Raw genomic sequence first — 55937 nt, forward strand, 5'->3', positions numbered from 1 at the left:
TGTGGACTCGGACCAGGGTCCGCGGGATCAGTTGACCGTTTTGGCCTCGATCTCGGGACGGGCCGAGCGGGAGGAGGAGATTTCGATCCGGCGCGGTTTCAGCGCCTCCGGCACCTCGCGGTGCAGATCGATATGCAGCATGCCGTTTTCCAGGCTGGCGCCGGTCACGCGGACATGGTCGGCCAGGGTGAAGCGGCGTTCAAAGGCGCGGGTCGCGATGCCGCGGTGCAGGAAGGTGCGCTCTTCGCTGTCTTCGGCCTTTTTGGCGGCGACAACCAGGGCGTTTTCCTTCACTTCGACGCTCAGGTCTTCTTCGGCAAAACCGGCGACGGCAATCGAGATGCGATAGCTGTCGGCGTCGGTCTTTTCGATGTTGTAGGGCGGGTAGCTGGACTGGGTCGCATCGGCGCTCAGGGCGCGGTCCATCAGGTTGGCGATCTGGTCAAAGCCGATGGTTGCACGGTGCAGCGGTGCAAAATCAAAAGTACGCATTTTCCATCCTCATTCATGAGCGATTTCAGGGTGCCTTCCCCGCGGGGACAGGCTGGAATTGTCCGGGCCCCATTCAGCGGCTGCCCGGATAATCCTGAGATAGGAAGGGGAAAATACGGCTTCAAGGGGGCCGTCAGCCGCCCGGGCGCACAAATTTCGCGCCGCCTGCGGAACCGCCGCCGCCAACCCGGATCCGTTTGATCCGCCGGTCCGGCGCTGCCGCCGGATTGCGGCGCAGCTGCGCCTTCAGCTCGGCCACCCGCTGGGGCAGCTTCATGCCGAACGCCACCTGCCTGCCCTCGTAATTGCCGCCGCCGGAGACCAGCGCCAGGATCCGCCCGCGCCCGCCGACCTGCGAGAACACCGGCGCCCCGGAAGAGCCGAAGGTGACATTGCAGTCGATCATCAGCACATCCTTATGCTCCCCCATCAGGTTGCAGGCGCGCTGGCGCGACAGCGCCTCGGCCCGCCCCATGCCATAGGAGGTCACTGAGATATCACTGCCATAGTCCTGGCCCGAATGCAGCGCAAAGGCATCCGCCTGGCCGCTGAGAATTGGCTCCGCCAGCCGGATCAGAGCTACATCATGGCGGATGTTCTCCAAGCTGAGCGCGGTGCGCGGGTTGAACCCCGGATGCGCAGCGATCTGCAGCGCCGGGCGCTCGGCAATTGCCACCCCGTCACGCAGGCCGGCGCGGAAGGTGATCTGCTCCGCCGGACGCAGGGTCTTGTTCCGGTCATAGACGCAATGCGCCGCAGTCAGCACCAGATCCGGTGCGATCAATGTGCCGGTGCAGAACCCCTGGCCGTTCAGCTCCAGCCGCCCCACGGCCTCCCAGCCCAGCAGATCATCACGGTCGGTCAGGCGCCGGAGGCCAGTGCCCTGCGCCGTTGCGCTGCCAGCGTACGCCAGCATGGCAACACCCGCTATCAGCGCCCGCCAGATCATTGCCCGATGAACTTGGCGCCGGAGGAGCTGCGCCCTTCGCCCACCTTCACCCGGCCCACTCCCGGCGGCAGCCGTCCGCCGGTGGCCACCCCGGTCAGCTGCGCCTGCAGCAGCGTCAGCTCCTCTGCCAGGGCAGACCCCAGCGAAACCCGCCTGCCGCTTACCTCCGCCTTGGCAGAGACCACCGAGACGATCCGCGGGGTGCCGCCGTCAAAGGAAAACACTGGCGCCCCGGAGGAGCCGAAATCCACATCGCAGGACATCACCAGCACCCCCTGCTGCCGCGCCATCACCGCACAGACCTCCTGCAAGGACGGTGCCTCGGAGCGGTCATGGGCATAGGACACCACGCCGATCTTGGCCCCCTTGCGCGGGCGCTCCTCTGTCTCAAAGGGTGTCACGGTGGTGTTGCGGATCGGGCGCTGCAATTGCAGCAGGGCAATATCGTTGCGCACCCGGTCGGTCGACAGCTCCCCGTCATAGACATAGGAGGGATGCTGCACCGCCCGGCGCACAGAGCGGTAGGCCGAGGCGCGGCCGTTGCGCCAGCCGGCCAGGAATTCGATGGTGGTTGGATCGATCGGCGCCTTGGTACGGCTGTCATAGAGGCAATGGGCGGCGGTCAGCACCAGATCGGGGGCGATCAGGGCGCCGGTGCAAAACCCCTCGCCATTCACGTCGAGCCGCCCGACGGCCTCCCACTTGCGGCCCGCATCCAGGGTGTCCATCCGCTGCAGCCGGCTGTCCTGCGCCATTGCCGCGGCTGGCAGCAACAGCGCTGCAACCGCAAGAATCCACTGCCTCACATGCGTCTCCTCTTATCCACCGGCTGGGAGATTATCTGTCTGTTCAGGCAAAATTACGGCAAGCCCGCGGTTAATGCAGCCCGATTCTTTTAGAGGCAGCCTCAGCGCAGGACCGGCACCTCCGGCGCGCGTTTGCCCGGTGCGGTCAGCGCAGGCGGCTGCGGGCCGCCGGTGGCCCAATCGAGCAGCTCCACCGTGTGCACGATCGGCAGTTTGGTGCCGGAGCCGATCTGCATCATGCAGCCGATGTTGCCTGCCGCGATCAGGTCGGGTGCCTTCGCCTCCAGCGTCTTCACCTTGCGCGCCTTCAGCTCGGCAGAGATTTCCGGCTGCATCAGGTTGTAAGTGCCGGCCGATCCGCAGCAGAGGTGGCTGTCGGCGGGCTCCACCACCTTGAAGCCTGCGCGTTTCAGCAGTGTCTTCGGGTGGGTCTTGATCTGCTGCCCGTGCTGCAGCGAGCAGGCGGCGTGATAAGCCACGGTCAGCCCCTTGTCCGCGCCCTCGGGCAGCTCCAGCTGCATCAGCAGCTCGGAGATATCCATCGCGATGGCCGAAACCCGGGCCGCATCCGCCGCCAGCGCCTCATTGCGGAACATGTGGCCATAGTCCTTGACCGTGGTGCCGCAGCCGGAGGTGTTGATGACAATGGCGTCCAGCCCCTGCCCGTCCATCTCAGCTGCCCAAGCGCGGATGTTCTTGGCCGCGGTGGCGTGACTCTCGTCCTCGCGCCCCATGTGGTGGGTCAGTGCGCCGCAGCAGCCCGCGCCCTTGGCCACCACCACCTCGCAGCCCAGCCGGGTGAGCAGGCGGATGGTGGCGTCGTTGATATCGGTGTTCAGCGCCTTCTGGGCGCAGCCGGTCATCAGCGCCACGCGCTTCTTGCGCGGCGCGGCGGGGGCAAAGCTCTGCGGATCGTCATTGCGGCTGACCGGGGGGATTGTTTCGGGCGCCATGTCCAGCATCGCGCGCAGCCGTGCGTCCGGCACCAGCCCCTTGAACGGCTTCGCCAGCTTGGCCCCCAAGAGCGCCAGCCGGAACCGGCCCGGATAGGGCAGGATCCGCGCCAGCAGCCAGCGCAAGGCGCGGTCGCTCCACGGGCGGTCATAGTGTTTTTCGATATAAGCGCGCGCATGATCCACCAGGTGCATGTAATGCACGCCCGAGGGACAGGTGGTCATGCAGGCCAGGCAGCTGAGGCAGCGGTCGATGTGCTTGACGGTCTTGGCGTCCGGCACCCGCTCGTTCTCCAGCATGTCCTTGATCAGATAGATGCGGCCGCGCGGGGAGTCGAGTTCATCGCCCAGCACCTGATAGGTCGGGCAGGTCGCGGTGCAAAAGCCGCAATGCACGCAGGTGCGCAGGATTTCGTTGGCACGCTTGGTGCCGGGGTTCTGCAGCTGCTCTTCGGTGAAAGTGGTCTGCATGTCTTACCCCATCAGGCCTGGATTGAGGATGCCGCGCGGATCGAACTGGCTCCGCAGTCCCGCGGAGATGGCCGCCAGCGGTGCGGGCTGCGGCTGGAATACGCCGAGCCGCACGCGGGTGTCCTGCGAGGCCCGCACCAGCGTGGAATGGCCCGGCACATCTGCCAGTTTCTGCCTTAAATCCTCCCCTTCCGGCACAAGGCTCCAGATCAACCCGCCGCCCCAATCGGCAACATGCTCGAAATCCCACTGCCCTGTTACATTAAGCATGTCAGTCGGCTTTACCGAGGTTCGCCACACGTCGCCGGCTTTGCCGTGAAACGGTTCTGCGTCGCGCAAGGACTGCCAAATTTGGGTGTTTTCTTCTGCGTCGATGTTCAGCTCATCAGGTTTCAAGTCAGAAAAGAGCCTCCGCAGTTCTGTCAGGCGGTATTTGACGGAATCTTCGAATCCCTCCACCCGAACGAACGTCATCGATTTTCCAGCGGCACCCTGCGGCACCCTGCCTGCACCGGTCACGTCATAGGGTGACTTCAGAGCTTCACAGAAGACTTTCAGCGCCGCGGACCATCCAAGCCCGTGCCAGACCAACGTGCCACTGCACTCAGGCTTTGGCAGCACCTTCAGCGACACCTCCGTCAGAACACCCAGCGTGCCATGGGCGCCGCACATCAGCTTTACTAGGTCATAGCCGGTGACGTTCTTCATCACCCGGCCGCCGTTCTTCACCGCTTGGCCGGTGCCATCGACAAAGCGCACCCCCAGCAGGTGGTCGCGTGCCGCCCCCGCCTGAATACGCCGGGGACCGGAGACATTGGCCGCAATGACACCGCCGATGGTCGGCTCGCCGTCTGTACCCAGCAGTCCGCGGTGGTCCATCGGCTCAAACGCCAGCCGCTGGTTTTCCGCCGCCAGCAGCGCCTCCACCTCCGCCACCGGCGTGCCTGCCTTGACCACCAGCGTCAAAGCGCCCGGCTCATAAAGTTCCACCCCGGACAGCGCGCACGTGCTCAGAACTTCCCCTTCCACAGCCAGCCCGCGGGTTCCGCCGCCCTGAATGCTGAGTGGCCCGCTTGCGCCTGCAATGGCTTCGGCCAGTTCCGCCTCGCTCCCTGGTGTCATCATCTTCTTCTTTGTCCAAATACTCTGGGGGTTTGGGGGCAAAGCCCCCATTACTCGGCAGCCAGCGCCACGGCCCGGCGGCCTTCGGTCACCGGCAGCGGAAACACCTTGGCCGGGTTCAGGAGCCACTTGGGGTCAAACACGTCCTTGACCTTCAGCTGAGCCTCCAGGTCCGCCTCAGTGTACTGATGCAGCATCAGATCGCGCTTCTCGATCCCAACCCCATGCTCGCCAGTCAGGCAGCCGCCTGCCTCGACGCACAGCTTCAGGATCTCGGCGCCAAAGGCCTCGCAGGTTTCCAGGTCGCCCGGCTTGTTGGCATCGAACAGGATCAGCGGATGCATGTTGCCGTCACCCGCGTGGAAGACATTGGCCACATCCAGACCAAATTCCTTGCTCATCTCGCCGATCCGGCGCAGCACAAAGGGCAGCGAGGACACCGGGATGGTGCCGTCCAGGCACATGTAATCGTTGATCTGCCCCATGGCGCCAAAGGCCGATTTGCGGCCCAGCCAGATACGGGCGGCCTCATCTGCATCCCCGGCCTCGCGCAGTTCCACCGGGTTGTGGGATTTGGCGATCTCTATGATCAGCCCCAGCTGGTGATCGATTTCCGCCGGGCTGCCCTCGACCTCGATGATCAGAAGGGCCTCGCACATCGGGTAGCCTGCCTTGGCAAAGGCTTCGCAGGCCTCGATGCAGGGGCGGTCCATGAATTCGATGGCCACCGGCAGCACGCCTGCCTTGATGATGTCGGAGACACAGGCACCGGCCACCTCATTGCTGTCGTATCCGATCAGCACCGGCCGCGCGCCCTCCGGCTTGCGCAGGATGCGCAGGGTGGCTTCGGTCACCACGCCCAGCTGCCCCTCGCTGCCGCAGATCACACCCAGCAGGTCCAGCCCGCCCGGATCCAGATGGGCGCCGCCGATGTCCACCACCGTGCCATCCATCATCACCATCGTCACGCCAAGCAAATTGTTGGTGGTGACCCCGTATTTCAGGCAATGTGCCCCGCCGGAGTTCATCGCGATATTGCCCGCAATGGCGCAGGCCAGCTGCGAGGACGGGTCCGGGGCATAGAAGAATTCTTCTTCCTCCACCGCGCCGGAAACGCTCAGGTTGGTGCGGCCGGTCTGCACCCGGATGATGCGGTTCTCGTAATCGGTCTCCAGCACCTCGTTCATCCGCGCCACACCCAGGATCACGCAATCCGCGGTAGGCAGCGCCCCTCCCGCCAGCGAGGTGCCCGCCCCGCGCGGCACCACCGGCACGCCTTCCTCGTGGCAGATGCGCAGAATATCCGAAACCTCCTGCGTGGTGCGCGGCAGCACTGCCATCAAAGGCGGGCATTTGTAGGCGGTCAGCGCATCGCACTCATAGGCGCGTGTCTCCATCTCATCCTGGATGACCGCATCGGTGGGCAGAATGGTCTGCAGCCGCTCGGCTATCCGCGCCTTGCGGGCCAGAATGGCGGGGTTCGGGGATGGCATCTCCATGGGGCTCTCCTCTTTGGTAAAATAATATTACCAATTTATCACATCTGGCAAGGGGCGGATTGCCGCGCTAGGGTCTGGCCATGATCTGGACCACCCGCCTTGCGCAGTTTTCCCTGTTCGACCTTGCCGCCCTGAGCCTGCTGATTGCCAGCTGGCTGTGGATCGGCTGGCGCATCGAGAACCCGCCAAAGGGGCGGCTTTCGGTGTCCTGGCTGATGGAGGATTTCCGGCGTGACTGGATGAAGCGGATGGTGGAGCGCGATCCGCGGATCTTTGACGCGCAGCTGGCCGGCAACCTGCGCCAGGCGACGGCGTTCTTCGCCTCCGCCGCGATGATTGCCATTGGCGGCGGGCTGGCGCTGATCGGCAATACCGAGCAGCTGGCGGGCGTGGCCGAGGACCTGATCCAGGACAGCGCCCCCGCCTTTGTCTGGGAGGTGAAAATCCTAGTGGTTTTGCTGCTCTTGTCCAATGCGTTTCTGAAATTTGTTTGGGCGCACCGGCTGTTCGGCTATTGCGCGGTGCTGATGGCCGCGGTGCCGAATAACCGGGAGGACCCGCTGGCCTACCCCCGCGCCGCACAGGCCGCCGAGATCAGCATCACCGCTGCGCGCAGCTTCAACCGGGGCATGCGGTCGACCTATTTCGCCCTGGCCGCGGTGGCCTGGCTGGCAGGCGCCCTGCCGCTGGGCGGCGCGGCGCTGATCACCGTGGCGGTGCTTTACCGGCGGGAGTTCGTCTCGCATTCCCGCCAGATCCTGCTGCGCATCCCGCCCGAAAGCAAAGGGGACACGGTTTCATGACTGCACGCCTCCGCCAGCAAAGATATGGTCCTGGCATGAGACAACTGCTTCTGCCGCTTATTCTTTCTGCCGCCGGCCCGCCTGCTTTTGCCGACGAACCGGTGATTGAGGACGCCACCGCCCGCCACTCCGGCGGCAGCTGGTCCTTCAGCGTCACCCTCTCGCATCCCGACACCGGATGGGAGCATTACGCCGACGGCTGGCGGGTGCTGGACATGAATGGAAACGAGTTGGGGCTGCGGGTGCTGGCGCATCCGCATGAGCAGGAACAGCCCTTCACCCGCTCCCTTAGCGGCGTGCAGATCCCGGACGGCACAACACAAGTGCAAATCCAGGCCCGCTGCATCGTGGATGGCTGGGGTGAAGACACATACGTCCTCACCCTGCCCTGACTTTCATCTTTCCAAAAATACTCCCGCCGGAGGCATGCGCCGAAAGGCGCATTCACACCCTATGATACGGGCTGCCTGCCAGAATGGTCGCAGCGCGGTAGATCTGCTCGGCCAGCATCACCCGAACCAGCATGTGCGGCCAGACCATCTTGCCGAATGAAATCGAGAAATCGGCCTCGGCCCGAAGCGAGGGGTCAATCCCGTCGGCACCGCCGATGATCAGCGCCAGGTCCTGGCGGCCGCTGTCGCGCCAGCCGGCCAGCTTGTCCGCGAAATCCGGCGAGGAAATCACCTTGCCGCGCTCATCCAGAGTGCAGATCACCGCGCCCTTGGGCAGCGCCTTGCGCAGCAATGCGGCTTCGGCGGCCATGCCTGCGTTTTTCTTGTCCTCGATCTCCACCACCCGCGCGGGCCCGAGGCCCAGCGCGCGGCCGGTCCGGTCGAACCGGGTGAGGTAGTCGTCGATGAGGGATTTTTCCGGGCCAGCCCGCAAACGGCCGGCCGCACAGATATGCAGGCGCATGACAGTCCTGAAAATACCGGGCCTGAAGCAATCCGGCCCGCACCCATCGCGCGGGCCTGCATCAAATCAGCCTTTGGTTCAGCCGTCGGCTGCCGGAGCGGCCGCGGTGCCTGCGGGCATCCACATCTTCTCGAGCTGGTAGAACTCGCGCACTTCCGGGCGGAAGATATGAACGATCACATCACCGGTGTCGATCAGCACCCAGTCGCCTGCATCCTTGCCTTCGACCTTGCAGCTGATCCGGAACTCCTGTTTGAGCCGGTCCATCAGCTTTTCCGACATCGCCGCGACCTGGCGGGTGGAGCGGCCGGACGCCAGCACCATGTAATCGCCGATCGAAGTCTTGCCGCGCAGGTCGATCTGCACAACATCTTCGGCTTTGTCATCGCTGAGTGAGGAAAGAATCCGCTCCAGCAGCTGTTCGCTGGTGGGCTGGGACTGGGCGGCCATCACGGCTGCCCCATTAACAGCGGCATCCGCCGCTTGAGGTACGGGTGACAGGACATGGTCCTCCTTACAACGCGCCGCCAAGCCCCGGCGCCGGGCCTGTTAATAATGTAGCAACCGGATGGTGAACTTTCAATGAAACCCCGCCCCGGCAGCGCAAGCCCCGTGCTTTATCCGCCATTGTCCGCAGGTGCAACCCTCACCGGCAGCGGGTCGTTCAGCATCCGCACCTCGCGCTGCGGGAACGGGATCGAGATGCCCTGTTCCTGGAACGCATCCCACAGCGCCAGATAGACATTGCCGCGGATATTGGTGAGGCCGCCAGTGGGGTCGTCGATCCAGAACCGCAGCACGTAGTCGACGCTGCTGTCGCCAAAGCCGGTGATGTGGCAGACCGGCTTCTTGCTGCCGTACTGCAGCACCCGCTTGACACCGCAGGCGGCCTCGATCGCGATCCTGCGGACCTTGTGCGGGTCATCGTCATAGCCGGTGCCAAAGGTAAGGTCGAGACGGACGTATTTGTCGGAATGCGACCAGTTCACCACCTGGGTGGTGATCAGGTCCTCATTCGGGATCAGGTATTCGCGCCCGTCGCGGGTGACGACGGAGACATAGCGGGCGCCCAGCGCGTTGATCCAGCCGAAGGTATCGCCCAGTGAAATCACGTCGCCCGGCTTGATCGACTTGTCCAAAAGGATGATCAGGCCCGACACCAGGTTCGACACCACCTTCTGCAGGCCGAAACCAAGGCCAACACCGATGGCACCCGACAGCACCGCCAGGCCGGTCAGGTCGATGCCGATCGCCTTCAGCCCGATAAAGAACGCGCCGCCGAACAGAAGGATCTGCGCCAGTTTGGCTGCCAGCACCTGCATTGAGGGCGAGATTTCGGAATTGGCGCGAATCCGGTTCGCCGCCACCGATGAAATTACCCGCGCCAGCGTCAGCATCACCCCGAGGATAACAACCGCCTGGACCACCAGAAACAGCGATATCCTGAGATCGCCGAAATTGATGGCAACGGCGTCCAGCAGATGCACCGCGTCTTCGGTGATCCCCAGGATGCGCAAGGTGATCCAGGTCCAGGCGCCGTATTTCACCAGGTGGCGCAGCAGCGGATTGCCCACCAGCCGGGTCGCCAGCGACACGATCAGCCAAGCCAGCGACAGGTTGGCAATGACCGTCAGCAGGCGGGACCGGCTGGGCCATGTGGCCTCTTGCATGATCAGAACGACCATCCAGATCAGCACCACAAACAGAATGCCCCGGATCCGCTTGTGCAGCACCAGCCCCGCCCGAATCCGCCAGCGCGGCCAGCCTTCCCGTGCCCGCAGCCAGTCATGGAAAGCGCTTTTCAGAGGCCGGGCGATCAGGGCGGCCAGCACAAAGACCGCCAGCACAATCCCCGCTTGATAGGCATTCCATGGCCTGAGCAGCAGCTCGATGCCCTCGGCCGCCAGCTCCCACAGCTGCTGGCCAAGCTCCAGCGCCTCTGCGGTGCTTTCGGCAATCGCGTCCCTGGGTGGTGTCTGCTCTTCCGGCTCCATCGCGCCCCCTTTTTGCTGCCAGTGTGCAGCCCTGGCGGGTTTTGATCAAGAATAGACGCCGAAGGGGAAGAATAAGGGCAGCGCCTGCTCATGCGGACGGCCAGGCGGTTCGCCTCCGGATCAAGACCTGTCAGTCTTACCCTAGAGAACGAATCTTGATTGCCGGCCCGTGCGGATGTATCTGACAGCCATGACCCTCGTATTGGCCCAAAAGATCGAACTGCAAGACCGCGCCCGCCTGCGCGAGCGGTTCTTTGGCGCCGCCCGCACGGTCCTGGCGCGCCTATAAGGTGCTTGCCCAGCCCAAAGCCAGCATACCCAATACATCACGGGAGAGGACCCATGTCCCCCAAGACACTCTATGACAAGATCTGGGATGCGCATGTTGCGCATGAAGCAGAGGACGGCACCTGCCTGCTCTATATCGACCGGCACCTGGTCCACGAAGTGACCAGCCCGCAGGCTTTCGAAGGCCTGCGCATGGCCGGCCGCAAGGTGCACGCCCCGGAAAAGACCATCGCGGTGCCGGACCACAACGTGCCGACCACGCTGGACCGTGCCAAAGGCATCGAGAACGAGGAAAGCCGCATCCAGGTCGAGGCGCTCGACAAGAACGCCAAGGAATTCGGCGTGCATTACTACCCGGTGGATGACATCCGCCAGGGCATCGTGCACATCGTCGGCCCGGAACAGGGCTGGACCCTGCCCGGCATGACCGTGGTCTGCGGCGACAGCCACACCGCCACCCACGGCGCATTCGGCGCGCTGGCGCATGGCATCGGCACCTCCGAGGTGGAGCACGTGCTGGCCACCCAGACGCTGATCCAGAAGAAATCCAAGAACATGAAGGTGGAGATCACCGGCAAGCTGAAGCCGGGTGTCACAGCCAAGGACATCACCCTGGCTGTGATCGGCGAGACCGGCACCGCCGGCGGCACCGGCTATGTCATCGAATACTGCGGCGAAGCGATCCGCGATCTGTCGATGGAAGGCCGCATGACCGTCTGCAACATGGCGATCGAAGGCGGCGCCCGCGCTGGCCTCATCGCACCGGACGAGACCACCTTTGAGTATGTCAAAGGCCGCCCGCACGCTCCGAAAGGCGCCCAGTGGGAAGCGGCGCTGAACTGGTGGAAGACCCTTTACACCGACGAAGGCGCGCATTTCGACAAGGTCGTCACCCTGAAGGGCGAGGACATCGAGCCGGTCGTGACCTGGGGCACCTCGCCCGAGGACGTGCTGCCGATCACCGGCGTGGTGCCGAACCCCGAGGACTTTTCTGGCGGCAAGATCGAGGCGGCCCGCCGCTCGATCGAGTACATGGGCCTCACCCCCGGCCAGAAGCTGACCGACATCGAGATCGACACCGTGTTTATCGGCTCCTGCACCAACGGCCGCATCGAGGACCTCCGCGCCGTGGCAGAAGTGGTGAAAGGCAAGAAGATCAAGGACGGCATGCGCGCCATGATCGTTCCGGGCTCCGGCCTGGTCCGCGCCCAGGCCGAGGAAGAAGGCCTGGCCGAGATCTTTGAAGCAGCCGGCTTCGAGTGGCGCCTTGCGGGCTGCTCCATGTGCCTGGCGATGAACCCCGACCAGCTGGCCCCGGGCGAGCGTTGCGCCGCAACCTCGAACCGGAACTTCGAAGGCCGCCAGGGCTACAAGGGCCGCACCCACCTGGTGTCGCCTGCCATGGCTGCCGCCGCTGCCCTGACCGGCAAGCTGACCGACGTGCGCGAGCTGATGTAAGGAGCCAGAAGCATGGAAAAGTTCACAAAGATCCAAGGCGTTGCCGCACCGATGCCGCTGGTCAACATCGACACCGACATGATCATCCCGAAGGTGTTCCTGAAGTCCATTCAGCGCACCGGTTTCGGCAAGAACCTGTTCGACGAGATGCGTTACAACCGCGACGGCACCGAGATCGAGGATTTCGTGCTGAACAAGCCGCAGTACCGCAACGCCGAGATCCTGGTGGCCGGTGACAACTTCGGCTGCGGCTCCAGCCGTGAGCACGCGCCCTGGGCGATTGCCGATTTCGGCATCAAATGCATCGTGTCGACTTCGTTCGCGGACATCTTCTTCAACAACAGCTTCAAGAACGGCATCCTGCCGATCGTGCTGCCGCAGGAGCAGGTCGACATCCTGATGGCGGACGCGGAGAAGGGCGAGAACGCCCGCATGACCGTGGACCTGGAAGCGCAGGAGATCACCACCTCGGACGGCGAAGTCATCAAGTTCGACGTGGATCCCTTCAAGAAGCACTGCCTGCTGAACGGGCTGGACGATATCGGCCTGACTTTGGAAAAGGCCGACTCGATCAAGACTTTCGAGGCCAAGGCCGCGCAGGAGCGCCCCTGGGTCTGATCCCGGCTGAAACGGTTGAAACCGATCGGAGCCGCCCGCACGGGCGGCTCTTTCTTTTGCGGCGACGCCAGAATCACGCCGCATTTCCGCCTCATTTCAGCGGACGCGGTTTCCTTGTGTACGCAGCCCCCGCAACCACAGCATCTGGTAGCGCGCCCGCCAACCGCCTCAATTTCCATCAAAACGCTGATGCAATCCGGCACCAGTCCCGCGGTCAAAGTAGCCCCTGCCCTGCTGCCGGGCCTTGAGCGGAATACCGCCAGCCGGCCACAATGGGGCAAAAATGAGGCAGAGCGCCCTGGGCCGTCCCGGGGGGCTTCAAATCTGGAACCAGGGAGAAAAACACCCGGTCCAGTTTGAAGGGAAACAGAGACGTGATTGCACGCATCACAGGCGCGGCTTTCCGCGGCATACTGGTGGCTATGCTGTTTGCAATGCCGTCACTGATTCTGCCGGCAGCCGCCACCGACTCGCCGGAAATCGTCCTGTTCATTGCCCTGCTGGGCGCTGCCCTGGCCTTTACCGAGTATTACTCGCATTTTCCCAGCTTCGTGGAGTTCCGCAACGCGCCGCCGATCAACCGGATGCGCTTTGCCGCCGCTGTTGCCGCGGTGGGCGCGCTGAGCCTGCTGGCCGCGCATCCGCTGGCCCCGACCGGGCTGACGGCGCTGGTGCAGCGGCTGGGCGGCTGGCTGGGCGGCCAGCTCGACTTTGCCTATTCGCCGGTGCAGCTGACGGTGCTGATGATGCCTCCGCAGGTGCCGGAGGCCACGGTGCTGATGGTGCGCGATGCCGCCGGGCTGGCCTGTTCGGTTGCAGGCCTGGCGATTGCGGTCTTTGCGCTGGTGATCCGGGTCGGCCATTGGCCGGTGGGCAGCGGCGCCTTCAATGTCTGGGTCAACCTGCCCCTGTTCGACCCCACCACCGGCGGCGATGTGGTGCAGCGGCTGCAGCGGGACGGGCGGATCAATATCATCGGCGGCGTGCTGCTGCCCTTCGCCCTGCCCGCCGCGGTCAAGCTCGCCTCGGGCATGGTGGATCCCGGAATGCTGGCCGCACCGCATATGCTGGTCTGGGTGATCAGCGCCTGGGCGCTGGTGCCGGCCTCGATGATCATGCGCGGCATGGCGATGCTGCGCATTGCCGGTCTGATCGCGCACAAGCGCCGCACCGCCTGCAGCGATGCGGATGAGGCGATGCAGACTGCATGAGACGGCTGGCGGCTGGCCTTCTTCTGATCCTTGCCGCCGGGACGGGCCGGGCAGAAACGCTCCGCATTGCAACCTTCAACACTGAGCTGTCGCGTGATGGGCCGGGACTGCTGCTGCGCGATATCGAACGCGGCAAGGACAAGCAGGTTGCCGCTGTTGTGGAGGTCATAACCGCCGTGCAGCCGGACGTGCTGGCGCTGCAGGGAATTGACTGGGATTATGAAGGCCGGGCGCTGGCGGCCCTGGCCAATCGGCTGGCGGAGCAAGGTCTGAGCTACCCGCACCACGTGTCCCTGCAGCCCAACGCGGGCCTGCCGCCCCCTGTCCTGCTGGATCTGGATGGCGATGGCAGGACCGGCGGGCCACGCGACAATCAGGGCTATGGCCGGTTCCGCGGTCAGGGCGGGATTGCATTGCTGTCGCGGCTGCCGGTCGGCCGCGAAGGGGTCCGCGAGTTCTCGGCCCTGCTGTGGCGCGACCTGCCGGAAGCGCTTTTGCCGCAACACCCGGACGGCCGCCCCTTCCCCTCAGCTGAGGCTCAAGCGGTGCAGCGGCTGTCTTCCACAGCGCATTGGCTGGTGCCGGTGGGGCTGCCGGACGGCCGCTGGCTGAATGTGATGACCTTTCATGCCACCCCGCCAGTCTTTGATGGGCCGGAAGACCGCAACGGGCGGCGCAACCACGACGAAATCCGCCTGTGGCAGCTGCTGCTGGACGGCCAGTTGGGGGCGGTACCTTCAGGCCCCATTGTCATTGCCGGCGACGCCAATCTCGACCCTGAGCAAGGCGAAGGCCGCAAACAGGCGATCCGCAGCCTGCTGGCAGACCCGCGCCTGCAGGATCCGCAGCCGCAAAGCACCAAGGGCGGCACCGCCACGGTGGAGTGGCAGGGCGTGGGGCAGATGCGGGTGGACTATGTTCTGCCATCGGCCGGGCTGACCGTCACCGGCAGCGGCGTTGCCTGGCCGGACTCCCCGGAGGATGCGTCAGCAATCGCCAGCCGCCACCGCCTGGTGTGGGTGGATTTATTGCTGGACTGACCTGCCCCCCACAGCATCATTGCGCGGGCAAATCCTCATCATTCCCCTTTATTTCCAAGGGCCGTTATTGACCCTGCCCGGCTGTCCCGCTACGCCCGTGCCAGCTGTTTTTTAGGAGGATCCCCATGCCCAACCCATCGATTCTGATTCTGCCCGGCGACGGGATCGGCCCCGAAGTCATGACCGAGGTGCGCAAGATCATCACCTGGTTCGGCGACAAGCGCGGCCTGCAGTTCGATGTGAGCGAGGATCTGGTCGGCGGCGCGGCCTATGACAAGCACGGCAAGCCGCTGGCGGATGAAACCATGGCCAAGGCGCAGGAAGTCGATGCGGTGCTGCTGGGCGCCGTCGGCGGCCCTGCCTATGACAACCTGGATTTCTCTGTGAAGCCGGAGCGCGGCCTGCTGCGCCTGCGCAAGGAAATGGACCTTTATTCCAACCTGCGCCCGGCGCAGTGCTTTGACGCGCTGGCCGATTTCTCCTCGCTGAAAAAGGACATCGTCGCGGGCCTCGACATCATGATCGTGCGCGAGCTGACCTCCGGCGTCTACTTCGGCGAGCCGCGCGGCATCTTCGAAGAGGGCAACGAGCGTGTCGGCATCAACACCCAGCGCTACACCGAAAGCGAGATCGAGCGCGCCGCACGCTCCGCGTTCGAATTGGCGATGCGCCGCAACAAGAAGGTCTGCTCGATGGAGAAGGCCAACGTGATGGAATCCGGCATCCTGTGGCGCGAGGTTGTGACCCGTGTTGCAGCCGATTACCCCGAGGTCGAGCTGTCGCATATGTACGCCGACAACGGCGCGATGCAGCTGGTGCGCGCACCCAAGCAGTTCGACGTGATCCTGACCGACAACTTGTTCGGTGACATCCTGTCCGACTGTGCCGCGATGCTGACCGGTTCGCTGGGCATGCTGCCCTCGGCATCGCTTGGCGCGCCGATGGAAAACGGCCGTCCCAAGGCGCTCTATGAGCCCGTGCACGGCTCCGCCCCGGACATCGCGGGCCAGGGCAAGGCCAACCCGATCGCCTGCATCCTCAGCTTTGCAATGGCGCTGCGCTACAGCTTCGACCAAGGCGCCGAAGCCGACCGGCTGGAAGCCGCAGTCGAGAAGGTGCTGGCGGACGGCGTGCGCACCGCTGACCTGCTGGCCAGCGAAGGCGTGGAACCGGTCTCCACCAGCCAGATGGGCGACGCCGTGGTTGCCGCACTGGACGCAAGCCTCTGATTTCCAGACGCTAATTCAGAACAACCAAAGCCCCGCCCGGTTTCCGGCGCGGGGCTTTTTCGTGTCTGCCGACGCCGCCCTCTCAGCCATAAAAAAGAATTCTCAAAAACCGCATCTTTCTGTGGAATCGCCCTTGTCAAACCCCGCGCCCTGAGCTATTTCGCCCTCCACGGTCGGAGTGTAGCTCAGCCTGGTAGAGCACTGTCTTCGGGAGGCAGGGGTCGGAGGTTCGAATCCTCTCACTCCGACCAAAAAACAAGGCGCCCTAGGGCGCCTTTGTTGTTTTCGGATCACCACACACAACAGCTTTCCAAGCCCTCAAAGACCCGGTTCACCCTGCGTTCAGAGGCCTTGCTCGCGCTGCCGGGAATTGCGCTGCGCCTTGCAGCGATCACTATGCTGGCTGTCAAAAGCTGCAGCTCGCCAAGACCATCGCTGGTCCGCACAAAAATGCCAGCGGACTGATGCCCGATGAGCCCCAACCGGCATTTGCAAGCCCGGCTAGGTCAGGCCTTGGCTTGAAAGACTTCTGCGTGTTCCGGAAAGAGCGTTTGCAGAAACTGCAGAGTCTGCTCCAGCGCGCCCTCCCGGGTGTAGACGTGCGGGAAAAGGTGCAGCTTCTGCCAAAAGCCGTCCGTCAGCGTATCAATCCAGCCGCCAGCCAAACTGGCCCTGCCGGGATCATCCGGCGACAGCTGCAGGCAGATCTCGTTGAGCATCTTGGACCTCTTTTCCTCGAACTCGCCGGTGATCTCTGCGTATTGAGGCACGAAATTCTGCTCCCCGAAAAAGGCAAACCAGATGGCGAGCGCGCTAGGGTTGCAGATCTTGGGGCTGAAGTCCGCCTCGATAATCGTGCGCAGCCGGGCCGCCGGATCTTCGGGCGCCTTTTCCAGCGCCGCCTGCCAGTGGGCCTCGTAGGTCTGGTACTGATCGCGTAGCGCCTCAGTCAGGATGCCGGTCTTGGACTTGAAATAGAAGACGGCAACGCCCTGCGACAGCCCGGCCTCATTGGCCACGGTCGCCAGCGTCGTCTTGGCCAGGCCGTTGGCCACGATCGATTTCAAAGTCGCATCAAGAATCTGCCGCCGCCGCATGTCGGCGTTTTCCTTGCGTTCCTTGCGCGGCTTCCTGCCGCTGCCCTGCGATGCCACCATGAGAAATCCAAGCTTCAATTTTCCTCCTTGTTCCACACTTCTCCGCGCCTGTCAGCCGGATTATTTTTATTTGAGCGCTCAAAAAAACTTTACCGGAAATTTCTTCTCCTCTAGGCTCCGGTGAACGACAGCCGGACCAGGAGAGATTCATGGGGCAGCACGACAGATATGACGCCATCGTGGCGGGAGCCGGTCACAACGGCCTGACCGCAGCCTGCTACCTGGCCAAGGCCGGGCTGAAGGTTCTGGTGGTGGAAAAGAACGATTGGATCGGCGGTGCCGCGGTGAGCCGGTCGCTGCATGAGGGCTGGACCTATTCCAATTGCTCCTACGTCTGCTCGCTGCTGCGCCGCGAGATCGTGCGCGACCTGGAGCTGCCGAAATACGGGCTGCAAGTGATCCCCTATGAAGGCGGCGCCAGCTTTGGCAGCGATGGTGACTACTTTGCCTATTTGTCGGACCATGACGCCCTTCGCCGGGAAATCTCCCGCCACAGCGCCCATGATGCGGACGCCTATGACCGGTTCAGCCAGACGGTGATCCGCCAGTGCCGCTTCATCCGGCCGTTCCTGTTGCGCAACGCGCCGGACCCGACCTCGCTGAAGCCGCGCGACATCGGCGAGTTGCTGTTCCTGATCAAACAGGCCCACGGGCTGGGCAAGAAGGAACTGGGCGAGACGCTGCGCTTCTGGTCGATGTCAATTGGCGACTTCCTGGACGAGCATTTCGAGAATGACCTGATCAAGGCGCATATCGCCGGCGCGGGCATCATCGGCACCGGGCTGGGCGTCTACTCCCCCGGCACAGCCTATGTGCTGCTGCACCACTACATGGGCGATGTCGACGGCGCGATCGGGGCCTGGGGCTTTGCCCGCGGCGGCATGGGCGCGATCTCCAACGCGCTGGGAGCTTGCTTTGAGGAGGCAGGCGGCACCATCGTCACCGGCTCCGGCGTCGACCGGTTTCTGGTCAGCAATGGCAGGGCCACCGGGGTGGCGCTGGACAATGGCGATGAATACCACGCGCCCATCGTGGCCTCCAACATGGATGTTAAACGCACCTTCCTGCAGCATACCGGCCAGCAGCATCTGCCCGGCGATTTCGTGAAGGCAGTCAAGCGGTTCAAGATCCGCGGCTCCTCGGGCAAGCTGAACATCGCGCTGGATGCCCTGCCAGAGTTCCCCGCCGCCCCCAAGGGCGCGCCTTTTCTGCGTGGCGATCTGCACTGCGCCGAAAGCCTGAACGAGCTGGAACGCGCCTATGACGACTGGAAAGAGGGGCGCTGGTCGCAGAACCCTTATTTCGACATGCTGATCCCCAGCCAGATCGACCCGACGATGGCACCGCCGGGCAAACATATGATGACCGTCTTCGTGCAGTATGCGCCCTATGACCTGGAGGTCGGCGGTGTGCGGGCAGGCACCAACTGGAACGGCCAGACCCGCGGCGCCTTTGCCGATTGCGTCTTTGACAAGCTGGAGCAGGCCTGCCCGGACATCCGCAGCAAGACCGTGCACGCCGAGGTCCGCACCCCCTGGGACATCGAGCAGGAGGTGGGCCTGACCGAAGGCAACATCTTCCAGGGCGAGCTGACTTTCGACCAGCTGCTCTTCAACCGTCCGGTGCCGGGATATGCGCAATACGACACCCCGATTGACGGCATGTATATCGTCGGCTCCTCCGCGCATCCGGGCGGCGGGGTGATGGCGGCGCCGGGGGCCAACGCGGCCCGCGAAATCCTGCGAAATATCGGCCGGGGCGGCAACATGACCGGCTACGCGGCCTGAGGAGCGGAAGATGACCACAGCAACCTACGACGCAATTGTCATCGGCGCCGGCCACAACGGACTGGCAGCGGCAGCGACCTTGGCGCGCAAGGGCAAGTCGGTCTGCGTGATCGAAAAGAACGCAAGTACCGGCGGCATGGCCCGAAACATCACCCTTGCAGGCGGGATACAGGTGCCAGAGATCGCGCATCTGCTTTATAACCTGCACCCCAAGGTGAAGAAGGAGCTGGGCCTTGGCTCCGCTCGCGCACCGCTGGAGGTGCGCGATCTGCCTACGGTTTCGCTGTCGGAGGACGGCAACCACGCAGTGATCCGCGGAAGCCAGGCGGAACTCGCAGACGGACGGCCGCACCCCGAAGCCGCACCTTTCGCCGAATTGATGCGCCGCCTGACGTTGTTTGCTGGGCTGCTGGGGCAGCTTTCAACCAAGTCCCCGCCCTCGCTTGAGGGCGGTCTGGCCAGCCTGGACACACTGACGGAGCTTGCCGGGCTGGCCAAGCTGGGGCTGGATCTGAAACGGATGGGCAAGAAGGACATGCGCGAGTTTCTCCGCGTGCTCCTGTCCAACGCCTATGACCTGATCCTGGACGATTTGGAAGACGGCCCGCTGGCCGGTGCGCTGGCGGCGGATGCGGTGCGCGGCGCCTTTGCCGGGCCGCGCTCGCCCGGGACGGTGTTCTCTTTGATGTACCGTCTGGGCCAGGGCGGCGGTGCGCAACTGCCGGTGGGCGGCATGGGCACGGTTACCGCAGCGTTCGAGGCAGCAGCCCGTGCCGCCGGGGCGGAAATCCGCACCGGTACCGGCGTGGCCCGGGTATTGACCGAAAACGATCGCGCTGCAGGCGTGGTGCTGGAGGACGGCACCGAAATCTCTGCCCGGGCAGTTCTGAGCAACACCGGACCGATGCCAGCGATGATGCTGGCGGGGGCGGAGCATTACGACGTGGAAGCGGTGCGGCGGATGCGCAACCAGCGCTGCAAGGGCACCGCCGCCAAGGTGAACCTGGTTCTGAGCGGCGCGCCTGAGTTTACCGGGCTCCGCCCGGAACTGGCGGCAGGCCGGCTGCTGATTGCCCCCAGCGCCACCTATGTGGAGCGCGCCTTCAACCCTGCGAAATACGGGGAAATGCCGAAGAATCCGGTGATCGAGGCGGTCATTCCCAGCCTGACCGACCCGGCTCTGATCAAAGACGGGCAGCATGTGCTGTCTGCCGTGGTCAGTTCCGTTCCCTACGGGCTGGAGGGCGGTTGGGACGAGGCCGCCCGGGAAAAGCTCTCAACCGTCACACTCGCGACATTGGAAAAATACGCCCCCGGCATCGGCGCGCTTGTCACAGAATGCCAAGTGCTTAGCCCCGCGTGCATCGAGGCACGCACGGGTGCGCCGGGGGGGCATTGGCACCATGCGGAGATGGGCATCGACCAGATCCTGACGGTGCGGCCCGCCAACGGCATGGCGCATTACCGGTTTGGTCCCGAGGGCTACTACCTCTGCGGCGCAGGTGCCCATCCGGGCGGCGATGTGACCGGGCTGGCCGGCCGCAACAGCGCCTTGCAGCTTCTGAAAGACGGGGTGATCTGATGACCAAACATGTACCCATCGGCCTGATCGAATCCCCGTTTCAGCCACGGCTGGAGGCACTCAGCACCGCCAAGAGCTGGACCAATTGGGCGGGCTATGTCTCGCCCGCGATGCTGGACACGGTGGAGTTCGAGTATTTCGCCATCCGCAACCAGTGCACCCTGTTCGACATCTCGCCGATGCACAAATACCGCATTACCGGGCCGGACGCCTTAAAAGTGGTGAACCGGCTCGTCACCCGCGACGCCGCCAAGCTGCGCGACGGGCGGGTCGGCTATGCCCTGTGGTGCGACGAAGAGGGCATGGTAATCGACGACGGCACCCTGTTTCGCTTTTCGGAGACGGACTTCCGCCTGTGCTGCCAGGAGCCGATGTACACCTGGCTGCTGGACACCGCTTGGGGGTTCGACGCGGGAATCACAGATGAAAGCCAGGAGATTGCGGCGCTGTCGCTGCAGGGGCCGACTTCATTCTCGCTGCTGCAGGACGCAGGGCTGGGTACCGTCGCGGACATGAAGCCCTTCGACTGGCGTGAGATAGAGCCGGGTCTATGGGTTTCCCGCACCGGCTTCACCGGCGATCTTGGCTATGAACTCTGGGTCCCCAATCATAAGGCGCTGGAGCTGTGGGACAGGCTATGGGCAACAGGCGGCCACTGGGGGCTGAAGGCCATCGGCTTCGACGCGCTCAACATCTGCCGGATCGAGGCCGGGTTCATTGCGGCAGGCTTCGACTTTCAGCCGGTACACACGGCCATGCGCCTTGGCCGCGGCCGCAGCCCGCTGGAGCTGGGTTTTGGCAAGATGGTGGATTTCACCAAGGGCCATTTCAACGGCCGCCGGGCGCTGCTGGACCAGCAAAAGAACGGCCTGCGCTATCACCTGCGTAAGATCGAGATCGGCGGCTTCAAACCGGCGGACGGCGCGCTGATCTACCACAAGAAGAAGAAAGAGGTGGGGCATGTGACCTCTGGCGTCTGGTCCCCCACCACCAAGCGCAACATCGCGCTGGCAGAGTTCAAGGCGCCCTTTGGCGGGGACATCACCGATGACCTATGGGCCGAAATCCATGTCAGCGAAGAAGGCCAATGGGACAGGCGGCTGGTGCCGGTCACCGTCGAGGACAAGCCCTTCTTCATCAACAGCCGTGCGCGGGCGACACCGCCCCGGCCCTTCTAATCCCGATCAGGTATCCCCATGACCAAGATGAAACCCAACACCTTTGCAAATGAACCCAGTGCGGACTCCCTGCACGAGTGGGACCGCACCCACCAGCTGCATCCCTGGATGGCAATGGACGACTGGCGCGGCTATGACAACATGCTGATGGAGACCGCCGAGGGCATCCATCTGTGGGATGCCGCCGGCAAGCGCTATATCGACGGGCCGGGCGGCATGTGGTGCACCCAGATCGGCTATGGCCGCCAGGAGATGGCCGATGCCATTGCCGCGCAGGTGATGAAGCTGCCCTATACCTCCCCCTTCACCAACACCACCGAGCCGTCGGCTGTGCTGGCCAAAAAGATCGCGGACATGGCGCCGGGGGATTTGAACAACGTCTTCTTCACCACTGGCGGCTCCACCGCGGTAGATACGGCCCTGCGCACCATGCAGTACATGAACAACCGCCGCGGCAAGCCGCAAAAGAAGACGATAATTGCCCGCGAGAAGGGCTATCACGGCTCTACCTATCTGGCCCATTCGGTGACCGGCAAGGAGCGCGACAAGAGCCATTTCGATTTCGAAACCCGGCTGGTGCATTTCCTGCCGGACGTGAACCCCTACCGCCGCCCGGCCGGCATGAGCGTCGAGGAATGGTGCGATGCCAAGGTCGCGGATCTGGAAGCTGCCATTGCGGAGATCGGCGCGGACAACATCGGCGCCTTTATCGCCGAGCCGATTCTGTCCTCCGGTGGTGTTATCGTGCCTGCCCCCGGCTACCACAAACGGACCTGGGAACTGTGCCGCGCCAGTGACATCCTTTATATCTCCGACGAGGTTGTGACCGGTTTCGGGCGCCTAGGCCACTGGTTCGCGTCTGAGGAGGTCTTTGGCATTCAGCCCGACATGATCACCTGCGCCAAGGGGCTGACTTCCGGTTACCTGCCGCTGGGGGCCTGTATCATCTCCGACCGGGTGATGGAGCAGATGAGCCATCTGGGGACGCCCTCCTCCTACACCAACGGCTACACCTATTCGGGCCATCCGGTGTCCTGCGTCGCGGCGCTCAAGAACATCGAGATCATTGAGCGTGAAGGCATTCTGGACCATGTCCGCGCTGTCACCCCGCATTTCCAGGCGCGCCTGCGCGATCTGATGAGGTTCGATATCGTCGGCGACGCCCGCGGAGAGGGGCTTTTGGGCTGCATCGAGTGCCAGGCAGAGGATCTGGAGGCCGAGCGCAAGCTTGGCTCGATGATAGATGCCGCCTGCGAGGAGATGGGCCTGATCGTGCGCCCGCTGATCAACATGGCGGTGTTTTCGCCGCCGCTGATCATCACCTTGGATCAGATCGACGAGATGTTCGACATCCTGGAGCGTGCCATTCAGCAGGTGGAGGCACAGCTGGCAGCGTGAAACCGGAGGGGCTGGCACAGGCTCCCGTCACCCTTCCCGAACTTGCGGGCGCAATCGGTGGTCCCCGGCGCCCGCTTTTTTTTGCCTTAAGACTTCCCGGTCGGACGGCTGCCCGGGAGAACCTCCCCTTCTGGTTCAATTTAGCTCGCTGACAGAGGGCCGTCCCGCAGCGTGTACTGCGGAACCAAAGGTCAAGGTTTCCCCTCAGACCGTGTGTTCGCGGCGTCCGTATTTCTGCGCCAAATCCACGTCCTGCCCCAGATCCATCGCTGCGCGGTAGCCGCTTTGCACGGCGGCGGCGATGATGTGCGGTGCTTCGGCATCGCCGATACGTGTCACGGTTTTGATCCCGGCCTCCAGCAGCCCGTCTCCCATCGCCTTCAGCCCGTCGTATAGCCCCAGAACCGGCAGACGGCGGGTGAGCGGGATGATGGCGTCGCAGGCAAGGGTGCTGCGCGCGTCCGAGAACATGCACGCCAGAACCGCTTCGCCCCTCTGTGCGGCCACCAGCATCCGGTTGGGCACCACCGCGACGCCTGCCTCGATCAGGGCGGCGTTCGACTGGTAAACCTCCGTGGTCCACTGCCCCCAGTCGCAGGGGCGGCCCGCAGGTGTCACCAGCGTGACCCGGTGCCCCTCCTTGCGCAGTTGCAGCGCCAGGACCGAGCCGAGGTAGTAGTGGTCGTCATCATAGATCACCACGTGATCCGCGTTGAGCGCCTCGCCGTTCAGCACGGTTTCTGCCGACACGATCATGCCGGGCACTTCCTCCTCCAGCCCAGTATCGGAATGCCGCCCGACGGTGTCCGTTGCCCAGACCGCCCCGGTGGCGGCAATCACATGCGAGACGCCCAGGTCCAGCACATCAGCCGCCTCCAGCGGGCTTTCCGGGTAGACCTCCACATTGGGCAGCTTTTCGATCTGCCCGATGCGCCAGTCGCGCACGCGGGCCCATTCGCTCATCCCCGGCAGGCGGGATTCGCGGGTGACGCGGCCGCCCAGGGTCCGGCTGGCCTCTGCCAGCATCACCGAATGGCCGCGCTCGCCCAGCACCCGTGCAGCCTCCAGCCCGGCGGGGCCGGCGCCTACTACCAGCACTTTCTCAGGGGCTGTGCTGCGGCCGGTTTTCTCCGGATGCCAGCCCTGGCGCCATTCCTCGCCCATGGTCGGGTTCTGGGTGCAGCGCAGCGGTACCCCCAGCGAGTCATGCGCGTAGCAAATGTTACAGCCGATGCATTCGCGAATGTCCTCGCTGCGGCCCTCCGCTATCTTCTTGGGCAAGAACGGATCGGCAATCGACGGCCGCGCCGCACCGATCAGGTCCTGCCCGCCTTGGCGGATCACCTGCGCCATAGTGTCCGGCGAGGTATACCGGCCAACCGCCACGACAGGCTTGGAGGTCAGCGATTTAGCCTGCGCGATACTATCAGTGAAAGACGCTTCCTTAACGAACCGGCTCGCGCCCATTTCGACTCCATAGTCCGGCACCACCAGGTCCCACAGGTCCGGCAGGTCGGCCAGCATGGCAAAGGCGTCGTAGCTTTCCGTATCCCCCAGCCCGACGCTGAACCGGGTTGCCACGGCGCACTTGTGGCCGACAGCCTCCTTGGTTTCCTCGATCAGCTCACGCACCAGCCGCACCCGGTTCTCCAGTCTGCCGCCGTATTCGTCGCTGCGGGTGTTGTTCACCGGGTCGAGGAATTCCGACAGCAGGTAGCCATGGGTGGCATAGACGTAGACGATATCGAACCCGGCCTCGACCGCCCGCAGCGCGGCATCGCGGTGCCATTTGCGGATGTTGCGGATATCTTCGCGGTCAATCTTGCGCGCCTGGCCGGGGTGCAGGACCGTGGCATCTGTCTGTGGCCGGTTGCGCATGCCCAAGGGCGCCAGCCGGGTGCCGAAGTTGGTCACCATGCCGCCGCCGATCCACAGCTCCACCCCGGCCAGCGCGCCATGCTCATGCACGGCGTCCGTCATCAGCCGGTTGGCGCGGATGTCATCCTGATCCCACAGTGCAGCATAGGGGTAATAGTCGTTGTCCGAGGTCGGGTGGATCGAGCAGAACTCAGTGTTCACAACACCCCATCCGCCCTCTGCCTTCATTCCGCGCATGGCCGCAACGGTTCGCGGCCGCCGCCAGCCCATGCCCGCGCAGTGCGGCACCTGATAGAACCGGTTTCTTGTCTCCACCGGGCCGATTTTCAGCGGCTGGAACAGGATGTCATGACGGGGATCGCGCATCGGCAGGGACCTTTCAGGAGGCGGGCTTCATCTCTAATTTAATTGAGCGCTCAAATAATTCTTGTGTCAAGCCGGTTTCCCTCCTAACCTTTTCCTATCACGGCCGGACCTGTGCCTGAGAGGGTAAAGCGCGGGGAAATAGGGCCGCGGCAACAGGGAGACTTTCATGAAAATTTTGAAAACAGCCACGGCGCTTGGCATGGTCCTGTCCCTTCAGGCAGGCGCGGGCCTGGCCGCCGATGCGGACCTGACCGTATTCGACTGGGCCGGATACGAGGACCCTGAATTCTTCTCGACCTATATCGCAGAGCATGGGGACGGTCCGACCTTTGCCTTTTTCGGGGATGAGGAAGAAGCCTTCCAGAAACTGCGTTCGGGGTTCCGCGCGGATGCTGTCCACCCCTGCTCTCAATCGGTGCCGAAATGGATCGAGGCCGGGCTGCTGGCACCGCTCGACACCACCCGGATCGAACGCTGGGACGAGCTGGAGCCGAGTTTCCGCGACATCGAGGCCTATACCAAGGACGGTGAGAGCTATTTCATCCCGGCCGACTGGGGCAACACCGCGGTCACCTATCACACCGAACACCTGAGCGAAGCGGATGTGGCCAGCTTGCAGGCCTTTGCGGATCCCAAGCACCAGGGCCGGATCTCGATCGGCGACAATGTGGATGACGCCTATGCCCTGGGGTTTCTTGCAACTGGTGTCACGGACTGGACCAACGCAACGGAGGCGCAATTCCAGGCGGCCTCCGGCTTCCTGCGCAAGGTGCATCAGAACGTGCGCACCTACTGGTCCGACGGCGCCTCGCTGGCGCAGCTGATGCAAAGCGGCGAGGTCTATCTGGCCTGGGCCTGGAACGAGACCTATTCAACGATGAGCTATGAGGGCCACCCGATCGCGATCAAGCGCGACACCGCTGAGGGCGCATCCAGCTGGGTGTGCGGTTATGCAAAACTGGCCAATGCGCCCGGTTCCGAAGACAAGTTCTATGACTTCATCAACGCCTGGCTGGAACCGAAGACCGCCAATTATCTCGTCAGCAGCTGGGGATATGGCCACGGCAATGCCAAGGCGATGGCGGACATGAACGCCGAGGACTTGGCGGCAATGGGGCTTGAAAGCAGCGAAAGCCTGCGCGCCAAGACCCTGTGGCAGGCGCCGGTGCCCTCGGCGCTGCGCGAAAAGATGATCGCTGAATTCGAACTGATTAAGGCCGGGTTCTGACACCAGCCCAGCACCACCAATGACGAAACGCCCCGCCGGTTTGGCGGGGCGTTTTCTTGTTTGCCGGAGTGTTTTTCGAGGGGCGCCGTCCAGCCCGCCCTATTGGAACAACACGATGGAGTCCGCGCCCCACCCCACCGGCACCTCGCTGCCAGGCGGCACGATGGACCGGCCTGCGGTGTTGCGCATCGAGATGGTCACATCCTCAGCGTGGCCGGGCAGGCGCACGCTGTAATAGGTCATGTCGCCATAATAGGCGGTGCCGGTCACCTCGCCCCTGGCGACGTGCTCGGTCTGCTCGCTGCCGTCGAACAGGATGGTCAGCATCTCCGGGCGGATGCCGATGGTTTCCAGATTCCGCAAATCCAGCCCCTCGGGGACCTGCGCCGATGGCAGCTCGATACTGCCCAGCGCCGGTATGTCGAGTGCCAGGTGGCCGTTCATGCGGCCGGTCGCGCGTGCGTCGAGGAAGTTCATCACCCCAATGAAGGAGGCCACACGCCGGTCCACCGGACGCCGGTACAGCTCCTCGGGCGTGGCCAGCTGGGCGATGCGGCCGTCGAACATCACCGCGATGCGGTCCGACATGGTCAGCGCCTCCTCCTGGTCGTGGGTCACCAGGATGAAGGTAATGCCGAGCCGCTGCTGCAACTGGCGCAGCTCCACTTGCATCTGGTCGCGCAGCTTCTTGTCGAGCGCCGACAGCGGCTCATCCAGCAGCACCACCTTGGGCTTCATCACCAGCGCCCGCGCCAGCGCCACCCGCTGGCGCTGCCCGCCGGACAGCTCATGCGCCGCGCGGGACCCCAGCCCGCCCAGATCCACCATTTGCAGCGCCTGCTCCACCTCGCGGGCGATCTCGGCTTTCGGCATCCTCCGGGTCTTCAGGCCATAGCCTACGTTCTCCGCCACGCTGAGGTGCGGGAAGATCGCATAGGACTGAAACACCATATTGGTGGGGCGCCGGTTGGCGGGAACGCCTGCCATGTCCTGGCCCGCGATCACGATGGTGCCGTCCGTCGGCGTCTCGAATCCGGCGATCATCCGCAACAGGGTTGTCTTGCCGCAGCCCGAGGGTCCCAGCAGCGAGAAAAACTCGCCCTCGTTGATGGTTGCATCGATGCCTTTCAAAGCCTGGAAGCTTCCGAAGGTCTTGGTGACGCCCGCAAGGTCGATGATGGGCTTGGGAGATGGGCTGGCCATGTCAGGCAAATCCTCCGGTGGCTGAAGCTTCGATACCCTGTTTCCGGGCGGCGCGGCGGCGGAACCACTCGGCCAGGATCAGGAGCAGGACGGACAGGGCCAGCAGGATGGTCCCCAGCGCCATCACCGACGGCAGCTTTCCAGGGAAGCGCAACTGGCTCCAAATGTAGACCGGCAGGGTGACCTCCGTGCCGGTCAGGAAGAAGGCGATGATGAACTCATCCAGCGAGATGGTGAAGGTGATCAGCAGGCTGGACACCACGCCCGGCATGACCAGGGGCAGAACCACGCGGCGGAAGGTGCCCCAACGGCTTTCGCCCAGGTCATAAGAGGCTTCCTCCAGACTCTGGTCCAGCCCGTGAAAGGCGGAGTTCAGGATGGCGATGGAAAAGGGCGTGCAAATCAGCACGTGGCCCAGGATCACGGTGGCCAGCGACAGCGGCATGCCCAGCTGCATCAGCAGCACCAGCAAGGCCACCGCCACGATGATTTCCGGCAGCACCAGCGGCAGCATGATGAAGCTCATGATGCCGCGTTTGGCGGGGAAGCGGTAGCGCGCGGCAGCCCGCGCCGCACAGGCGCCGAGAAGGGTGCTCAGCACTGCAGACGACAGACCCACCACCAGCGAGTTCCGCACCGCGCCATGCAGGGCTTCGGTCTGCCACAGCACATCGAACCACTGTGTCGTGAAACCGCTCAGCGGAAAGGAGATGATGGTGGCATCGTTGAAGGCAAACATCGGCAGCAGGATCACCGGTGCATAGAGGAACACCATGTAGGCCACCGCGTAGACGGCCAGCCACTTGGCCGAAAGAGCTTTCAGGGCGGGTTTCATTGCACCTTGCCTCCAAACCGTTTGCCAAGAAGGAAAATCACCGCGCTGATGCTGGCCACGATTAGCATCGATGAAATCGCCAGCGCAGCCCCCAGCGGCGCATTGTTTGCCTTGCCGAATTGTATCTGGATCATGTTTGCGATCATCAGCCCGTCGGTGCCGCCGACCAGCTTGGGCGTGATGAAATCGCCGATTGTCGGGATCAGGACGATCAGGGTGGAGGCAATGACACCGGGCATGGCCAGCGGCAGGGTGATGCGGAAGAACCGGCGCACCGGCCCGTCGCCCAGATCCTCTGCCGCTTCCAGCAGGGAGCGGTCGATTTTCTCCAGCGCGACGAAAATCGGCAGGATCGCAAAGGGCGCCCAGGCGTGCGCCAGGGTCAGCACCACGGCATTGGCGTTGTACAGCAGGAAAGTCAGCGGCTCGTCGATGATACCCAGCCCGGTGAAAGCAGTGTTCAGCACACCGTTGTAGCCGAGGATCACTTTCCACAGGAACACCCGCAGCAGGTAGCTGGTCCAGAACGGCACGGTGATCAGGAACAGCCACAGCGCCTTGCGCTGCTTGACGTGAAACGACAGGTAATAGGCGATCGGAAAGGCCAGTGCCACGGTCACCGCCGTGACGACCAGCGAGATCGTCAGCGAGCGCAGCAGCAGGGTCCGGTAGATCGGCTTGGTCCAAGCCTCCCGGTAGTTGTCCAGCGTGAAGGTGGTATCGAGCTCCAGATAGTTCTGGGTCCAGAAACTGAAGGTCAGCACCATCACCAGCGGTGCGGCCAGCATCAGCAGCGAATAGAGCAAGGTCGGGCTGATCAATGCGAGGCCCTGGCGCCTCTCTCCGGTTAGCATTCGTGGCTCCTCCTGGCCGGTTTTCAGGGCGCCGCCATTGCCTGGGCGGCGCCCGCATTCATGTGCTGCCCTGCTGCGCCAGCAGTTCAGCGTTACGGGCCTTCAGCTGGCCAGGCTCCGGCTCATCCTGTTCCAGAACCGGGAACAGCTTGCGCAGCTCGTCGTGGTAGCTGCGCACGCCGTGCTCCAGATCCGACAGGATCACGCCATCATAGCCGCTGGAGAAAGCCGCCTCCCAGCACCATTCAATCAGCTGCTCATCCTCTTTCGAGGTGATCCTGTCGATCCGCCCGCTAAGATAGCGGGCGGCGCGCAGCTGCCGGTCCTCTGCCGGACGCTTGTAGCAGGCGGCGCGCTGGACGGTGCGGCCGTTTTCCACCGGGAACTCGTGGTAGAAGATCACCGAGTCGGGGTAAATCCCGAACACCAAATTTGGAAAGACGCCAAGATAGAGCCAGGCTGCCTGATGCTCCTCGTCCAGCCCATCGGCTTTTGGCAGCAGCTTCTTGTAGTTGCGTACGCTCCACATCCGCCCGTCGCCGGGGCGGAAGCCGCCAAAGGACCGCGCGGCGCCATTGCTGAACGGCTGATCGTCATAGTTGCTGCCGAACAGATCGTGCAGGCCGGGGTGCGCCAGCGGCACATGGTAGCCCTCGTTGTCCACGTCGCGGACACATTTCCAATTGGCGGCAATTTCCGTGGTGCCGATCCCGTTTCCGTCCGGCAGAAGCTCCGCCAGGCCGTAGGGACCTACCTCTTCTTCGAACTGCGCCATCACCTCGGACACCGCGGGCTGCGGCCCCGGCTTGAAGCGAACAAAGACAAACCCGTGCCAGATATCCATCTCCACCGGCTTCAGGCCCCATTCCACCGGATCCAGCTCCGGCAGCGTCTCGGGCCGAGCCGCTCCGCGCAGCGTGCCGTCCAGATTGAAGGCCCAGCCGTGGAAGGGGCAGATGATGGCGTGCTTGCAATGGCCCTTGTCCTCCGCCACGACCCGGCTGCCGCGGTGGCGGCACAGGTTGTGAAAGGCGCGCACCTGACCGTCTTTTCCCCGCACCACCAGGGCCCGCTCGCCTGTAAAATCCGCAGCCATGAAATCGCCGGGCTCCGGCACATCGTTCACATGGCAAACCAATTGCCAGTGCTGCCGGAACAATAGCTCCTTTTCCTCCTCCAGAAGCTCCGGATTGGTATAGCTCCAAGCAGGCAATCCGGTACGGCCCGCCCTGGGATCAGACTGAAACAGCACGTCATCCTTCATGTGGGTCTCCTTCCCTCTGGCAAGAATCAGTAGCATTGTTTATTTGAGCGCTCAAATAAAATATTTCGCAGGAAACTGATTTCGCGGCTGGACAAAACAGGGAACTGGCATCAAGTTTGAGCGATCACTCAAACGCCAAGGGGAGAAGCAAATGCGCCGTGCCAGAAGCCGCAGAAGACCCGCCGCCTCCGCTGCAGCACCTGTCAGCAAAGGCCCGCACTCGCTGGCCACGCCTGCCTACGCGCCGCTTACGCAGGCGCAGGTGGACCGGGTCGTGGACACGGCGATTGAGTTGCTGGCCACCTCCGGCGTAGTGTTCGAACCTGGCGGCGAAGCGGACACCCTGCTGCGCGGCGCCGGCTGCACGCTATCAGCTGAGGGCATCGTAACGATCCCGGAAACCGTCACCCGCAGGGCGCTGGAAACCGCCGCACGCTCCGCCACGCTGTGGGACCGCAACGGTGAAAACCCCATTTCAATTGATTGCGATCACACTTGGTTCATGCCCGGCATGACCTGCATCGCGGTCTATGACGAGAACACCGGCGAGCCGCGCCCCTCAACCCGCGAGGACCTGGCCCTGATCACCCGGGTTGCCGACAAGCTGCCGCATGTCGACGGCGTATGTATCGCGGTGAAGAACGTCGAAGAGTCGAACCAGTTCGGCGAAATCGACGAATTCGCCTGCCTGATGGAAAACACCACCAAGCCTCTGGAATATCTTTGCGAACACCCCTCCTCGCTGGATGCGGTGATCGAGATGGCGGCCGCGCTGCGCGGATCGCACCAGGCGCTTCGGGAGAAGCCTTATTTCCTGCATCTGATCACACCGCTGCCGGTGAACCTTGCGCGGATTCATTCCGACCAGATCATCACCGCCGCCCGGGCGGGTATTCCGGTTGGAGTTGGCACCCTGCCCATTGGCGGAGCGTCCTCCCCGATCACCCTGGCCGGATGCATCACCCATGCGCTGATGACGGATTTCGCCGCGGTTGTGCTGGGTCAGCTCGCCGCCGAAGGCAGCTTTTGCGTTGGCTGTTCGGATGTGAATTTCATGGAACCGGCAACCGGCGCCATCGGCAGTTTCTCACAGACCTCGGTTAGCGACATGGCGATGTGCCAGGTGCGCCGTTCGCTGGGCTTCCCGTCGCTCACCGGCATCGGTGGCTGTTCCGTCGCGCGCCGTTTCAATCAGGATGCGGTCTGGGAAATCTCCTCGAACATGACGCAGATGTTCTACAACCGCCCGGCCACGATCGATTACATGGGCTCGCTCGATCAGGGCCTGACCTATTCGCTGCATGCCCTGCTGCTGTGCGACGACCTCGCGGGGCTGCTGCGCAAGATGTGGCAGGGACTGGAGGTTTCTGACGACCAGATGGCGGTCAGCCTGATCCGAGAAGTCGGCCCGACCGGCAATTTCCTGGCGCATCAGCACACGGTCGACAATTGCCGGACACAGGTCTGGAACTCCCGCTATTTCGGCCCGAACATACCGCTCAGCAACGCAGGCGCACCGGATCAGGATCTGCTGGAGCGGATCGGCGATGATCTCAAGGCGATGCTGGCCGAGCTGGAACAGCCTACGCTGCCGCCGGAGACATCAGCGGCCATCAGCACGATATTGGGAAAGTACAGGAAACTGGCCGCGTAAGCCGCCCCAGCAGCCCCTGCCGGTTCGGACCAGATCACCCTGCCAGGCTCAGGCGCTTTCCAGGGCGGAGCGCTTGAGCTGTTTCCACAGCACATCCAGCGTCTGCTTGGTGCTGCGGGGGTCGCGGTAGAGGCGGATTTCCAAGTCGGTGGCCAGCCGTTCATCCACTACCGAAAAACGCCCCTGCTTGATCTCTTCGCGGCACAGGCTCAGCGGCAGCCAGCCCATGCCGAACCCCTCCTGGATCATCGCCTTGACGCTGTTGGCCAGGGCGTTCTGGTTGACGACAAAGACCTTCTGCGTCGGCAAAAGCTGCGTCAGGGCGAACTCCTGCACCGACCGCAGGGCAGACACTGCACCATAGGACAGCAGCGGCACCGCGTCCTTGCTGCCCGCCGCAAAGCCAAACTCCGGCGCCCCGTCCGGGGTGCTGCGGGAGACCGGCACATAGCGGTCGGTCGAGAGTGTCAGGTATTCGAAATTGGCGACCTCCAGCGGCCCCAGGAAATCCATCGACGGGTGCCAGTAGGTCAGGATCACGTCGCAATAGCCCTGCTGCAGCGCGCTGACGAACTGGTCGGCTGCCCAGGAGGTGGAGTTAAGGTCGGTATCCACCCCGCCCTCGCTGGCGAGCGGCGCAATCAGGGTCTTGTAATGCGTCATGTAGAGCGACTGCGAGGCGGCAAAGCGGATCACGTTTTCACCCGCCGCGTCGATCGTCTGGCAGCGCTCGATGGTTTCCTCGTAAGTGCGCAGCATGATGCGCGACTGCGACAGGAACACCTCCCCTGCCGGGGTCAGGGTCAGCGGCAGGGTCTCGCGGTTGATCAGCCGCACGCCGATCTCATTCTCCAGCGCCCGGATTCGGCGGGAGAACGCAGGCTGGCTGACGTTACGCTCTTCGGCCGCGCGCGAGAAATTCTTGCACGCGACCAAAGCCTCGAAATCCTTGAGCCAGATGATGTCCAACTAGCGTCCCGTCCTAGCCGGCGGCCATCGCATCCAGCCTGTCTTCCTCGACAGCATGGCAGGCAACTATGCTGCCATCGGGCTGGTGAATGGCTTTGGGCTTTTCACTCTTGCATCGTGCTTCCGCAAAGGCGCAGCGGCTTTGGAAGGGGCAGCCTTGCGGCAGGTTGATCGGCGTCGGGATCTCGCCCTTGAGGCGGATATGGTTCGGCCGGTCGTCCTTCAGCTGCGGCACCGCGGACAGCAAGGCCCGAGTATAAGGGTGTTTCGGGTTGGAGAACAATGTCGCGGTGTCCGCAACTTCGCATACCGACCCGAGGTAAAGAACCGCGACGCGGGTGCCGAAATGCTCCACCACACTCAGGTCGTGAGTGATGAACAAATAGGTGAGACCGCGGCTTTCCTTGGCCTCCAGCATCAGGTTCAGCACCTGCGCCTGGATCGACACGTCCAGCGCGCTGATCGGCTCGTCCGCGATGATGAACTCCGGATCGACGGTCAGGGCGCGGGCAATGGCGATCCGCTGGCGCTGGCCGCCGGAGAATTCATGCGGGTAGCGTTTCGCCCAGCTGGGATCGACCCCCACCGACAGCATCACCTCGGTCACCTTGTCCCGCACCTCCGCCGCCGAAGCACCGGGGTTGTGGTGCCGCACGGGTTCTTCCAGCGCCTGACGGATGGTCATGCGCGGGTTGAGCGAGGCATAGGGGTTCTGGAAGATCATCTGAATCTTCTTGCGCAGCGGCTGCATGCCGGCGCGCGACAGGTTGTCGATGCGCTGCCCGTCATAGTGGATCTCGCCCGCGGTGGGGGTCAGCAGGCCCGCCACCAGCCGCGCAACGGTGGACTTGCCGCAGCCCGACTCGCCGACCACGCACAGCGCCTCGCTGCGGCCGACGTTCAGCGAGATGTTGTTCACCGCGTGGACCGAGCGGGTTTCCCGCACGATCCTGCCCTTCTTGAACTTCAGCGTCTCCAGGAAGCCGTGATCGAGATCGAACCGCTTTTCCAGGTTCTTGATTTCCAGCAGAGGGCGGTCCGTGTTTACATCCTTCATGCCCGTGCCTCCTGACGGTCTTCATCGCTGTGCAGGCGCTGTACTTCGTGGCAGGCCACCTCGACCTCGCCATACTGCACGATTTCCGGCACCCGGCTGCGGCACAGATCGGTGGCGTATTTGCAGCGAGGATTGAAGGCGCAGCCCTGGGGGATGCTAGCCAGTCCCGGCATGTTGCCGGGGATCTGCTTCAGCCGCTGGCCCGGCACCGTCTGCTGCGGCAGCGCGTTGATCAGCCCTTGGGTATAGGGGTGCTGCGGATCGTTGATGATTTCCCGGGTGCGCCCGGCTTCGATGATCCGGCCTGCATACATCACCAGCGTGCGCTCGGTCATCTGGCTGACCACGCCCAGGTCGTGGGTGATCAGGATCAGCCCCACCTGGTTGGACTGGCACAGCTCCAGCATCAGCTCCATGATGTCGGCCTGGATGGTCACATCCAGCGCGGTGGTCGGCTCATCCGCGATGATCAGCTGTGGGTCCAAGAGCAGTGCAATCGCGATGATGATCCGCTGGCGCATCCCGCCCGACAGCTCGTGCGGGTACTGCTCCAGCCGTTCCTCCGGCGAGGGAATATAGACTTCGCGCAGCTTGACGATGGCAATCTGGCGCGCTTCCTCGCGGCTCAGCTTGCGGTGCGCCATAAGCGTCTCGATCATCTGCTGGCCGATGGTCAGCACCGGGTTCAGCGTCACCATCGGATCCTGGAAGATCATCGCCATCCGGTTGCCGCGCAGATTGCGCAGGCGCTTGTCATTCATCTGAACGACATCCTCACCGTCGAACAGGATCTGGCCGCTGTCGATATAGCCCGGGCGGCTCAGCAGGTTCATCAGCGAAAAGCCGGTGATCGACTTGCCGGCGCCGCTTTCGCCAACGATGCCCAGGCGCTCGCCCTTGGCGAGGTCGAAGGATATGCCATTGAGGGCAGTAACCGTCTGGTCGCGCATGGCGAATTTGACGGTGAGGTCGCGAACGGAAAGAAGGCTCATCGCGTTACCCCTTGTAGAGTTTCGGGTTCAGGACGTCGCGCATCCAGTCGCCCAGCAGGTTGATGACAAGAACCAGCACCACCAGCACCACGCCGGGAATGGCGGTGATCCACCAGCTGCCGGAGAAGATGTAGTCGAAGCCGGAAGAGATCAGAGAGCCCAGCGACGGCTGGCTCGGCGGCATCCCCAGCCCCAGGAAGCTGAGCGAGGCCTCGGAGATGATCGCATTGGCGACCTGCACGGTGGAGATCACGAAAATCGGCGACAGCGAATTCGGCAGGATGTGCCGCACCATGATCCGCATCGGGCCAAAGCCCAGCACCCGGGCGCTGTCGACATATTCCTTCTTCTTCTCGGCCAGCACGGTGGCGCGCACGGTGCGGGCGTATTGCGGCCATTCCGCCACCCCGATCACCGCGATCAGAAAGACAACGGCATAGCGGTTGAAAGTGTCAGAGCCGAACATCGCCTGAGTCATGGCCAGGAAGATGATCGCCACCATCAGGGTGGAGAACGACAGCTGGATATCGGCAAGCCGCATCAGCAGGCTGTCCAGGCGGCCGCCAACATAGCCCGCAAGCAGGCCGATGGAGATGCCCAGGAACGCCTGCAGCGCCACGGCGCAGATGCCGATCAGCAGCGACAGCCGGGTGCCATAGAGGATGGTGGACCACAGGTCGCGGCCCTGGTCGTCGGTGCCCAGCATGAACTCCGGCAGGGCGCCGTCGATCCAGACCGGCGGGTATTCCGAGTTCATGATGTCGATCTGCGCCGGGTCATAGGGATCATAGGGCGCGATCACCGGTGCCAGGAAGGACGCCGCCGCGATCAGCAGGAACACGATCATGCTGACTACCGCCACCGGATTGCGGCGGAAGCTGTAGCCCATGTTTGAATTCCAGGCCTTGGACCAGCGCGACGGTTCGGACTTCGGGTTCAGCGTTTCGGTGCTCATGCGCCCATCCTCGCAATATTCACGGTCGGGTTCACCAGGCCATAGATCAGGTCGACGATGGTGTTGGTGACCACAAAGATGAAGCCGACGACAATCAGGTAGGCCACGATCAGCGGGGTGTCGACGCGGTTCACCGCCTCAAGGAACATGAAGCCCATGCCCGGCCACTGGAACACCGTCTCGGTCAGGATGGTGTAGGCCACCATGGTGCCGATCTGCACGCCGCCCACGGTGATCACCGGCAGAAGCGTGTTCTTCAGCGCGTGCACGAAATAGATGCGCCACGGGTTGATGCCCTTGGCCTTGGCGTATTTGACGTATTCCGACTGCAGCACTTCCATCATCTCGGCCCGGATCAGGCGGACAAACAGCGGCAGCATGATCGACGCCAGCGCAAAGGAGGGCAGGATGATGTGCATCCAGCCGTCGGCGGTGGCAAAGTTGGTCTCCCAGTAGCCCCAGACATGCACGGTGTCGCCGCGCCCGTAGGAAGGGAACCAGCCGTATTCCACCGAGAACACAAAGATCATCAGGATGGCGGTCAGGAACACCGGGATCGAGATGCCGACAATCGACAGGCCCATGATGATGCGGCTCAGGATGCTGTCCGGCTTGATCGCGGTATAGACGCCCAGAGGCACCGAGAAGCCGACGATGATCAGGGTGGCGCCGAACACCAGCTCCAGCGTCGCGGGCAGTTTCTTCAGGATCACGTCCAGCGCCGGCTCCTTGAAGAAATAGGAGGTGCCCAGATCGCCCTGCAGCGCATTGCCCGCAAACCGCAGGTATTGGGTCAGGAAGCTGTCGTTCAGCCCCAGTTCATCGCGCAGCTGCTGGCGCACTTCTTCCGAGACCGACTGGCCGACCAGCTCGCGCAGCGGGTCGCCCAGGTTGCCCTGGATGGCAAAAGCAATCAGCGAGATGACGAACATCACCGCAATCGCCTGAATCACTCGCTTTGCGAGATAGGCAAACATCTTCCTGACCTTTGTAGAGTTCGATGACAGCGCAGGACGCAAGGCCCAAGGGATCTGCGGAGCCTGCAATCGCGGCCTTGGCGGCCGCTTGTTATGAGAGTGCCCCGGGCCGGCCGGGGGAGACCGGCCCGGGTCTGTTCAGTGGCTTAGCTGCCGGTTTCGACAACCAGGTCACCGAAATAGGGGAAGTTCAGCGCGTTCACGATCTCCGCCGCGTTCATGCCGGACTTGGCGCCCCAGGCCAGGTTCTGCCAGTGCAGCGGGATGAAGGCTGCCTCTTCGTACAGGATGCCTTCCAGCTTCTGCAGCAGCTCCGCACGCTTGGCCGGGTCGGTTTCCGCGTTGGCCGCGTTCATCAGCTTGTCGGCTTCCGGGTTGCAGTAGTTGCCGGAGTTGTACTGGCCATTGCCGGTTGCTTCATCCGGGCAGGCGGTCAGGAACTGGTGGAAGTTGGCGGAATCTTCGGTGTCCGCATGCCAGCCGATCATCATCATGTCCGCTGCGCGCTCGTCGAAGGTCGGCCAGTACTGCGCCTTGGGCATCGTCTGCAGGTCAACCTTGATGTTGATCTGCGCCAGCATCGAAGCCACCGCCTGGGCGATCTTGTCGTCGTTCACATAGCGGTTGTTCGGCGCCATCATGGTGATCGAGAAACCGTCGGCATAGCCTGCTTCGGCCATCAGCGCCTTGGCTTTTTCCAGATCGTAGCGCGGTGCCAGGGCTTCGTTGTAGCCCAGGTAGCCGGCCGGGCTGGCCTGCGCGCCCACGGTGCCGAAGCCGCGCATGATGCGGTCAACGATGCCTGCGTTGTTGACAGCATAATCGATTGCCTGGCGGACGCGGGCGTCCTTGAAGGCTTCGACGCGGTTCTGGTTCATCTGGAAGGTGATGATGCGGGTGCCGGGCATGGTGATCAGGTCAACACCCTCAGCCTCTTCCACGCGCTTCAGATCGGTCGGCGGGACCGGCGCGATGAAGTCCACGTCGCCGGACAGCAGCGCTGCAACGCGGGTCGGGTCTTCCTTGATCGGGGTCAGCACGATCTTGTCGACATTGCCGCCGCTTTCGGTGTCCCAGTAATCGGCATAGCGGTCGAACACCACTCGCACACCCTGCTCACGCTCGGAGACGATGAAAGGGCCGGTGCCGGAGACATTGCGCGAGGCAAAGCTGTCGCCGTGCTTGACCACTTCGGCCTTGTCCTTGCCGTCGGCAGTGGTGCCGGAATAGAACACGCTGTCCATCGGGAAGATGTAGGTCGCGGTGTGCAGGACCAGCGGATAGGGCTCCGAGGTCTTGAGGTCGAAGGTCATGTCATCCACGACTTCGACATCGGTGAAGGGTGCGAAGATGCCCTTGAAATCGTCACTCTGCTTGAGCCGGTCGAAGGTCCAGTCGACGTCCTTGGCGGTCAGCGGGTTGCCGCTGTGGAAGGTCACGCCGCTGCGCAGTTTGAAGCGCATGGTGGTGCCGTCGATCTGCTCCCAGCTTTCGGCCAGGCGCGGCTCGAACTGCAGGTCCTGGGTCCAGCGCACCAGCGGGTCAAAGACCATGTGCGACAGCTGCAGCGTGCCGCCGGACAGCTGTTCATGCGGATCCAGCGAGACCGGGTCAGCGTCATAAGCAACGCGCACGGTGGTTTCGGCATAAGCAACCGGTGCCATCGCCACCACCGCAGCAGCCGCCAGGCTTCTGACAAATTTCGTCATTAGGCATACTCCCCTGTGATTATGGCGCAAACGCTATCCTGCAGCGCGGAAACTGTGAAATGCCGATATCGCATAGGGTATGCAGGACGCACATCGGGGCTATGCGCCCAAGGAATAGCACAACCTTTGCAAATGCTTACGTGTGCTGGCTTGGTCCGCATCCGCGTCGGCAAGGGGACCGCGCCCGCCGACAGCCGGCGCATTTCTCCCGGCGCGTGCCCGCCGCGCAACACCACTGGCGTCAGTAAATCCGCAGGAATCTGCCCTTGGCGAACGCGCTCTTGCCGGTTGATCCCGGGCCGTCCCCTCCGTTTAACGGAGCCCCTCCTAGGGCAGCAGCGCGCGGCCCCTGTCAAGGAAGCCCTGATATTCCTCCGCGGGCACCAAACTGCCGCCGGTGGCCCACATGACATGAGTGGCCTGCCCCATGCGGCCAGTCAGCCCGTGCTGTGCCAGATAGCCCTGCCCTTCCGGTGTCGAGAGCAGCATCCTTGGCCCGCCCAGACAGGCCGCGGCCGAGGGTTCCAGCTGCAGCCCTGCATGATCCTGCGCCAGCGCCAGCCAGCGGAACAGATCGTCATCCGAGGCGGTATAGACCCCGCTCAGCAGCGGCTGCATCACCCGGGCCACGAACTGGCTCACCTCCGCCACCGCCATGCCATCGGCCTCGGTCTTGTTGGTCAGCCCCGCGTCATAGACGCTGACCACCCGCTCCAGCCCGGAAGCCAGCTGCACCAGCGCACAGGGCGACTGCACCGGCTCCACAAAGAAGCAATGCGCGTGATCGCCGAACACCTGCTTCAGCCCATAGGCCACCCCGCCCGGCGCGCCGCCGATGCCGCAGGGCAGATACAGGAACAGCGGGTGCTCTGCATCCACTTGTATCTGCCGGGCTGCCAACTGGTCCCGCAGCTCAGCCGCAGCGGCGGAATAGCCGAAGAACAGCAGCTCGGAGCGTTCGTCATCGACAAAATAGACGCTGGGATCCGCCTCCGCCTGCTGCCGGGCCGAGGCGACGGCAGTCCCGTAATCGGCCTGATGCTGCACCACCTCGACCCCGTGGCGGCGCAGGCGCTCTACCTTCCAGGGCTTTGCATCCGAAGACATATGCACCACCGCCCGGAAGCCCAGCGCCCGGGCGGCGATGCCGACGCTGAGGCCCAGATTGCCGGTTGAGCCCACTGCCACGGTATAGCTCCCGAAGCGGTCCCGCAGCGCGTCAGAATCCAGCGCCTCCGGAGTGGTGCTTGGCGCGATCAGCCCAAGTTCCCGCGCCAGCGACAGCCCGTGCAGGAAGACTTCATAGACCCCGCCGCGGGCCTTGACCGAACCGGCCACCGGCAGCGCGTGATCGCCTTTCACGAAATACCGCCCATGGCCCTGCCCCATGGCTTCGGCCAGCTCGGCAACGTCGATCAGGTCCGAGGCGATAGCCCCGCCGCTTTGGTCCAGCTCGGGAAAGCGCCTCCGCAGCAGCAGCGCCAGCGCGCGCCAGTTCTGTTCGGCCTCCGCCACCTGCTCCGGCCGCACCGGCACCTGTGCTTCGGCAGCGCGCCCAAGCCCCGGATTGATCCACATCAGCGGTTCCAGCGCCCGCAGGCGGCGCAGCAGTGTCTTGTCCATATCCGTTCCCCTTGCCTTGCAGCCACCATGGCCGGTTTTTGGCCGGCGTCCACCGCCGAAAGCGCTACGGACCGGCAGTATTTGCGGCACGGCAACGCCCCGCCGCAACGATCGCCGGGATCAGCCGCGGTGAGCCGGGAAAGCGGCGCAAAGCCCGGCCACTTGGGTCATGCAGCGCGCAACGGCGGCATGTGTATTCCCGGCCGCCTCCGCTTCCACCAGATCCGCGATCATGTCCCCCAGCGTCTCGAACTCGGCCTCCTTCATACCGCGGGTGGTGGCGGCACCGGCGCCCAGCCGCAAGCCAACCCATTCCGGCGGCCGCGGGCTGTCATTCGGGATGGCGTTCTTGTTGGCGGTGATGTTGGCCCGCTCCAGAACGGCTTCCGCCCGTTTGCCGGTGATCCCCTTGGGGCTGAGGTCCACCAGAACCAGATGGGTATCGGTCCCGCCGGAGACGATCCGCAGCCCGCGCTGTTGCAGGACCGCAGCCAGAACCGCCGCATTGGCCTTCACCTGGGCGGCATAGGCCTTGAATTCATCCGTCAGCGCCTCGCCCAGGCAGACAGCCTTGGCCGCCAGAACCTGGCTGTGGATCGAGCCCTGGACACCGGGGAACACCGCCGATTGCAGCTTGTGGAACCAGTCCTGGTTGTTGGTCAGGATCAGCCCGCCGCGCGGGCCGCGCAGGGTTTTGGTGGTGGTGCAGGTAACAATGTCCGCATGGGGAAAGGGCGACGGGTGCTCACCCGCGGCCACCAGCCCCGCGATATGCGCCATATCGACGTGGAGCCAGGCCCCGGCCTTCCGGGCGATTACCCCCATGCGCTCGAAATCAATCACCCGCGGGTAGGCCGAGCCGCCGGCGATGATCAGCCGCGGGCGGAGCTCTTCGGCCTGTTTTTCCAGCACGTCATAGTCGATGACCTCGCTGGCTGTATCGACGCCATAGTGATGCGGCTCGAACCAGCGCCCCGACAGGTTCGCCCTCAGCCCGTGGCTCAGATGGCCGCCTGCAGCCAAGTCCAGCGACAGCACCCTGTCGCCCGGCTTCAGCAGCAGGAAGAACACCGCCAGGTTGGCCTGGCTGCCGGAATGCGGCTGCACATTGGCATAGCCGCAGCCGAACAGCCTTTTGGCACGCTTGATGGCGGCCTCTTCCACCACATCGACAAACCGGCCGCCGCCGTGAAAGCGGTTGCCGGGGTAACCTTCCAGCGTCTTGTTTGTCATCTCGTGGCCTAGCGCGTCCAGCACTGCCCGGCTGACGATGTTCTCCGAGGCGATCAGTTCGATCTGGTCCTGCTGCCGCGCCTTTTCGCCTGCCAGCGCTTCGGCCACCAGCGGATCCGCCGCGGTCACGGTTTGGGTGAAATGCTGCAGCATCGGGGCTCCTCCGCATCTGCTGTTGAACTGCTTGCAGAATGCGGGGCCGACCCTGTTCACAGCAAATCAGTATTGCTATTATTTTCGCGTAGAAAAACTAAGGCTCGATCGCATGGCCATTGCCCCGCTCCGCCCAAAGGGCCCGCATCTGAATGCACTGCGCGCGTTTGAGGCGGCTGCCCGGCTGGGCAGCTTCACCGCCGCCGCCGAAGAGCTGTCGGTGACGCCAGGCGCAATCACCCAGCACATCAAATCTCTGGAGGCCTGGGCCGGGGCGCCGCTGTTTCACCGCCACGCCCGCGGCATTGCCCTGACACCGCTGGCGGAGGAGCTCGCACCCGGTTTCACCCGGGCTTTCGACCAGCTTGGCTTGGCGGTGCAGGCGCTGCGGACCAAGGCGGCTCCGGGCAAGGTCAAGGTTGCCGCCCTGCCCTCCATTGCCCAGCTCTGGCTGCCGCCACGTCTGGGCCGGCTGCGTAAGGCGGCGCCTGAGATATCGGTATCGGTTGTGGCGATGGAAGCCCCGCCGAACCTGGCGCGCGAGCCCTTTGATCTGACCCTGTTCTACAAGTCCGGTCCGCTGGATGAGGGGGAAACCGAAGTCACCAAAGACCGGATCTTCCCGGTCTGCGCCCCAGAGATTGCCGCCCGGCTTACATCGCTTTCGGACCTGAACAATGAGACGCTTCTTCATGACGGCGCCTGGGCTAACGACTGGGACATATGGCTGAACACCCAGCCCGGTAACGGCTCAATCGCCCGGGCCGGCATTGTGCATTCCCTGTTCTCGGTCGCCCTCGAAGAAGCCCGCCACGGCGGCGGCGTGCTGATCGCTCACGAAGCGCTGGTAGAGCCGCTTCTTGCCAGCGGCGAACTGGTGCGCCCGTTTCCCGCAACCCTCGAACTGGAGGCAAGGATCGTCGCCCGGCTCACCCCGGCGTTCACCCGCTCCCCGGCCTATGAACCGCTCCGCCAGGCCCTGTTTCCGGGCACCGTCTAACCCTGACGGCCCGCCCGGCTCTCACAGCGCCGCAATGCGGGCCCAGGCCCGGTCCGTGAAATCTTCCTTCTGCGGTTCCAGCATGTTCTCGCCCAGAAACCAGTAGAAGTACTTCTCGTAGGGAAAATCCCTAAGCTGCCGCGGCGCGGTCCGGACACAGTGCTGCAGCTCTTCGGCCGTGCGGGCCACCAGCGTGGCGTGATGATAGTCGATCCGGCCGCAGGTCACGACCGGCGTCTTATGCATCAGCGCTTCGAACCCGACCGCCGAATTCTGTGAGACAATCACGTCGGAGGCTTCGATCAGGTCGTGCACATTTGCCTGGGTCACCACGGCATTGGGCAGTTCCGCGCACAGCCGCAGAGCCTTGTCCCTGGTTGCGTCCTCCTGTGCCGGGTGAAGCTTCACATAGACCAGGCCCTTCACCGCCCGTACCGTGTTTTCGATCATCTCCACCGTGTTCAGATAGTGGACAGGGGTCTTGAAGTTGTCGATCTCCTGCAGAAACACGGCCGCCGCAGCGGGCTCCACGGAGGTGGCGCCACGCTCCTGCTGCGGAAGTTTCGAAACATTCGCGCGCTTCATATGACCGCTCACGCCATTGAAGAAATACGCGGCCTTGGCTGCGTCCACCGCCGCGGGGTCGAACCCGGCCTCCACCAGCGAGGACGACCAGTAGTACCCCTTGGGATCGAGATACCAGAACCCCCATAGATAGCTCGTGTGTGCGTGCAGGATATTGGGCCCCTGCGCCTTGCGCAGCCCCACCGCGATGTGCTTGTGCCCCGTTGCCAGGGCCAGCCGCGACGTGAGGCTATCTGCGTGGACCAGCAGCGGCTTGTGGCCATGCGCATCAGCGCTGGCGGCGATCTTCTCGAAGAAGTCGATCTGCCCCAAGCGGATCTTGCCGTACCAGTCTTCGGTTGCATGCACGACAAGCGGGGTCTTACCGGTCAGCAATTGGCCCAGCGTGTTCAGCTTGCGAAAACTGCCCTTTTTTGCCGGTCCTGACGCCTTCACCATGCCTGTTCCGATCGGTCTGCCCTTTTGCGTTTCCAGAAACCACAGCGGCGGACATCCGGCAAGCGTCCCGCGGTGTTGCTGCTCCTGCCAAACGGGCCGTTTTAGGGCAGGCACAACGTCCCCCGGCCCTTATCTACCCGGCATCAAATGCGAGCGCAGAAACCCCGGACTGCCGCCTCCAGACGCCTAAGATCGCCAGCGCCACCGCAATCTGCGCTGCGGTAAAGATGGCCAATGCAGGCAAGAGCTCCACCACATCTGCCGGCACACCGCTGGCGATCACCGGCAGAGAGAACCCGCAATAGGCATACACGAACAGACCTGCCGTGGCGCGGGCGCGGTCCTCCGGAGCGCGCGCAGACACCTCTGCCAAGGAGGCAAAATAGGTGAACCCGTAGCTCGCCGCGCTGGTGATGCAGGTTCCTGCCAGCACGAGGGTCAGCGCCTGCAGCCATACGCCGGCGACGAGCACCAGGAAACCAAGCGGAACCAGAACTAATCCGGCAGCAAGTGCCTGGCTGTTGGTCATGCGCCGGGCAACGGCAAGCAGACGGCGGGTTTTCCAAGAACCTCGCAACAGGGCTGCGGCTGGGGCAGGTGATCGCTCCGCCCGCGCAAACCGCGCCGCTGCCGGAGGTGATACGCGCCACGACCTGGAACACTCCGGCGCTGATTTCCGCACTGGCCACCGGATGCATCGAAGATGGAACGCTGAAACAGTCCGAAGAAAACCGAAGACGCGACGGCGCAGAACGCCAGCCCCTATCCCGAAGCGTTTTCGCACATATGCCCCTGGTTTCGCTCCTCAGTGCGGGATTTGCCTGGCTGCCGCTCGTAAGGGCCTGCGCGCCCAACCCATCGTGACACGGCTGAAGGAGCAGCAAATCTCCGTCTCCGGCGCCGAACCGTTTGCAACCTCCCCAGCGCCGCCGCAGGCCTTGCGGCTGGCCTTTGGCGGCGTGCCAAAGGCTGAACTGGAAGGCATCCTGCAAACAGTGCGGGAAGCAGTGCTCGGCCAAGGCCCGCCCGCCTGACGGCTGCCGCGGCCTCCCGTGCTCCGCAAAAGTGCCCTGCGCCCCTCTTGCTAAAGCCGGGCACGTATCGCCAAACCGAGAATCATTGCTTTGGATTGCCCGCAATGGCAGCATAAATCCGGAACGCGCGTGGGCAGCGAAACCGGTTTCGCACGTCAAAGGGACGGCCGCGCCTCTTCCTTGTTTCAGGTTAACGATATCGGGCGCAGCCCCGGCGGCGCCGGGAGTGCATGGTTATGACCCCATTTTCACGTGTCTACTACTTCGGCGACAGTCTGACCGACGAAGGCAATGCAGTGGATCTTCTGGCCTCGGTGATCGAGCCGGTCATTCTGCTGGAGCTGATCTTCAGTTTTGGCGGCTTCCCGTCGTCGGATGAGCTGGACCAGCTCCGCGCCCAAGCCAAGATCGAAGCCAGGCAGACCGTGATCGACAGCTTTTCCGAAGTCGGCCCCGAGGGCGCGGTGACCAACGCGCTGACCCATGCCAGCTATGCCGCTGCCCTGGGCGGGTTTGAGGTTGTGAACTACGCCTTCGCAACGGCAACGGCCCTTGGGGACGGGTTTCTGGAGGACATGATCGACCTCGAGGCCCAGATCTCGGATTTCGCAGAAGATGCCTCCGGCGGCGTGCCAGCGGACTCGGCCGCGTTCCTTCTGATCGGGGGAAATGACTTCATCGACCTGCTGGGAACGGTTCAGGACCAGCAGATCGCCACCCAGGCCGAGTTCCTGGCCTTGGCAACTCCGGTGATGGAAGGTCTGATCGCGCAAATAACCTCCGCGGCGAATACTCTCAACGACACTGGGGTCGGGACGGTGTTCCTGGCGACCCAGCCGCGGGCAGGCTTTTACCCGGAATTCGACTCGCTCTCCCCATTATACGCAGGCTTTGCAGACCTTCTCATTGACACCTACAACGGCATGATCGCCGCCAGCATCTCCGATCTGCGCGATGCCGGGACCGACGCCCGGGCGGTTGATCTGTTTGCAGTCTCGGAGGCCCTCACCGAAGACCCCGCGGGCTTCGGCATCCTTGCGGACCGGACGGATTACCTAATCGACGGAAGCGCCTTTGACAGCGACCAGGTTCTGGCGTGGGACGAGATCCACCCGGCCGAGACCGCGCATCAGCTCTGGGGCGCCTACAGCGAGTTCGTAATGGGCGGCGGCAGGACTGCGCTGCTGAACGACGGCGCGACAGACAAAGGGTGGGGGGCCAGGGCCAACGCAATCTTTGCGCTCGGCGGCGATGACATCATCAGGGCCGGGGGGGGGCACGATGCCGTAATCGGCGGCACCGGAAATGATGTCATTTATGGCAACAGGGGCAACGACGTTCTTCTTGGCGGCAGCGGCAACGACACCGTGAAAGGCGATCGGAACAACGACATCATCAGCGGCGGAGACGGCAACGACGAACTGCGCGGCGGCGCGGGCAACGATGTGATCGCAGACGGCCGCGGCAACGATTTGGCCTTTGGCGGATGGGGCAACGATACTTTCATTTTCACCGAAACCGCCCTGGCCGGCGGCGGCGGCGCTACGGCCGACACATTCCGGGGCGGGCCGGGGTCGGACACGCTCTACCTCGTGCTGGACGAGGCGAATTATGCAGCCTTTGACGCCGGCGATACTGCGGGTGTGCTGAACAGCCTCGGCATCACAGTTTTCGGGATCGAATTCATTCGCGCCATCGACGGCCGCGATAACATCGCCGCGCAGCTTGACGGCTTTGACTGGTTCCAAGCGGCCGACAGCTGGGGGGCCGTCTCTGCCCCGTCATCAGGCGACGCACTGCTGGTTTGACCAACCGGGCAGGCAGAGCCTTGACGGCGTCCGCCTGAGGCCGAGGTACTGCCTGCCGGCACCAGGCGTCACGCCCGTTTCTCGTCAGCAGGGCTGGTGTCCTGCCAGGCAATCTGCCGCATTTCGTCCTGACCCATCGGTTTGCCAAAGTAGAACCCCTGAACGGAGGTGCAGTTTTCCCCTTGCAGGAAAATCAGCTCGTCCTCTTCCTCCACGCCCTCGGCAAGCACAGGGATCTTCAGAGACGACCCCAGCAGCAGGGTCGAACGGACAATGGCGGCGCTTTGCTCATTCTTGTGGACGCCGCGCACAAAACTGCGGTCGATCTTGATCTTGTCAAAGGGAAAGGTCTGCAGGGTGGCCAGCGAGGAATAGCCGGTGCCGAAGTCGTCCATCGCAATCCGGACGCCATGCCTTTTCAGCCGGTGCATCACCTTCAGGGTGTGGACCTGATCATCAATGATGCTGGATTCAGTGATTTCAAGTTCCAGCCGCTCCGGCGGCAGGCCGGTTTCCAGCAGGACATCCAGAACGTCCTCGACAAAGGACGGCTGCACCAGCTGCTGCGGCGCGACGTTCACCGCGATCTGATAGGGGTGCGGCCAGCCCGCGGCTTCGGTGCAGGCCGCTCTCAGCACCCAATGCCCGATTTCCCGGATCAAGCCGGTCTCCTCCGCAACCGGGATGAACTCCGAGGGAGACACCCGGCCGCGCACCGGATGGTTCCACCGCAGCAGCGCCTCGAAGCCGAGAGGCGCCAGCGTGGTCAGGTCGTTCTGCAACTGATAGGCCAGCTCGAACTGGCCGCCGGCGCAGGCCAGGCGCAGGTCCTGCACCAGTTGCAGCCGGTCCCGGCTTTGGCGGTCCATTTCCTCGCAGAACTGGCAGATGCTGGCTTCACCGCCGGATTTGGCCCGGTACATCGCCAGATCCGACTTATGCAGCAGGGCCTGCGGATCCCGGCCGTCCGTCAGGCTGGTGGCCACACCGATCGCCGCGCCGACCCGTACCGAAAGGGTCTCAAGGTCGATCGGTTTGATGATCGACGCATGCAGGCGCTCGGCAAAGGCCAGCACCTGTTCGACCCTGCGGACCCCCTGCTTGACTGCTACAAACTCATCGCCTCCGACCCGCGCGATATGCTCATCCGGGCCCTGCTGGGTGATCAGCCGCCGCGCCACGGCCTGCAGAACCTGGTCCCCCACGGCGTGGCCGTGCAGGTCGTTCACCTCCTTGAACAAGTTGAGGTTAATGGTCAGCACAGCGGCGCTTTCCCTCCTGTCGTCGAGCAGGTTCCGCTGCAGCGCGCTCAAGTGCTGAGTGAGCCACATCCGGTTGGGCATCGACGTAAGCGGATCATGCAGCGCGGCATGCGCCAGCTGGTTGGCTGCCTCGCTTTCGATGTTCGTCTCGATACTGGCCGAGGCAAAACCTACCAGCAGGATCAGCCCCATGACGCCAAACACCAGCATCCCCATTGCGGTATCGGAGATCACTTGCGGCGGTACTTCAACCAAAGGGCTGAGACGGGCTTCGATGGCGCTCATACCGGTGAAATGCATCGCGCAGATGGCAGCAACCAGCAGGGCCGTGGCGCTGATCCAGTTCCGCCGCCCCAGGCCGCTGCGGGTGATGAACGTATAGGCAGCCGCGGCCAGTCCGGTTCCGGCCAGGACCGACGCAGCCAGATATCCGGGCGCCCATTCGATCGTGCCCGGCAGCAGGTAGGCCTGCATGCCCGTGTAATGCATGGCAGAGATCGCCAGACCAAACGCACCGCCGGCAAGCGGCGCCTTACGGCGCCAGCGCCCAAAGCTCAGCAGCGTATTGGCAATCAGCACGCCGAACACGGCAACCAGCAGCGACATCCCGGTGACCACCGGCTCATAGCTGTGCTCGAACCCCGGATCATATGCCAGCATCGCGATGAAATGCGTGGACCAGATCGTTGCCCCGGCGATCATGCTGGACAGCCCCAGCTGAACCAGCCGCCGCCGCCCGCGAGCGTCAGCGAGCCGGCTGGTCAGCCGCACGGAAAGCCCCGCCCCAACAACACATACGAAGGCCGCGACCGCAACCAGCCCGTAGTGATGTTGCTGCGTCAGGCAGTCCAGAATGCGGTACATGAGGTGCCTCAATAAAAGATCCGTTAAGACACAGTCATTTCACCGACACCTTAATGAAGACCAAACCCCGGCCGCCGCCAGGCTCACATAAACCTGTGAATTTGATGCACCTTTTAGGGTTTCAGGCCGCCACCTCCAGCGGCCGCAGCGGCACGCATCTGAGGATCCGGCGCCAAAGAAGGGACGTGCCGCGCCCGTGAGCGGCATCCGCGGGTCCTTGCCGTCCCCAGCCAAAAGCTGCCATCAATTGGAGATAGGCCAGAAACCGGGGCAGATATCGCACTAAGGAGGCGGCAACTCCGTTGCCGCACCTGCCAGCGCTGTATTGCTACGACATCCGCCAAAGGTCCGTGAACCTGGATTTCCAGGCCGTTATCTGCCAGCCCGGCCTCCCGCACCCCGGTTATTCGATCCCGTTGGCCCGCTGCAGCTCCCGCACATATTGGGTGATACCTTTGACATCGCCATCGGTCAGCCCCTGCTGGGCGGGCATGCTTCCGAAATCCCAGTGGTGCGCACGCACGCCGTTGCGGACGGCAAGCAAGAAGGCGGCGTCGCCATGATGCGAGGGCTCATAGATCTTGTGGACCAGCGGCGGCCCCATGCCGTTGCGGCCCGCGGCACTATCCCCGTGGCATTCGGCGCAGACAGCGTCAAAGGCGCGCTTGCCGATCTGTGCGGCCTCACTCAGGTCCGGCGGCAGCTGAACCTCGGCGAGCGGGGCGCCGGGTTCCAGAACGGTGCGCTGCGCAGTTGCATCGTTGCTGCCGGCACTGCTGTAGACGAAATAGGCCGCCGCCGCTGCCACGGCTGCGGCAGCCAGGATGGCAAGGTTCTTGTTCATGATGGTCTCTTTCTTTCACAGGTGAATGAATTGCCGCGATCCGGGTTCGGGCCGTACTGGTGCAGGCCTGCCGCCGCCGGTCCGGGCATCCCGCCGGAGCGGGACGCGAAATCGCGGATCTCCTGGTAACGGATCCGCACGTCCTCGCTTTGCTGGTAGAAACGGAACAGATCCTTCAGCGGCGAGGAAAACTCTTTGTGTGCCGACAGCATCGCCACAAGCGCGCCCAGCGAAACCCGCTCCTGCAGCACGAAATAGCCGCCCAGGGAATAGAACAGGAACGGGGTCAGGGCGGTCAGGAAGTTGTTGATCGCCTTGGCCAGGAACTTCAGCCGGTGGATTTGCAGGCGCAGGTCCTGCAGCTGCCGGAAACTGCGCGCAACCGGCAGCGTGCCCTGCCCCGAAGCCCGCATGTCCCGGTCCAGGTTTTCCCCCAGCAGGCGCATCTCGCGGATCCGTTTGCGGGACACCGCATTCACTCGCCGCTGCAGCCGCGGCACGATGATCAGCTGCAGCGGAAGCACCGTCAGGGCGGCCGCCGCAAGGATCGGGTCCTGCACGAACATGAACAGAAGGATCGTCGCCAGCGTCCCGCCCTGCAGCAGCGGGACGGTGAGCAGTTCCGAGGCAAAGCCGCCGACTGGTTCAACCTCGGGGCCAAGAACCGGCATGATGGCAGGCTGGCGCCGCGCGGGCTGATCCAGCCTCCACTGGCGGTAGACAGCCAGCCGCAGCCGGCGGACAAAGCTTTCAGCCACCCGCCCCTTGCAGATGTTCAGCCAGTATTTGTTGAGGCCGTTGAGCGAAATGGCGGCCAGATAGGCGCCGCAGAGCAGAAACAGCAGCGAGACCTGCGAGACGCCGAAGCCCAGGACCGGAACCATAGCATCTCCGCCTTCAAAGACCCGGTTCACGATCTGCTTGGGCAGTTCGAGGGTCAGGTAAAGGATCGGCATCGCGGTCAGGCTGAGCAGAACCAGGACCGTCTGCTGCCGCCCTGTCACACGCAGGATATGCCGCGGGAGACCTGCCCAAATGCCTGCGGCCTGCCCCTGTGCCGCAGGATCAGCGGCCGGCGCTGCCTGAAAGCGCCTGCGCAGCAGCCACGCGGCCTTGGCTGCCAGCGTGGACGCCAGCAGCGCAGGGGCCAGGACCAGCACCAGGTGCATCATCGGATGCAGCCAGGCCGGTGCGGTGTGGTCGTAGCTGTACCCCAGCGCCGCTGCCGCGTCATGCGCGAGAGAATGGAATTCAGGCATCGGTGCTCTCTGTGCCGCGCGGCGGGAAGCGAGCGGCCCCGCTTCCCGCCATAAGCTTACTTCAGCGCCGTCACGGTCAGCTTGCCGTTGACCCGCTCGGCGACGAACTCGATGCTCTTGCCTGCCTCCAGCTGGTCAAGCATTGCCGCGTCCGCAACCCGGAACACCATGGTCATCGCCGGCATGTCCAGCTCCACCAGCTCTTCGTGCTTGATGGTGACTTTGCCGGACTTGGCGTCGACCTTCTTGACCGTGCCCGCAGTGAAGGTGCCGCCGCCGTCGAGCACCGCAACCGGGCCGTGCATGCCAGATTCATAGTGGCCGGGGATCAGGCAGGCGAACTCGAAGGTGCCGGGGTTGGAGAAGGTCCAGACGATTTCACCGGTTGCGCCCGGGTCCAGGCGCACCGAGTTCGGGTCGTCGTGCTCCATCTCCATCTTGGCCATCATCTCCTTGTGGTGAACATTGCGCTCTGCCGTATCCAGCACGAACTCATGCTCCAGCTCGCCCGCGTTGGTGATCACGAATTTGACCGTCTCGCCCTTGGCAAAGGAAAAGCTGGACGGCTCGAACAGCATTTCGCCGTCATCGGTTTCCTTCATGGTGACGGCGACTTCCCGGTCCGCATGGGCGGCCTCGCCGGGCTTGCCGACTTCCATCTCATCATGGTGGCCGCCGCCGTGGGTGCCGGCGGCAAAGGCCGGAGCGGCAGAAAGAGCGCCGATAAGGGCTGCGGAAAGGATCTTGTTCATGTCTGTCTCCTCGTCAGGTTTGGATTTGTTCCAGGGGCCGTTCAGCCCTTGGCGGTTGGTTTCGGGGTAATGCGGGTTTGCGCGTCTTCGGCGCGATTAAGCTCCGGCAGCTCCCCGGTCCACTCATAGGCCTGAGTGCCGGGCGGGTTCTCGTACCAGCCGGGATCGCTGTAATCGTTTGCATCAATGCCCTCGCGCACCTTCACGACCGAGAACATGCCGCCCATTTCCAGCGGCCCGTGCGGGCCCCAGCCGGCCATCATCGGAACGGTGTTGTCGGGCAGCGGCATCGACATCTCGCCCATGTCGGCCATGCCGGCGGTGCCCATCGGCATGTATTCGGGCTGCAGATTGCGGATCTGGCCGGTCAGCTTACGCTTGTCGGTGCCGATGAAGGTTGGCACGTCGTGGCCCATGGCGTTCATCGTGTGGTGCGACTTGTGGCAGTGGATCGCCCAGTCGCCCGGATGCACCGCGTCGAACTCATAGGCGCGCATGGCGCCGACGGGGATGTCGATCGACACCTCCGGCCAGCGGGCGCTTTTTGGCACCCATCCGCCATCGGTGCAGGTGACCTCGAAGTCGTAGCCGTGCATGTGGATCGGATGGTTGGTCATGGTCAGGTTGCCGGTCCTGACCCGCACCCGGTCGCCCTGGTTCACCACCAGCGGGTCGATGTCCGGAAAGATCCGGCTGTTCCAGCACCACAGGTTGAAGTCCGTCATCTCCATCACCCGCGGCACATAGGAGCCGGGATCGATATCAAAAGCGTTGAGCATGATCAGGAAGTCCCGGTCGACGCGCATGAAGGCCGGGTCCTTGGGATGCACGATGAACATGCCCATCATGCCCATCGCCATCTGCACCATCTCATCCGCGTGCGGGTGGTACATGAAGGTGCCGGATTTGATCAGGTCGAACTCATAGACAAAGGTCTTGCCCGGCGGGATGCCCGGATGGCTGAGGCCGCCGACCCCGTCCATGCCCGAGGGCAGGATCATCCCGTGCCAATGCACCGAGGTATGCTCCGGCAGCTTGTTGGTGACAAAGATGCGGACCCGGTCGCCCTCCACCGCTTCGATGGTGGGGCCGGTGGACTGGCCGTTATAGCCCCACAGATGGGCGATCATGCCGTCGGCCAGCTCCCGCTCGACCGGTTCGGCGACCAGGTGGAACTCCTTCACCCCGTTATTCATCCGGAACGGCAGGGTCCAGCCGTTCAGGGTAACCACCGGGTTGTAGTCCGGCCCGGTCGAGGGCGCCAGCGGCGGCTGGGTTGCCGCGCTGTCCATGCTGGCGGCCTCGGGCAGGCCCATGTTTACGGTCTTGCCCCAGGCCTGGCTGGACACCAGCGCCGCACCCGCAGCGCCCGCCCCAAGCATTTGACGTCTGTTCATCATGTCATTTGATCCTTTCAATGGCCTGCGCCGCCGCCAGCGGCGATTTCCGCGCCGCCGCCCTGCGGGGCTGAACCGGAACCGCCGCCGTATATCGCGGCGCCGACATTCGCCTGGGCCAGCCAGAAGTCGCGCTTGGCGTTGGCCGCTTCCAGCGAGCCCGCCAGCTTTTCGCGCACGTCGGTCAGCAGTTCGAAGGTGCTGGTGATCATGCCATTATAGCTGAGAAGCCCTTCCTCCTCGATTGTCCGTCGCAGCGGCACCAGCACGTCGCGGTAGTGGCGCGCGATCTCATAGGAGGAATGATAGGCCAGCTCAGCACTGCGGGCCTCCGAGCGGACATTGACCGCCCGTTCCGCCAGCGTATTGGCCGCCTGCATGTAAGACAGCTCTGCCTTGCGCATCCGCGCCTTGCCGGTGTCAAAGACCGGAATGGCAAACTCCAGCTCCAGCTGCGGCAGGGTTTCGGTGTGGGTCTCCCCGTCCTCGCGCTCGCGCTCCGCCTCAGCGCCGGCAATCAGCTCCAGGTCGGTGACCAGCCGGGTCTGGTCGGTCAGGCCAAAGGCCCGGGCCTGCGCCTCAAGCCCAAGCTTGGCGACCTTCAGATCAACCCGGTTCCGCAGAGCAGCCGCTTCGATCGACGCAACTCGCGGCAAGGACTTTGGCAGCGGCGGCAGCGCATCCGGCACATAGTAGTTGGCATCGCTGCCCCACAGGCCCATCAGCCGCGTCAGCTCCTCCTTGGCCAACTGCGCCTCCAGCCGGGCCCGGGCCACCTGCCCGGCAAGCTCCGCATTGAAGGCAAATTCCCGCGCCTGGCCTGCCTTGTTCAGCGCGCCGGTCTTGCCCAGCTGGCTGGCCAGTTCTGCCCCGGCTGCCGCGGTTTCGCTGGCCTGGCGCAGATAGCTCAGCCGCTCAAAGGCCGCCACGGCATTGATCCAGGCCTGCCGGGTCTGCCCGGCCAGCGCCAGCGTATCGTTCACCGCGTTCAGCTGCGCCTGCTGGAACTGCGCCTCGGCCACGGCGATGCGTTGCTTGCGGGTTTTCACGTCCAGCAGGTTAACGGCGATGGTGGATTCCAGCGCCCGGTACAGGCCCAGTTCCGGCGCGCCGATCCCCATCAGGCCGATCGAGACCACCGGGTTTTCCGGCGTCATCTGCTGCCAGGCCTCCGCCGCCGACAGGCCGACCGCGGCATATGATGCCTGCAACCCTTTGTTGTTCAAAAGCGCCGCCTGAACCGCAGTTTCAGCTGAGATTGTCTTGCCATGCACCAGCTGCCGGACTTCCTTGGCCAGCGCTTCGTTCTGGGCCTGTGTCCGGGCAAAGGCCGTGCGCTTTCCGATGGCGGCCGAAGTCTGGCTGGCGACCTCCTGAAACCCGGCCTGCGGGCTGGTGTATTTCTCCGGCACCGCAGCCGAACAGGCAGCCAGCACCAGGGGCGACGCCAAGAGGACGCGCCAAGTTTTCGCTGTCATCAGTGGTTCTCCTGCTGCTGCTCGTTGACACCGCGCCAAGAGGCAGGCCCGCTTGGCTCGTAATTTTCAAACCCCTTGAGCGGAGACTGGTAATTCAGGGAACGGTATGGGCCGGACGGCGCGGCGGCATTTTGCAAGGCTGCGGTATCGGGCAGTTCCGCCGGTGTCCTGGCGCACGCCCCCAGCAGCAGGGCGCCCGCCCCGGCCAGAAAGAGAGATTTCATGTGTTTTTCCTGAGAAATATCTGCACAGCTCCTGCATGCCGATGCAGGAGAGAGTTGGAGACCGTATTAACGGTTCAGATACCTCAGGTTCTCGGCGGACGCAGAAGCGCGATCTGTTCCAGGGACGGCAGCTGAGAATTCTTCTGCTTCCAGCGTACAGGCTGCGTCAGGGAGATTTCTTCCGGCTGCAAAGACAGTACTGCAACCGCCATACAGGCGCCTGAGCAGCAATTCCCGGTGTCCGCGTTATGGGGCGCATCCTGGCCATCATGCGCACCTGTCTGGGAGGCGTGATGCGGTGCGCCTGGCATGGCTGCACCGGCATGGCTTTCCCCAGGATGCGAGACCGCGGTATTGCCATGATGGCCGGTGATGGCATGCGCGGCGGATGGCAGCGCAAATCCCAGCGCAAGGATCACTGCACAGGCAGCAGCCACCCTGATCAGCCGGAAGATATGTGCCAGAAACGCCATGCGGGTATTTCTCCTGACAGGACCGGCCCGCGTCAAGACGGCAATGATGCATTCAGCGCACAAATTTGTGTATTTCAGAGGCGTTTTCCCCGTATTTCCCAAGCGGTTCCCCGGCATTTGCGTTGCAACGCAAACCCTCCCGCGCAGGAGGGTCACGGCGGATCAGAGGCGGAGATTCGGGCACCGGACAGGTCAGCCAAGCAGGTTGACCTACAGTCATCGAAGCGAGTGCATTTGCACAACGCACCGGAGCAGGAAGCCGGATCAACGCAGGTGTCCCCCGATCCGCCGCAGGCCACAGGTGATGTGCCGCCTGCCCCCAAAAGACGCGAGCCTCTCCGGCGTGAATTTCAGGAACGCTCTACCCCTGGCGAAGCACGAGGCGCGCACGGAGATTTTGGAAAACTGGAAAGGGAAGTTTCCGCCGCAAATGGCAGAGCTAAATTTCATCCGTTGGGAGGTGTCGGGCGACACATAGTTTTTCCTTTTTGGAGAACTTGGCCGATTGATTTTAAAGGGAAATATTTTTAGGCGACGCAGCAGATGACGTGCTCCCCTGAAAAGTCCGCGATTTGAAGTTAGCCTGTTCTCCACACGAGGAGACAGACAATGCGGAAAA

At 63.7% G+C, this 55937-nt stretch carries 50 protein-coding genes and 1 tRNA gene; 18 read left to right on the top strand and 33 right to left on the bottom strand.

All coding sequences use genetic code 11. The features are described 5' to 3' along the window. Positions 1–27: 27 nt before the first annotated feature. The 6 genes from ACFMBG_RS16740 to ACFMBG_RS16765 form a co-directional block, all read right to left on the bottom strand. On the bottom strand, positions 28–492 hold the full coding sequence (locus ACFMBG_RS16740) for an Hsp20 family protein (RefSeq protein ID WP_421055841.1): 465 nt from the start codon (positions 490–492) through the stop codon (positions 28–30). Positions 493–625: 133 nt separating this feature from the next. After that, entirely contained in the window at positions 626–1441 is an 816-nt protein-coding gene (locus tag ACFMBG_RS16745) for a trypsin-like serine peptidase (protein ID WP_421055842.1), read from the bottom strand. Further along, positions 1438–2196, bottom strand: a complete 759-nt coding sequence (locus ACFMBG_RS16750) for a trypsin-like serine peptidase (RefSeq protein WP_421055889.1) — start codon at positions 2194–2196, stop codon at positions 1438–1440. The genes ACFMBG_RS16745 and ACFMBG_RS16750 overlap by 4 nt, the downstream gene beginning before the upstream one ends. Positions 2197–2348: 152 nt before the next feature. Next, positions 2349–3671, bottom strand: coding sequence for a glycolate oxidase subunit GlcF (gene glcF, locus ACFMBG_RS16755; protein ID WP_421055843.1), 1323 nt, complete (start codon positions 3669–3671; stop codon positions 2349–2351). 3 nt (positions 3672–3674) lie between these two features. Further along, positions 3675–4793 (bottom strand): FAD-binding protein, encoded by a 1119-nt coding sequence (locus ACFMBG_RS16760; protein ID WP_421055844.1) that lies wholly within the window; start codon positions 4791–4793, stop codon positions 3675–3677. A 50-nt stretch (positions 4794–4843) separates the two neighbouring features. Then, positions 4844–6292 carry an FAD-linked oxidase C-terminal domain-containing protein gene (locus ACFMBG_RS16765; protein ID WP_421055845.1) on the bottom strand — a complete coding sequence of 483 codons (1449 nt, stop codon included), beginning with the start codon at positions 6290–6292 and terminating at the stop codon, positions 4844–4846. Positions 6293–6372: 80 nt separating this feature from the next. Between ACFMBG_RS16765 and ACFMBG_RS16770 the strand changes: the two genes are divergently transcribed. Together ACFMBG_RS16770 and ACFMBG_RS16775 are read left to right on the top strand one after the other, a co-directional pair. Continuing rightward, entirely contained in the window at positions 6373–7095 is a 723-nt protein-coding gene (locus tag ACFMBG_RS16770) for a DUF599 domain-containing protein (protein ID WP_421055846.1), read from the top strand. 35 nt (positions 7096–7130) lie between these two features. Then, entirely contained in the window at positions 7131–7487 is a 357-nt protein-coding gene (locus ACFMBG_RS16775) for a hypothetical protein (RefSeq protein ID WP_421055847.1), read from the top strand. Between the two features lie 52 nt (positions 7488–7539). On the opposite strand, the gene rlmH is transcribed toward ACFMBG_RS16775, so the two are convergent. From rlmH to ACFMBG_RS16790, 3 genes are all read right to left on the bottom strand, one after another. After that, positions 7540–8010: a 23S rRNA (pseudouridine(1915)-N(3))-methyltransferase RlmH gene (gene rlmH, locus ACFMBG_RS16780; protein ID WP_421055848.1), complete on the bottom strand. Its 471-nt coding sequence runs from the start codon at positions 8008–8010 to the stop codon at positions 7540–7542. Positions 8011–8088: 78 nt separating this feature from the next. Beyond that, positions 8089–8460 (bottom strand): ribosome silencing factor, encoded by a 372-nt coding sequence (rsfS, locus tag ACFMBG_RS16785; protein ID WP_421055849.1) that lies wholly within the window; start codon positions 8458–8460, stop codon positions 8089–8091. A gap of 167 nt (positions 8461–8627) precedes the next feature. After that, positions 8628–10004, bottom strand: coding sequence for a mechanosensitive ion channel family protein (locus tag ACFMBG_RS16790; RefSeq protein WP_421055850.1), 1377 nt, complete (start codon positions 10002–10004; stop codon positions 8628–8630). 190 nt (positions 10005–10194) lie between these two features. Here ACFMBG_RS16790 and ACFMBG_RS16795 point away from each other — a divergent pair, with 190 nt between their 5' ends. The 7 genes from ACFMBG_RS16795 (at position 10195) to ACFMBG_RS16825 (ending at position 16099) form a co-directional block, all read left to right on the top strand. Continuing rightward, entirely contained in the window at positions 10195–10293 is a 99-nt protein-coding gene (locus ACFMBG_RS16795; RefSeq protein ID WP_226429013.1) for an isopropylmalate isomerase, read from the top strand. Positions 10294–10346: 53 nt separating this feature from the next. Beyond that, entirely contained in the window at positions 10347–11750 is a 1404-nt protein-coding gene (leuC, locus tag ACFMBG_RS16800) for a 3-isopropylmalate dehydratase large subunit (RefSeq protein ID WP_421055851.1), read from the top strand. Positions 11751–11762: 12 nt separating this feature from the next. Next, complete coding sequence (gene leuD / locus ACFMBG_RS16805) at positions 11763–12368, top strand: 3-isopropylmalate dehydratase small subunit (RefSeq protein WP_421055852.1); 606 nt, start codon at positions 11763–11765, stop codon at positions 12366–12368. Between the two features lie 374 nt (positions 12369–12742). After that, the gene (locus tag ACFMBG_RS16810; protein WP_421055853.1) at positions 12743–13579 is read left to right on the top strand and encodes a hypothetical protein; all 837 of its coding nucleotides are present in this window, start codon (positions 12743–12745) and stop codon (positions 13577–13579) included. Continuing rightward, positions 13576–14619 carry an endonuclease/exonuclease/phosphatase family protein gene (locus ACFMBG_RS16815; protein ID WP_421055854.1) on the top strand — a complete coding sequence of 348 codons (1044 nt, stop codon included), beginning with the start codon at positions 13576–13578 and terminating at the stop codon, positions 14617–14619. Before ACFMBG_RS16810 ends, ACFMBG_RS16815 begins: the two co-directional genes overlap by 4 nt. 125 nt (positions 14620–14744) lie before the next feature. Continuing rightward, a complete protein-coding gene (gene leuB, locus ACFMBG_RS16820) occupies positions 14745–15848 on the top strand; it encodes a 3-isopropylmalate dehydrogenase (protein ID WP_421055855.1) in 1104 nt (367 codons plus the stop codon). A gap of 174 nt (positions 15849–16022) precedes the next feature. After that, positions 16023–16099 (top strand) — tRNA-Pro (locus ACFMBG_RS16825). Between the two features lie 255 nt (positions 16100–16354). Here ACFMBG_RS16825 and ACFMBG_RS16830 read toward each other — a convergent pair. Further along, a complete protein-coding gene (locus tag ACFMBG_RS16830; RefSeq protein WP_421055856.1) occupies positions 16355–17005 on the bottom strand; it encodes a TetR family transcriptional regulator C-terminal domain-containing protein in 651 nt (216 codons plus the stop codon). 149 nt (positions 17006–17154) lie between these two features. Here ACFMBG_RS16830 and ACFMBG_RS16835 point away from each other — a divergent pair, with 149 nt between their 5' ends. The 4 genes from ACFMBG_RS16835 to ACFMBG_RS16850 are packed head-to-tail and all read left to right on the top strand — an operon-like array spanning position 17155 to position 22950. Beyond that, positions 17155–18792, top strand: coding sequence for a phytoene desaturase family protein (locus tag ACFMBG_RS16835; RefSeq protein ID WP_421055857.1), 1638 nt, complete (start codon positions 17155–17157; stop codon positions 18790–18792). Positions 18793–18802: 10 nt separating this feature from the next. Continuing rightward, entirely contained in the window at positions 18803–20374 is a 1572-nt protein-coding gene (locus ACFMBG_RS16840; RefSeq protein ID WP_421055858.1) for a phytoene desaturase family protein, read from the top strand. Further along, on the top strand, positions 20374–21552 hold the full coding sequence (locus tag ACFMBG_RS16845) for an aminomethyl transferase family protein (RefSeq protein WP_421055859.1): 1179 nt from the start codon (positions 20374–20376) through the stop codon (positions 21550–21552). Before ACFMBG_RS16840 ends, ACFMBG_RS16845 begins: the two co-directional genes overlap by 1 nt. Before the next feature lie 18 nt (positions 21553–21570). Then, the gene (locus tag ACFMBG_RS16850; RefSeq protein WP_421055860.1) at positions 21571–22950 is read left to right on the top strand and encodes an aminotransferase; all 1380 of its coding nucleotides are present in this window, start codon (positions 21571–21573) and stop codon (positions 22948–22950) included. 204 nt (positions 22951–23154) lie between these two features. Here the strand turns inward: ACFMBG_RS16850 and ACFMBG_RS16855 are convergent, their stop codons facing one another. Continuing rightward, a complete protein-coding gene (locus tag ACFMBG_RS16855) occupies positions 23155–25194 on the bottom strand; it encodes an oxidoreductase (protein ID WP_421055861.1) in 2040 nt (679 codons plus the stop codon). Positions 25195–25360: 166 nt separating this feature from the next. Here ACFMBG_RS16855 and ACFMBG_RS16860 point away from each other — a divergent pair, with 166 nt between their 5' ends. Then, on the top strand, positions 25361–26422 hold the full coding sequence (locus ACFMBG_RS16860) for an extracellular solute-binding protein (RefSeq protein WP_421055862.1): 1062 nt from the start codon (positions 25361–25363) through the stop codon (positions 26420–26422). A gap of 99 nt (positions 26423–26521) precedes the next feature. On the opposite strand, the gene ACFMBG_RS16865 is transcribed toward ACFMBG_RS16860, so the two are convergent. The 4 genes from ACFMBG_RS16865 to ACFMBG_RS16880 are packed head-to-tail and all read right to left on the bottom strand — an operon-like array spanning position 26522 to position 30614. Then, positions 26522–27625: an ABC transporter ATP-binding protein gene (locus ACFMBG_RS16865; RefSeq protein ID WP_421055863.1), complete on the bottom strand. Its 1104-nt coding sequence runs from the start codon at positions 27623–27625 to the stop codon at positions 26522–26524. Position 27626: 1 nt separating this feature from the next. After that, positions 27627–28460 (bottom strand): ABC transporter permease, encoded by an 834-nt coding sequence (locus ACFMBG_RS16870; protein ID WP_421055864.1) that lies wholly within the window; start codon positions 28458–28460, stop codon positions 27627–27629. Then, on the bottom strand, positions 28457–29314 hold the full coding sequence (locus ACFMBG_RS16875) for an ABC transporter permease (RefSeq protein WP_421055865.1): 858 nt from the start codon (positions 29312–29314) through the stop codon (positions 28457–28459). Before ACFMBG_RS16875 ends, ACFMBG_RS16870 begins: the two co-directional genes overlap by 4 nt. Positions 29315–29372: 58 nt before the next feature. Then, on the bottom strand, positions 29373–30614 hold the full coding sequence (locus ACFMBG_RS16880; protein WP_421055866.1) for an aromatic ring-hydroxylating oxygenase subunit alpha: 1242 nt from the start codon (positions 30612–30614) through the stop codon (positions 29373–29375). A gap of 115 nt (positions 30615–30729) precedes the next feature. On the opposite strand from ACFMBG_RS16880, the gene ACFMBG_RS16885 reads away from it, so the two are divergent. Next, positions 30730–32232 carry a trimethylamine methyltransferase family protein gene (locus tag ACFMBG_RS16885; RefSeq protein WP_421055867.1) on the top strand — a complete coding sequence of 501 codons (1503 nt, stop codon included), beginning with the start codon at positions 30730–30732 and terminating at the stop codon, positions 32230–32232. Between the two features lie 48 nt (positions 32233–32280). Here the strand turns inward: ACFMBG_RS16885 and ACFMBG_RS16890 are convergent, their stop codons facing one another. The 8 genes from ACFMBG_RS16890 to glyA all read right to left on the bottom strand — a co-directional run bounded on the left by ACFMBG_RS16890 (position 32281) and on the right by glyA (position 41900). Further along, on the bottom strand, positions 32281–33201 hold the full coding sequence (locus ACFMBG_RS16890) for a LysR family transcriptional regulator (protein ID WP_421055868.1): 921 nt from the start codon (positions 33199–33201) through the stop codon (positions 32281–32283). Between the two features lie 13 nt (positions 33202–33214). Beyond that, positions 33215–34258, bottom strand: a complete 1044-nt coding sequence (locus ACFMBG_RS16895) for an ABC transporter ATP-binding protein (protein ID WP_421055869.1) — start codon at positions 34256–34258, stop codon at positions 33215–33217. Continuing rightward, positions 34255–35250, bottom strand: coding sequence for an ABC transporter ATP-binding protein (locus ACFMBG_RS16900; RefSeq protein WP_421055870.1), 996 nt, complete (start codon positions 35248–35250; stop codon positions 34255–34257). Before ACFMBG_RS16900 ends, ACFMBG_RS16895 begins: the two co-directional genes overlap by 4 nt. Before the next feature lie 4 nt (positions 35251–35254). Next, complete coding sequence (locus ACFMBG_RS16905; RefSeq protein ID WP_421055871.1) at positions 35255–36205, bottom strand: ABC transporter permease; 951 nt, start codon at positions 36203–36205, stop codon at positions 35255–35257. Further along, the gene (locus ACFMBG_RS16910) at positions 36202–37182 is read right to left on the bottom strand and encodes an ABC transporter permease (RefSeq protein WP_421055872.1); all 981 of its coding nucleotides are present in this window, start codon (positions 37180–37182) and stop codon (positions 36202–36204) included. Before ACFMBG_RS16910 ends, ACFMBG_RS16905 begins: the two co-directional genes overlap by 4 nt. Positions 37183–37328: 146 nt before the next feature. Beyond that, positions 37329–38891 (bottom strand): ABC transporter substrate-binding protein, encoded by a 1563-nt coding sequence (locus tag ACFMBG_RS16915; RefSeq protein WP_421055873.1) that lies wholly within the window; start codon positions 38889–38891, stop codon positions 37329–37331. Between the two features lie 327 nt (positions 38892–39218). Then, positions 39219–40514 carry a D-serine ammonia-lyase gene (locus ACFMBG_RS16920; RefSeq protein WP_421055874.1) on the bottom strand — a complete coding sequence of 432 codons (1296 nt, stop codon included), beginning with the start codon at positions 40512–40514 and terminating at the stop codon, positions 39219–39221. 120 nt (positions 40515–40634) lie between these two features. Then, the gene (glyA, locus tag ACFMBG_RS16925; protein ID WP_421055875.1) at positions 40635–41900 is read right to left on the bottom strand and encodes a serine hydroxymethyltransferase; all 1266 of its coding nucleotides are present in this window, start codon (positions 41898–41900) and stop codon (positions 40635–40637) included. Positions 41901–42012: 112 nt separating this feature from the next. Here glyA and ACFMBG_RS16930 point away from each other — a divergent pair, with 112 nt between their 5' ends. Continuing rightward, positions 42013–42900 carry a LysR substrate-binding domain-containing protein gene (locus ACFMBG_RS16930; RefSeq protein WP_421055876.1) on the top strand — a complete coding sequence of 296 codons (888 nt, stop codon included), beginning with the start codon at positions 42013–42015 and terminating at the stop codon, positions 42898–42900. A 21-nt stretch (positions 42901–42921) separates the two neighbouring features. Here ACFMBG_RS16930 and ACFMBG_RS16935 read toward each other — a convergent pair whose 3' ends face one another. Beyond that, the gene (locus ACFMBG_RS16935; protein WP_421055877.1) at positions 42922–43923 is read right to left on the bottom strand and encodes a capsular polysaccharide export protein, LipB/KpsS family; all 1002 of its coding nucleotides are present in this window, start codon (positions 43921–43923) and stop codon (positions 42922–42924) included. A 133-nt stretch (positions 43924–44056) separates the two neighbouring features. After that, the gene (locus ACFMBG_RS16940) at positions 44057–44452 is read right to left on the bottom strand and encodes a hypothetical protein (RefSeq protein ID WP_421055878.1); all 396 of its coding nucleotides are present in this window, start codon (positions 44450–44452) and stop codon (positions 44057–44059) included. Between the two features lie 331 nt (positions 44453–44783). On the opposite strand from ACFMBG_RS16940, the gene ACFMBG_RS16945 reads away from it, so the two are divergent. Together ACFMBG_RS16945 and ACFMBG_RS16950 are read left to right on the top strand one after the other, a co-directional pair. Then, entirely contained in the window at positions 44784–44957 is a 174-nt protein-coding gene (locus ACFMBG_RS16945; RefSeq protein WP_421055879.1) for a hypothetical protein, read from the top strand. Between the two features lie 236 nt (positions 44958–45193). Next, complete coding sequence (locus ACFMBG_RS16950; protein WP_421055880.1) at positions 45194–46765, top strand: SGNH/GDSL hydrolase family protein; 1572 nt, start codon at positions 45194–45196, stop codon at positions 46763–46765. 68 nt (positions 46766–46833) lie between these two features. Here the strand turns inward: ACFMBG_RS16950 and ACFMBG_RS16955 are convergent, their stop codons facing one another. From ACFMBG_RS16955 to ACFMBG_RS16990, 8 genes are all read right to left on the bottom strand, one after another. After that, the gene (locus ACFMBG_RS16955) at positions 46834–48891 is read right to left on the bottom strand and encodes a putative bifunctional diguanylate cyclase/phosphodiesterase (protein WP_421055881.1); all 2058 of its coding nucleotides are present in this window, start codon (positions 48889–48891) and stop codon (positions 46834–46836) included. A gap of 403 nt (positions 48892–49294) precedes the next feature. Then, on the bottom strand, positions 49295–49735 hold the full coding sequence (locus ACFMBG_RS16960; RefSeq protein WP_421055882.1) for a c-type cytochrome: 441 nt from the start codon (positions 49733–49735) through the stop codon (positions 49295–49297). Beyond that, complete coding sequence (locus tag ACFMBG_RS16965; protein WP_421055883.1) at positions 49732–50994, bottom strand: ABC transporter ATP-binding protein; 1263 nt, start codon at positions 50992–50994, stop codon at positions 49732–49734. Before ACFMBG_RS16965 ends, ACFMBG_RS16960 begins: the two co-directional genes overlap by 4 nt. Positions 50995–51050: 56 nt before the next feature. Then, positions 51051–51746, bottom strand: a complete 696-nt coding sequence (locus ACFMBG_RS16970; protein WP_421055884.1) for a copper-binding protein — start codon at positions 51744–51746, stop codon at positions 51051–51053. Positions 51747–51787: 41 nt separating this feature from the next. Continuing rightward, positions 51788–53146: a multicopper oxidase family protein gene (locus tag ACFMBG_RS16975; protein WP_421055885.1), complete on the bottom strand. Its 1359-nt coding sequence runs from the start codon at positions 53144–53146 to the stop codon at positions 51788–51790. 14 nt (positions 53147–53160) lie between these two features. Next, positions 53161–54621 (bottom strand): TolC family protein, encoded by a 1461-nt coding sequence (locus ACFMBG_RS16980; RefSeq protein ID WP_421055886.1) that lies wholly within the window; start codon positions 54619–54621, stop codon positions 53161–53163. Further along, the gene (locus ACFMBG_RS16985; protein ID WP_421055887.1) at positions 54621–54845 is read right to left on the bottom strand and encodes a hypothetical protein; all 225 of its coding nucleotides are present in this window, start codon (positions 54843–54845) and stop codon (positions 54621–54623) included. The genes ACFMBG_RS16980 and ACFMBG_RS16985 overlap by 1 nt, the downstream gene beginning before the upstream one ends. Positions 54846–54928: 83 nt before the next feature. Beyond that, positions 54929–55435, bottom strand: coding sequence for a hypothetical protein (locus ACFMBG_RS16990; RefSeq protein WP_421055888.1), 507 nt, complete (start codon positions 55433–55435; stop codon positions 54929–54931). Positions 55436–55937: the final 502 nt, after the last annotated feature.

Source organism: Leisingera coralii, from assembly GCF_049056525.1.
GTDB classification, from domain to species: domain Bacteria; phylum Pseudomonadota; class Alphaproteobacteria; order Rhodobacterales; family Rhodobacteraceae; genus Leisingera; species Leisingera coralii.

Coding starts and splice junctions, on each gene's coding strand:
- ACFMBG_RS16740 (WP_421055841.1), bottom strand. CDS start 492: ATGCGTACTTTTGATTTTGCACCGCTGCACCGTGCAACCATCGGCTTT.
- ACFMBG_RS16745 (WP_421055842.1), bottom strand. CDS start 1,441: ATGATCTGGCGGGCGCTGATAGCGGGTGTTGCCATGCTGGCGTACGCT.
- ACFMBG_RS16750 (WP_421055889.1), bottom strand. CDS start 2,196: ATGGCGCAGGACAGCCGGCTGCAGCGGATGGACACCCTGGATGCGGGC.
- glcF (WP_421055843.1), bottom strand. CDS start 3,671: ATGCAGACCACTTTCACCGAAGAGCAGCTGCAGAACCCCGGCACCAAG.
- ACFMBG_RS16760 (WP_421055844.1), bottom strand. CDS start 4,793: ATGACACCAGGGAGCGAGGCGGAACTGGCCGAAGCCATTGCAGGCGCA.
- ACFMBG_RS16765 (WP_421055845.1), bottom strand. CDS start 6,292: ATGGAGATGCCATCCCCGAACCCCGCCATTCTGGCCCGCAAGGCGCGG.
- ACFMBG_RS16770 (WP_421055846.1), top strand. CDS start 6,373: ATGATCTGGACCACCCGCCTTGCGCAGTTTTCCCTGTTCGACCTTGCC.
- ACFMBG_RS16775 (WP_421055847.1), top strand. CDS start 7,131: ATGAGACAACTGCTTCTGCCGCTTATTCTTTCTGCCGCCGGCCCGCCT.
- rlmH (WP_421055848.1), bottom strand. CDS start 8,010: ATGCGCCTGCATATCTGTGCGGCCGGCCGTTTGCGGGCTGGCCCGGAA.
- rsfS (WP_421055849.1), bottom strand. CDS start 8,460: ATGGCCGCCCAGTCCCAGCCCACCAGCGAACAGCTGCTGGAGCGGATT.
- ACFMBG_RS16790 (WP_421055850.1), bottom strand. CDS start 10,004: ATGGAGCCGGAAGAGCAGACACCACCCAGGGACGCGATTGCCGAAAGC.
- ACFMBG_RS16795 (WP_226429013.1), top strand. CDS start 10,195: ATGACCCTCGTATTGGCCCAAAAGATCGAACTGCAAGACCGCGCCCGC.
- leuC (WP_421055851.1), top strand. CDS start 10,347: ATGTCCCCCAAGACACTCTATGACAAGATCTGGGATGCGCATGTTGCG.
- leuD (WP_421055852.1), top strand. CDS start 11,763: ATGGAAAAGTTCACAAAGATCCAAGGCGTTGCCGCACCGATGCCGCTG.
- ACFMBG_RS16815 (WP_421055854.1), top strand. CDS start 13,576: ATGAGACGGCTGGCGGCTGGCCTTCTTCTGATCCTTGCCGCCGGGACG.
- leuB (WP_421055855.1), top strand. CDS start 14,745: ATGCCCAACCCATCGATTCTGATTCTGCCCGGCGACGGGATCGGCCCC.
- ACFMBG_RS16830 (WP_421055856.1), bottom strand. CDS start 17,005: ATGGTGGCATCGCAGGGCAGCGGCAGGAAGCCGCGCAAGGAACGCAAG.
- ACFMBG_RS16835 (WP_421055857.1), top strand. CDS start 17,155: ATGGGGCAGCACGACAGATATGACGCCATCGTGGCGGGAGCCGGTCAC.
- ACFMBG_RS16840 (WP_421055858.1), top strand. CDS start 18,803: ATGACCACAGCAACCTACGACGCAATTGTCATCGGCGCCGGCCACAAC.
- ACFMBG_RS16845 (WP_421055859.1), top strand. CDS start 20,374: ATGACCAAACATGTACCCATCGGCCTGATCGAATCCCCGTTTCAGCCA.
- ACFMBG_RS16850 (WP_421055860.1), top strand. CDS start 21,571: ATGACCAAGATGAAACCCAACACCTTTGCAAATGAACCCAGTGCGGAC.
- ACFMBG_RS16855 (WP_421055861.1), bottom strand. CDS start 25,194: ATGCGCGATCCCCGTCATGACATCCTGTTCCAGCCGCTGAAAATCGGC.
- ACFMBG_RS16860 (WP_421055862.1), top strand. CDS start 25,361: ATGAAAATTTTGAAAACAGCCACGGCGCTTGGCATGGTCCTGTCCCTT.
- ACFMBG_RS16865 (WP_421055863.1), bottom strand. CDS start 27,625: ATGGCCAGCCCATCTCCCAAGCCCATCATCGACCTTGCGGGCGTCACC.
- ACFMBG_RS16870 (WP_421055864.1), bottom strand. CDS start 28,460: ATGAAACCCGCCCTGAAAGCTCTTTCGGCCAAGTGGCTGGCCGTCTAC.
- ACFMBG_RS16875 (WP_421055865.1), bottom strand. CDS start 29,314: ATGCTAACCGGAGAGAGGCGCCAGGGCCTCGCATTGATCAGCCCGACC.
- ACFMBG_RS16880 (WP_421055866.1), bottom strand. CDS start 30,614: ATGCTACTGATTCTTGCCAGAGGGAAGGAGACCCACATGAAGGATGAC.
- ACFMBG_RS16885 (WP_421055867.1), top strand. CDS start 30,730: ATGCGCCGTGCCAGAAGCCGCAGAAGACCCGCCGCCTCCGCTGCAGCA.
- ACFMBG_RS16895 (WP_421055869.1), bottom strand. CDS start 34,258: ATGAAGGATGTAAACACGGACCGCCCTCTGCTGGAAATCAAGAACCTG.
- ACFMBG_RS16900 (WP_421055870.1), bottom strand. CDS start 35,250: ATGAGCCTTCTTTCCGTTCGCGACCTCACCGTCAAATTCGCCATGCGC.
- ACFMBG_RS16905 (WP_421055871.1), bottom strand. CDS start 36,205: ATGAGCACCGAAACGCTGAACCCGAAGTCCGAACCGTCGCGCTGGTCC.
- ACFMBG_RS16910 (WP_421055872.1), bottom strand. CDS start 37,182: ATGTTTGCCTATCTCGCAAAGCGAGTGATTCAGGCGATTGCGGTGATG.
- ACFMBG_RS16915 (WP_421055873.1), bottom strand. CDS start 38,891: ATGACGAAATTTGTCAGAAGCCTGGCGGCTGCTGCGGTGGTGGCGATG.
- ACFMBG_RS16920 (WP_421055874.1), bottom strand. CDS start 40,514: ATGGACAAGACACTGCTGCGCCGCCTGCGGGCGCTGGAACCGCTGATG.
- glyA (WP_421055875.1), bottom strand. CDS start 41,900: ATGCTGCAGCATTTCACCCAAACCGTGACCGCGGCGGATCCGCTGGTG.
- ACFMBG_RS16930 (WP_421055876.1), top strand. CDS start 42,013: ATGGCCATTGCCCCGCTCCGCCCAAAGGGCCCGCATCTGAATGCACTG.
- ACFMBG_RS16935 (WP_421055877.1), bottom strand. CDS start 43,923: ATGGTGAAGGCGTCAGGACCGGCAAAAAAGGGCAGTTTTCGCAAGCTG.
- ACFMBG_RS16940 (WP_421055878.1), bottom strand. CDS start 44,452: ATGACCAACAGCCAGGCACTTGCTGCCGGATTAGTTCTGGTTCCGCTT.
- ACFMBG_RS16950 (WP_421055880.1), top strand. CDS start 45,194: ATGACCCCATTTTCACGTGTCTACTACTTCGGCGACAGTCTGACCGAC.
- ACFMBG_RS16955 (WP_421055881.1), bottom strand. CDS start 48,891: ATGTACCGCATTCTGGACTGCCTGACGCAGCAACATCACTACGGGCTG.
- ACFMBG_RS16960 (WP_421055882.1), bottom strand. CDS start 49,735: ATGAACAAGAACCTTGCCATCCTGGCTGCCGCAGCCGTGGCAGCGGCG.
- ACFMBG_RS16965 (WP_421055883.1), bottom strand. CDS start 50,994: ATGCCTGAATTCCATTCTCTCGCGCATGACGCGGCAGCGGCGCTGGGG.
- ACFMBG_RS16970 (WP_421055884.1), bottom strand. CDS start 51,746: ATGAACAAGATCCTTTCCGCAGCCCTTATCGGCGCTCTTTCTGCCGCT.
- ACFMBG_RS16975 (WP_421055885.1), bottom strand. CDS start 53,146: ATGATGAACAGACGTCAAATGCTTGGGGCGGGCGCTGCGGGTGCGGCG.
- ACFMBG_RS16980 (WP_421055886.1), bottom strand. CDS start 54,621: ATGACAGCGAAAACTTGGCGCGTCCTCTTGGCGTCGCCCCTGGTGCTG.
- ACFMBG_RS16985 (WP_421055887.1), bottom strand. CDS start 54,845: ATGAAATCTCTCTTTCTGGCCGGGGCGGGCGCCCTGCTGCTGGGGGCG.
- ACFMBG_RS16990 (WP_421055888.1), bottom strand. CDS start 55,435: ATGCCGGGGAACCGCTTGGGAAATACGGGGAAAACGCCTCTGAAATAC.